At 62.7% G+C, this 56,305-nt stretch carries 51 protein-coding genes and 8 pseudogenes (1 of these 59 only partly in view); 36 read left to right on the top strand and 23 right to left on the bottom strand.

What is annotated here, in order from left to right; genetic code table 11:
* Nucleotides 1–52: 52 nt before the first annotated feature.
* Nucleotides 53–343, top strand: coding sequence for a hypothetical protein (locus RE429_RS28860; protein ID WP_414476261.1), 291 nt, complete (start codon nucleotides 53–55; stop codon nucleotides 341–343).
* A 37-nt stretch (nucleotides 344–380) separates the two neighbouring features.
* On the opposite strand, the pseudogene RE429_RS28865 reads toward RE429_RS28860, so the two are convergent.
* Both RE429_RS28865 and RE429_RS28870 read right to left on the bottom strand, forming a co-directional pair.
* Nucleotides 381–1,129 (bottom strand): annotated as a pseudogene (locus RE429_RS28865) (IS3 family transposase); the annotation flags it as partial.
* Between the two features lie 126 nt (nucleotides 1,130–1,255).
* Nucleotides 1,256–1,413 (bottom strand): annotated as a pseudogene (locus RE429_RS28870) (DDE-type integrase/transposase/recombinase); the annotation flags it as partial.
* Between the two features lie 203 nt (nucleotides 1,414–1,616).
* Here RE429_RS28870 and istA (RE429_RS28875) point away from each other — a divergent pair.
* The 3 genes and pseudogenes from istA (RE429_RS28875) to RE429_RS28885 form a co-directional block, all read left to right on the top strand.
* Nucleotides 1,617–3,098 (top strand): IS21 family transposase, encoded by a 1,482-nt coding sequence (gene istA, locus RE429_RS28875; RefSeq protein WP_414476481.1) that lies wholly within the window; start codon nucleotides 1,617–1,619, stop codon nucleotides 3,096–3,098.
* Nucleotides 3,095–3,904, top strand: a complete 810-nt coding sequence (gene istB, locus RE429_RS28880) for an IS21-like element helper ATPase IstB (RefSeq protein ID WP_414476262.1) — start codon at nucleotides 3,095–3,097, stop codon at nucleotides 3,902–3,904. The genes istA (RE429_RS28875) and istB (RE429_RS28880) overlap by 4 nt, the downstream gene beginning before the upstream one ends.
* Nucleotides 3,905–4,068: 164 nt before the next feature.
* Nucleotides 4,069–4,845: pseudogene (locus RE429_RS28885) on the top strand (recombinase family protein); the annotation flags it as partial.
* 546 nt (nucleotides 4,846–5,391) lie between these two features.
* Here RE429_RS28885 and RE429_RS28890 read toward each other — a convergent pair.
* From RE429_RS28890 to RE429_RS28905, 4 genes and pseudogenes are all read right to left on the bottom strand, one after another.
* A pseudogene (locus RE429_RS28890) lies at nucleotides 5,392–5,571 on the bottom strand (transposase); the annotation flags it as partial.
* 46 nt (nucleotides 5,572–5,617) lie between these two features.
* The gene (locus RE429_RS28895) at nucleotides 5,618–5,965 is read right to left on the bottom strand and encodes a response regulator (protein ID WP_414476263.1); all 348 of its coding nucleotides are present in this window, start codon (nucleotides 5,963–5,965) and stop codon (nucleotides 5,618–5,620) included.
* Nucleotides 5,966–6,290: 325 nt separating this feature from the next.
* Complete coding sequence (locus RE429_RS28900) at nucleotides 6,291–6,554, bottom strand: hypothetical protein (protein ID WP_414476264.1); 264 nt, start codon at nucleotides 6,552–6,554, stop codon at nucleotides 6,291–6,293.
* A gap of 169 nt (nucleotides 6,555–6,723) precedes the next feature.
* Nucleotides 6,724–6,933, bottom strand: a complete 210-nt coding sequence (locus RE429_RS28905) for a hypothetical protein (RefSeq protein ID WP_414476265.1) — start codon at nucleotides 6,931–6,933, stop codon at nucleotides 6,724–6,726.
* Nucleotides 6,934–7,103: 170 nt separating this feature from the next.
* Between RE429_RS28905 and istA (RE429_RS28910) the strand changes: the two genes are divergently transcribed.
* Complete coding sequence (gene istA / locus RE429_RS28910) at nucleotides 7,104–8,393, top strand: IS21 family transposase (protein ID WP_414476266.1); 1,290 nt, start codon at nucleotides 7,104–7,106, stop codon at nucleotides 8,391–8,393.
* Nucleotides 8,393–9,193 carry an IS21-like element helper ATPase IstB gene (istB, locus tag RE429_RS28915; RefSeq protein ID WP_414471376.1) on the top strand — a complete coding sequence of 267 codons (801 nt, stop codon included), beginning with the start codon at nucleotides 8,393–8,395 and terminating at the stop codon, nucleotides 9,191–9,193. Before istA (RE429_RS28910) ends, istB (RE429_RS28915) begins: the two co-directional genes overlap by 1 nt.
* Before the next feature lie 307 nt (nucleotides 9,194–9,500).
* On the opposite strand, the gene RE429_RS28920 is transcribed toward istB (RE429_RS28915), so the two are convergent.
* From RE429_RS28920 to RE429_RS28930, 3 genes are all read right to left on the bottom strand, one after another.
* On the bottom strand, nucleotides 9,501–10,283 hold the full coding sequence (locus RE429_RS28920) for a response regulator (protein ID WP_414476267.1): 783 nt from the start codon (nucleotides 10,281–10,283) through the stop codon (nucleotides 9,501–9,503).
* A gap of 161 nt (nucleotides 10,284–10,444) precedes the next feature.
* The gene (locus RE429_RS28925) at nucleotides 10,445–10,972 is read right to left on the bottom strand and encodes a MucR family transcriptional regulator (protein WP_414476482.1); all 528 of its coding nucleotides are present in this window, start codon (nucleotides 10,970–10,972) and stop codon (nucleotides 10,445–10,447) included.
* A gap of 205 nt (nucleotides 10,973–11,177) precedes the next feature.
* Nucleotides 11,178–11,345, bottom strand: a complete 168-nt coding sequence (locus RE429_RS28930) for a YqaE/Pmp3 family membrane protein (RefSeq protein ID WP_414476268.1) — start codon at nucleotides 11,343–11,345, stop codon at nucleotides 11,178–11,180.
* 484 nt (nucleotides 11,346–11,829) lie between these two features.
* Between RE429_RS28930 and RE429_RS28935 the strand changes: the two genes are divergently transcribed.
* Entirely contained in the window at nucleotides 11,830–12,720 is an 891-nt protein-coding gene (locus RE429_RS28935; protein ID WP_414476483.1) for a LysR family transcriptional regulator, read from the top strand.
* A 135-nt stretch (nucleotides 12,721–12,855) separates the two neighbouring features.
* Entirely contained in the window at nucleotides 12,856–13,440 is a 585-nt protein-coding gene (locus RE429_RS28940; RefSeq protein ID WP_414476269.1) for a hypothetical protein, read from the top strand.
* A gap of 300 nt (nucleotides 13,441–13,740) precedes the next feature.
* Here RE429_RS28940 and RE429_RS28945 read toward each other — a convergent pair whose 3' ends face one another.
* From RE429_RS28945 to RE429_RS28955, 3 genes are all read right to left on the bottom strand, one after another.
* Entirely contained in the window at nucleotides 13,741–15,009 is a 1,269-nt protein-coding gene (locus tag RE429_RS28945) for an IS256 family transposase (RefSeq protein WP_414476270.1), read from the bottom strand.
* A 458-nt stretch (nucleotides 15,010–15,467) separates the two neighbouring features.
* Complete coding sequence (locus tag RE429_RS28950) at nucleotides 15,468–16,499, bottom strand: IS110 family transposase (RefSeq protein WP_414476271.1); 1,032 nt, start codon at nucleotides 16,497–16,499, stop codon at nucleotides 15,468–15,470.
* Nucleotides 16,500–16,741: 242 nt separating this feature from the next.
* Complete coding sequence (locus RE429_RS28955) at nucleotides 16,742–16,900, bottom strand: hypothetical protein (protein WP_414476272.1); 159 nt, start codon at nucleotides 16,898–16,900, stop codon at nucleotides 16,742–16,744.
* 554 nt (nucleotides 16,901–17,454) lie between these two features.
* On the opposite strand from RE429_RS28955, the gene RE429_RS28960 reads away from it, so the two are divergent.
* Nucleotides 17,455–17,841, top strand: coding sequence for a YkvA family protein (locus RE429_RS28960; RefSeq protein WP_414476273.1), 387 nt, complete (start codon nucleotides 17,455–17,457; stop codon nucleotides 17,839–17,841).
* Between the two features lie 227 nt (nucleotides 17,842–18,068).
* On the opposite strand, the gene RE429_RS28965 is transcribed toward RE429_RS28960, so the two are convergent.
* On the bottom strand, nucleotides 18,069–18,668 hold the full coding sequence (locus tag RE429_RS28965) for a phosphatase PAP2 family protein (RefSeq protein ID WP_414476274.1): 600 nt from the start codon (nucleotides 18,666–18,668) through the stop codon (nucleotides 18,069–18,071).
* 158 nt (nucleotides 18,669–18,826) lie between these two features.
* On the opposite strand from RE429_RS28965, the gene RE429_RS28970 reads away from it, so the two are divergent.
* Nucleotides 18,827–20,833, top strand: a complete 2,007-nt coding sequence (locus tag RE429_RS28970; RefSeq protein WP_414476275.1) for a VTT domain-containing protein — start codon at nucleotides 18,827–18,829, stop codon at nucleotides 20,831–20,833.
* Nucleotides 20,834–20,942: 109 nt separating this feature from the next.
* On the opposite strand, the gene RE429_RS28975 is transcribed toward RE429_RS28970, so the two are convergent.
* On the bottom strand, nucleotides 20,943–21,854 hold the full coding sequence (locus tag RE429_RS28975) for a diacylglycerol/lipid kinase family protein (RefSeq protein ID WP_414476276.1): 912 nt from the start codon (nucleotides 21,852–21,854) through the stop codon (nucleotides 20,943–20,945).
* A gap of 567 nt (nucleotides 21,855–22,421) precedes the next feature.
* Between RE429_RS28975 and RE429_RS28980 the strand changes: the two genes are divergently transcribed.
* Genes RE429_RS28980 through RE429_RS29000 form a run of 5 tightly spaced genes read left to right on the top strand, consistent with a single transcriptional unit; the run spans nucleotide 22,422 to nucleotide 26,174 of the window.
* Nucleotides 22,422–22,745: a TetR/AcrR family transcriptional regulator gene (locus tag RE429_RS28980; RefSeq protein WP_414476277.1), complete on the top strand. Its 324-nt coding sequence runs from the start codon at nucleotides 22,422–22,424 to the stop codon at nucleotides 22,743–22,745.
* A gap of 3 nt (nucleotides 22,746–22,748) precedes the next feature.
* Nucleotides 22,749–23,069 carry a TetR-like C-terminal domain-containing protein gene (locus RE429_RS28985; RefSeq protein ID WP_414476278.1) on the top strand — a complete coding sequence of 107 codons (321 nt, stop codon included), beginning with the start codon at nucleotides 22,749–22,751 and terminating at the stop codon, nucleotides 23,067–23,069.
* Nucleotides 23,066–24,055: an HlyD family secretion protein gene (locus RE429_RS28990; protein WP_414476279.1), complete on the top strand. Its 990-nt coding sequence runs from the start codon at nucleotides 23,066–23,068 to the stop codon at nucleotides 24,053–24,055. The genes RE429_RS28985 and RE429_RS28990 overlap by 4 nt, the downstream gene beginning before the upstream one ends.
* Nucleotides 24,052–25,008 (top strand): ABC transporter ATP-binding protein, encoded by a 957-nt coding sequence (locus RE429_RS28995; RefSeq protein WP_414476280.1) that lies wholly within the window; start codon nucleotides 24,052–24,054, stop codon nucleotides 25,006–25,008. Before RE429_RS28990 ends, RE429_RS28995 begins: the two co-directional genes overlap by 4 nt.
* Nucleotides 25,005–26,174 carry an ABC transporter permease gene (locus RE429_RS29000; RefSeq protein WP_414476281.1) on the top strand — a complete coding sequence of 390 codons (1,170 nt, stop codon included), beginning with the start codon at nucleotides 25,005–25,007 and terminating at the stop codon, nucleotides 26,172–26,174. The genes RE429_RS28995 and RE429_RS29000 overlap by 4 nt, the downstream gene beginning before the upstream one ends.
* Before the next feature lie 61 nt (nucleotides 26,175–26,235).
* Here RE429_RS29000 and RE429_RS29005 read toward each other — a convergent pair.
* Both RE429_RS29005 and RE429_RS29010 read right to left on the bottom strand, forming a co-directional pair.
* Nucleotides 26,236–26,799, bottom strand: a pseudogene (locus RE429_RS29005) (IS630 family transposase); the annotation flags it as partial.
* A complete protein-coding gene (locus RE429_RS29010) occupies nucleotides 26,763–27,284 on the bottom strand; it encodes a helix-turn-helix domain-containing protein (protein WP_414476282.1) in 522 nt (173 codons plus the stop codon). The pseudogene RE429_RS29005 and the gene RE429_RS29010, both read right to left, overlap by 37 nt.
* A gap of 125 nt (nucleotides 27,285–27,409) precedes the next feature.
* Between RE429_RS29010 and RE429_RS29015 the strand changes: the two genes are divergently transcribed.
* Nucleotides 27,410–28,225, top strand: a complete 816-nt coding sequence (locus RE429_RS29015) for a S41 family peptidase (RefSeq protein WP_414476283.1) — start codon at nucleotides 27,410–27,412, stop codon at nucleotides 28,223–28,225.
* A 204-nt stretch (nucleotides 28,226–28,429) separates the two neighbouring features.
* Nucleotides 28,430–29,011 (top strand): DUF4337 domain-containing protein, encoded by a 582-nt coding sequence (locus tag RE429_RS29020; RefSeq protein ID WP_414476284.1) that lies wholly within the window; start codon nucleotides 28,430–28,432, stop codon nucleotides 29,009–29,011.
* A 40-nt stretch (nucleotides 29,012–29,051) separates the two neighbouring features.
* On the opposite strand, the gene RE429_RS29025 is transcribed toward RE429_RS29020, so the two are convergent.
* Nucleotides 29,052–29,759 (bottom strand): hypothetical protein, encoded by a 708-nt coding sequence (locus RE429_RS29025; protein WP_414476285.1) that lies wholly within the window; start codon nucleotides 29,757–29,759, stop codon nucleotides 29,052–29,054.
* Between the two features lie 362 nt (nucleotides 29,760–30,121).
* Here RE429_RS29025 and RE429_RS29030 point away from each other — a divergent pair, with 362 nt between their 5' ends.
* Both RE429_RS29030 and mgtE read left to right on the top strand, forming a co-directional pair.
* A complete protein-coding gene (locus RE429_RS29030; protein WP_414476286.1) occupies nucleotides 30,122–31,426 on the top strand; it encodes an NRAMP family divalent metal transporter in 1,305 nt (434 codons plus the stop codon).
* 356 nt (nucleotides 31,427–31,782) lie between these two features.
* On the top strand, nucleotides 31,783–33,153 hold the full coding sequence (gene mgtE, locus RE429_RS29035) for a magnesium transporter (protein WP_414476287.1): 1,371 nt from the start codon (nucleotides 31,783–31,785) through the stop codon (nucleotides 33,151–33,153).
* Nucleotides 33,154–33,318: 165 nt separating this feature from the next.
* On the opposite strand, the gene RE429_RS29040 is transcribed toward mgtE, so the two are convergent.
* Entirely contained in the window at nucleotides 33,319–35,520 is a 2,202-nt protein-coding gene (locus tag RE429_RS29040) for a cation:proton antiporter (protein WP_414476288.1), read from the bottom strand.
* Between the two features lie 348 nt (nucleotides 35,521–35,868).
* Nucleotides 35,869–36,087: a hypothetical protein gene (locus tag RE429_RS29045; RefSeq protein WP_414476289.1), complete on the bottom strand. Its 219-nt coding sequence runs from the start codon at nucleotides 36,085–36,087 to the stop codon at nucleotides 35,869–35,871.
* A 399-nt stretch (nucleotides 36,088–36,486) separates the two neighbouring features.
* On the opposite strand from RE429_RS29045, the gene RE429_RS29050 reads away from it, so the two are divergent.
* The 8 genes and pseudogenes from RE429_RS29050 (at nucleotide 36,487) to RE429_RS29085 (ending at nucleotide 44,012) form a co-directional block, all read left to right on the top strand.
* Nucleotides 36,487–39,153, top strand: a complete 2,667-nt coding sequence (locus RE429_RS29050) for an AMP-binding protein (RefSeq protein ID WP_414476484.1) — start codon at nucleotides 36,487–36,489, stop codon at nucleotides 39,151–39,153.
* A 542-nt stretch (nucleotides 39,154–39,695) separates the two neighbouring features.
* Nucleotides 39,696–40,202: a hypothetical protein gene (locus RE429_RS29055; RefSeq protein ID WP_414476290.1), complete on the top strand. Its 507-nt coding sequence runs from the start codon at nucleotides 39,696–39,698 to the stop codon at nucleotides 40,200–40,202.
* Nucleotides 40,203–40,793: 591 nt separating this feature from the next.
* Nucleotides 40,794–41,075, top strand: a pseudogene (locus tag RE429_RS29060) (helix-turn-helix domain-containing protein); the annotation flags it as partial.
* 218 nt (nucleotides 41,076–41,293) lie between these two features.
* A complete protein-coding gene (locus RE429_RS29065; RefSeq protein ID WP_414476291.1) occupies nucleotides 41,294–42,169 on the top strand; it encodes an RAD55 family ATPase in 876 nt (291 codons plus the stop codon).
* Nucleotides 42,170–42,237: 68 nt separating this feature from the next.
* Nucleotides 42,238–42,396, top strand: a pseudogene (locus tag RE429_RS29070) (transposase); the annotation flags it as partial.
* On the top strand, nucleotides 42,384–43,007 hold the full coding sequence (locus RE429_RS29075; RefSeq protein ID WP_414476292.1) for an IS5 family transposase: 624 nt from the start codon (nucleotides 42,384–42,386) through the stop codon (nucleotides 43,005–43,007). The pseudogene RE429_RS29070 and the gene RE429_RS29075, both read left to right, overlap by 13 nt.
* A 109-nt stretch (nucleotides 43,008–43,116) precedes the next feature.
* Nucleotides 43,117–43,617: an ATPase domain-containing protein gene (locus RE429_RS29080; RefSeq protein WP_414476293.1), complete on the top strand. Its 501-nt coding sequence runs from the start codon at nucleotides 43,117–43,119 to the stop codon at nucleotides 43,615–43,617.
* Nucleotides 43,618–43,646: 29 nt separating this feature from the next.
* On the top strand, nucleotides 43,647–44,012 hold the full coding sequence (locus RE429_RS29085; protein WP_414476294.1) for a response regulator: 366 nt from the start codon (nucleotides 43,647–43,649) through the stop codon (nucleotides 44,010–44,012).
* An 891-nt stretch (nucleotides 44,013–44,903) separates the two neighbouring features.
* Here the strand turns inward: RE429_RS29085 and RE429_RS29090 are convergent.
* From RE429_RS29090 to RE429_RS29100, 3 genes are all read right to left on the bottom strand, one after another.
* Entirely contained in the window at nucleotides 44,904–45,926 is a 1,023-nt protein-coding gene (locus tag RE429_RS29090) for a sensor histidine kinase (protein WP_414476295.1), read from the bottom strand.
* A gap of 216 nt (nucleotides 45,927–46,142) precedes the next feature.
* Complete coding sequence (scpB, locus tag RE429_RS29095) at nucleotides 46,143–46,835, bottom strand: SMC-Scp complex subunit ScpB (RefSeq protein WP_414476296.1); 693 nt, start codon at nucleotides 46,833–46,835, stop codon at nucleotides 46,143–46,145.
* Nucleotide 46,836: 1 nt separating this feature from the next.
* A complete protein-coding gene (locus tag RE429_RS29100) occupies nucleotides 46,837–47,709 on the bottom strand; it encodes a DUF1403 family protein (RefSeq protein ID WP_414476297.1) in 873 nt (290 codons plus the stop codon).
* Between the two features lie 320 nt (nucleotides 47,710–48,029).
* Between RE429_RS29100 and RE429_RS29105 the strand changes: the two genes are divergently transcribed.
* The 6 genes from RE429_RS29105 to RE429_RS29130 all read left to right on the top strand — a co-directional run bounded on the left by RE429_RS29105 (nucleotide 48,030) and on the right by RE429_RS29130 (nucleotide 52,069).
* Nucleotides 48,030–48,284, top strand: a complete 255-nt coding sequence (locus RE429_RS29105; RefSeq protein ID WP_414476298.1) for a type II toxin-antitoxin system Phd/YefM family antitoxin — start codon at nucleotides 48,030–48,032, stop codon at nucleotides 48,282–48,284.
* Nucleotides 48,284–48,688, top strand: a complete 405-nt coding sequence (locus tag RE429_RS29110; protein WP_414476299.1) for a type II toxin-antitoxin system VapC family toxin — start codon at nucleotides 48,284–48,286, stop codon at nucleotides 48,686–48,688. The genes RE429_RS29105 and RE429_RS29110 overlap by 1 nt, the downstream gene beginning before the upstream one ends.
* Before the next feature lie 115 nt (nucleotides 48,689–48,803).
* The gene (locus RE429_RS29115) at nucleotides 48,804–49,916 is read left to right on the top strand and encodes a tyrosine-type recombinase/integrase (RefSeq protein ID WP_414476300.1); all 1,113 of its coding nucleotides are present in this window, start codon (nucleotides 48,804–48,806) and stop codon (nucleotides 49,914–49,916) included.
* 656 nt (nucleotides 49,917–50,572) lie between these two features.
* On the top strand, nucleotides 50,573–50,770 hold the full coding sequence (locus RE429_RS29120) for a type II toxin-antitoxin system VapB family antitoxin (protein WP_414476301.1): 198 nt from the start codon (nucleotides 50,573–50,575) through the stop codon (nucleotides 50,768–50,770).
* Nucleotides 50,767–51,135 (top strand): type II toxin-antitoxin system VapC family toxin, encoded by a 369-nt coding sequence (locus RE429_RS29125; protein WP_414476303.1) that lies wholly within the window; start codon nucleotides 50,767–50,769, stop codon nucleotides 51,133–51,135. Before RE429_RS29120 ends, RE429_RS29125 begins: the two co-directional genes overlap by 4 nt.
* Nucleotides 51,136–51,145: 10 nt before the next feature.
* Complete coding sequence (locus RE429_RS29130; RefSeq protein ID WP_414476304.1) at nucleotides 51,146–52,069, top strand: recombinase family protein; 924 nt, start codon at nucleotides 51,146–51,148, stop codon at nucleotides 52,067–52,069.
* A gap of 115 nt (nucleotides 52,070–52,184) precedes the next feature.
* Here RE429_RS29130 and RE429_RS29135 read toward each other — a convergent pair.
* A pseudogene (locus tag RE429_RS29135) lies at nucleotides 52,185–52,575 on the bottom strand (P1 family peptidase); the annotation flags it as partial.
* A gap of 1,031 nt (nucleotides 52,576–53,606) precedes the next feature.
* Here RE429_RS29135 and repA point away from each other — a divergent pair.
* The 3 genes from repA to RE429_RS29150 all read left to right on the top strand — a co-directional run.
* Entirely contained in the window at nucleotides 53,607–54,845 is a 1,239-nt protein-coding gene (repA, locus tag RE429_RS29140; protein WP_414476305.1) for a plasmid partitioning protein RepA, read from the top strand.
* Nucleotides 54,845–56,113, top strand: coding sequence for a plasmid partitioning protein RepB (gene repB / locus RE429_RS29145; protein ID WP_414476306.1), 1,269 nt, complete (start codon nucleotides 54,845–54,847; stop codon nucleotides 56,111–56,113). Before repA ends, repB begins: the two co-directional genes overlap by 1 nt.
* Before the next feature lie 132 nt (nucleotides 56,114–56,245).
* Nucleotides 56,246–56,305, top strand: the start of a protein-coding gene (locus tag RE429_RS29150) for a hypothetical protein (protein WP_414476307.1). 144 nt of this gene lie beyond the right edge of the window; only the first 60 of its 204 coding nucleotides appear in the window; the start codon lies at nucleotides 56,246–56,248; its stop codon lies beyond the right edge, outside the window.

Genomic DNA, 56,305 nt, shown 5'->3' on the forward strand with positions numbered 1-56,305 from the left:
TTGCATGCAGGCCCCGGCAGCATAAAGGTGCTGATCTTCGGAAAGGGCGAATATGGGTTCACTGGAGAGCCGAGTCGTTAATCTTGAGAATGACCGAAATGCACTTGAATGGATGGTCGTCTATCTCGCCAAGAAGATCCTTATGCGAGAGTCCGATCCTGTCGCGGCAGCCAAAGCCATGCAAACGGAGATCGAGGAGTTTGGACAGGCGTTCGTCAACCGCTTATTCCAACCCGGTTCGGATGACGAGGCAACGATGCGGACGCTCGGGCTGTCGCTTGGTATTTCCATTTTGGCCGAAAGGATCACGGAAGCAGTCAACGATCCGGTAGCCACGAGTTGATGGATTTGCTTCGGACTAGTGGAGAGCGGGTTAGCAGCTATTCGGCCATCTTCTCGAACTGAACCGGACTGACGTAGTCGAGCGTCGAATGACGCCGCACCGGGTTGTAGAAGCCGTCGATGTAACGGCCGATCGCCTTCTTGGCCTCGGCTCTGGTCTGGAACACCGTGCGCCAGACCAATTCGGACTTCAAGGTCTTGAAGAAGGTCTCGACCACCGAATTATCATAACAGTTTCCCGTCCCGGACATCGAGATCCGGATGCCGTGCTTCTTCAACTCGGCCTGATACTCGATCGAACAATATTGACTGCCGCGGTCCGCGTGATGGGTCAGCCCCTCACCAGGTCGTCGGATCGCCAGAGCCTTGCGCAGCGCCTCGAGCGCCAGCTCCTTGCGCAGCCGGTCACTCACCGCCCAGCCGACTACCCGCCGCGCGAAGAGATCGAGGACCACGGCCAGATACAGTCAGCCCCGTTCGTCCAGATGCACGAGACATGCGCGTTCCATTTCTGGTTCGGGCATGTGGCTGAGAAGTCCTGCTCGAGCAGATTGGGCGCAATCGGAAAGGCGCGATGGCTGTCGGTGGTGCGCTTGAAACGCCACTTCTGCTGGGCTTTCAAGCCGTTCTCTCGCATCAGTCGAGCGGTCCGACGGCGACCGACTGGCAGTCCCTCATCCTGCAGCTCGCGGGTCATGCGCGGACTGCCGTAGGTCTCGTTCGAGAGGGTAAAGGCCGAGCGGATGTGGGCCAAGAGGATCAGATCTTCCCGCTGGCGCGGGCTGGCTGCGGCCGCTGGTCAAAGCAAGCCGCACCGCCTCATCCTGAAACTCTCTCGTAAAGCGTGTCTGGGGCATGGAGATCCTCCTGCTTCATACAAGAAGTGCTCTCCATTTTCCGAAACAAGACCAATCCCGTGTTGGTCCACTGCGCGCCAGAGCCAATGCTTCTTGCCGGCAATGCTGATCACAACTTCATCACCCGCTGCCAGACCGTCTCGTGGCTGAGCAGGATGTCACGGGCCGCGAGCATCTCCTCGACCATACGCAGGCTGTGGGGAAACCACATCATGCTAATGACATCAGGCGGAAAGCGAGGGCGAGTAAGGCGCGGCGATCAGGGTGGAAGTTGAGCGGCAATCAGAATGAGAGGTGACGGTGCGATCCGTACGGATCGCACCGTCTGGCCGTCGCGGCCGACCGAGTAAGGAACAGGTTTCTTCACGCCAATGAGGAACCCACCCTGTGCCCGGCCGCCACATCACCGACTGCCAGATGAGACTCTACATGAAGCTCCGTCACACCAACACCATCCCGATCGCCGCTGCCAAGGCCGGCTTCAGCTCCTCCACCGCCTATCGCATCGACAAGGACCCGCGGCTGCCCTCCCAGAAGAAGGTCCCGCGCGGGCGCCGGCGCCCCGATCCGCTCGCACGCGTCTGGGACAGCGAGATCGTGCCGCTACTCCAAGCCGCTCCGAGCCTGCGCCCCGTCGCTCTCTTCGAGGAGATCGTCCGCCGCCATCCCGACCTCGGCCCCGGCATCCGCCGCACCCTCGAGCGCCGCGTCCGCGCCTGGCGCGCCCTGCACGGCCCCGAGCAGGAGGTCATCTTCCGTCAGGTGCACGAGCCCGGGCGCATGGGCCTGTCCGACTTCACCGACATGGCCGATCTGGCCATCACCCTTGTCGGCCAGCCGCTCGATCACCGGCTCTATCACTTCCGGCTCGCCTATTCCGGCTTCGAGCATGCCCATGTGGTGCTCGGCGGCGAGAGCTATGTCGCCCTGGCCGAGGGGCTGCAGAACGCCCTCTGGGCCTTGGGCGGTGCTCCGCGCGAGCACCGCAGCGACAGCCTCTCGGCCGCCTTCCGCAACCTGGATCGCGACGCCCGCGAGGACCTGACCCGGCGCTATGATGCCCTGTGCACCCATTACGGCATGGAGCCGAGCCGCAACAACACCGGCATCGCCCACGAGAACGGCGCCATCGAGAGCGTGCATGGACACCTCAAGAAGGTGATCGAGGATGCAATGCTGCTGCGCGGCTCACGCGACTTTGCCGATCTTTGTGCCTACCGCCGCTTCGTCGATGAGATCATTGGACGCCTCAATGCCCGCAATACCGCGCGCATTGAGGTCGAGCGCGCTGCCCTTCAGGAGCTGCCGGACCGGCGCACCGCCGATTACGAGGACGCCATCGTCACCGTGACCTCGACCAGCGGCTTCGTCCTGCGCAAGGTGTTCTACAGCGTGCCCTCGCGCCTGATCGGCCACCGCTTACGGGTGCGCCTGTACGATGATCGCCTCGAGGTCTATCTCGGCAGCACGCATCAGTTCACGCTGCCGCGCGGGCGGGCTCATCCCAACGGCCGGCACGGGCATGTGGTCGATTACCGGCACGTGATCCACTCGCTCAGACGCAAGCCCATGGCCCTGATGGGGCTGGTCTATCGCGATCAGCTCTTTCCCCGGCAAGCCTACGCCCGTGCCTTTGAGGCGATGTGCGCCAAACTGCCGGCCCGGGATGCCTGCCGCACCATGGTGGATCTGCTCGCCCTGGCGCATGAGCGCGCCTGCGAGGCCGAACTCGCCGTGCGCCTCGACGAGGATCTCGAGGCCGGGCGGCTGCCGGATCTCAAGAGCTTGCGCGCGCTGTTCAGTCCGGATGCCGGTGCCGTGCCCGACATTGTGATCTCTCATGTGCCGCTCAGTGCCTACGAGGAACTCGCCCGCGTGCATCAGGGAGACGTCGCATGACGAGCTCCGATACCATCGATGCCGGTCGCCTGACCCTGGCGCTCAACGACCTGCGGCTGCCGGCCATCAAGACGATCTGGCCGGACTTTGCCGCCCGTGCCGACAAGGAAGGCTGGCCGGCGGCCCGCTTCCTGGCGGCGCTGGCCGAACACGAGATGGCCGAGCGCGCCAGCCGGCGCATCCAGCGCCATCTCGACGAGGCGCGTCTTCCGCCCGGCAAGACCCTCGACAGCTTCGACTTCTCCGCGGTGCCGATGATCAGCAAGGCGCAGGTGATGGCGCTGGCGGCCGGCGATAGCTGGCTGGAGAAGGGCGCCAATCTGTTGATGTTCGGCCCGCCGGGCGGCGGCAAGTCGCACCTGGCGGCCGCTCTGGGCCTGGCCCTGGTGGAGAACGGCTGGCGGGTGCTGTTCACTCGCACCACTGATCTGGTGCAGAAGCTCCAGACGGCGCGGCGGGATCTGCAACTTGAGGCGGCGATTGCCAAACTCGACAAGTACCACCTGCTGATCCTCGACGACCTCGCCTATGTCAGCAAGGATCAGGCAGAAACCAGCGTCATCTTTGAACTCATCGGCGCCCGGTACGAGCGTCGCTCGCTCTTGATTACGGCCAATCAGCCCTTTGGAGCCTGGAACTCGGTCTTTCCGGATCAAGCGATGACGCTCGCCGCGGTGGATCGCTTGGTGCACCACGCGACGATCTTCGAGATGAATGTCGAGAGCTATCGCCGCAGAGCCGCCATTGAGCGTAAACGCGGTCCAGGCCGTCCGCCGACCCGCGCGACAATCAAAACCTCATCCTGATTGACGCTCGCAACGACAATCAAGAAAGCGCTTGCATCTGTGTCGTGGGGCGACAATCATCATCCCGCCGCGACAGCCAATCACCCGATCCTGATCGTCGCGCTCTCCATCCAGATTGTCGCGCTATACGCCTGGCTCGCAACTACGTCCATCAGGTTCTGCTGGTGGAGGAGCTTCAGAAGCATGGTGCCATGGTCGAGTTCCTCGACCGGCCCATGAGCCAAGATCCGCATGATCAATTGCTCCTCCAGATCCGCGGCGCGGTGGCCGAGTACGAGCGAACCCTGATCACCGAGCGCATGCGCCGCGGCCGACTGCGGCGGCTCAGGGCGGGAACGCTGTTGCCGTGGACGCGTCCACCCTACGGCTACCGTCTCGATCCTGACCGCCCGAGAGACCCCGCCGGCGTGCGCATTGACGCAGCCGAAGCCGCCGTCGTGCGCGATCTGTTCGCCTGGTACATCGAAGGCGCGACCATGATCGCGTTGAGCCAGCGCCTGGCCCGGCTCGGCCTTGCCTCGCCCACGGGATGTCCGGCCTGGAGCCCCTCGGCCTTGCGGTGCCTGCTCACCAATCCAGCCTATACCGGTCAGATCTTTGCCAATCGCATGCGAACCAGTCCTCCGCAAACGCGGTACTCGGCGCTGCGCCCAGTCGGCCACTCGAAGGGCACGCGCCGACCGACCGATGTGGCGGAGTGGATCGCGGTGGCCTCTGTTCCGGCGATCATCAGCCGGGAGCAGTTTGACGCGGCCGCCGAGCGGCTGGTGTATAACCGTCGAATGGCGCCACGCAACAACCGGGTGCACCAGTATCTCCTGCGCGGCCTTGTGAGCTGCGGATGCTGCCGGCGTGCCTGCACCGGTCGCCGGCAGCCGCCGGCCTATGATTACTATCTGTGCCGCACGAAGACCCAGCTGCGCCTGCTGGTTCCTGGAGGGCGTTGCCCGGCGCGCTACATTCCGGCCAAGCCTCTGGAGGAGTTGGTCTGGCAGGATCTCTGCGAGGTGCTGCAGAATCCAGAGGTTATCGCGCAAGCCATGGAGCGGGCCCGCGGCGGTCATTGGCTGCCGCAGGAATGGCAGGCCCGGCGGGAGAACCTGCGGCGCGGTCGGACGAGCCTGACCCAGCAGATCGAACGACTGACCGAGGCTTACTTGGGTGGGGTCGTTCCCTTAGCCGAGTTTGAGCGCCGCCGTCGCGAGACGGAGGGCCGTCTGGCAGCTTTAGAAAGGCAAGAACAGGAACTCCTGGCTGACGCACGCGATCGGCATGAGACGGCCCGCCTGACGGACAATGCGGAAGAGTTCTGCCGACGCATTCGCGACGGATTGGCCAGTGCCGACTTCGAGCGCAAGCGGGCTCTACTCGAACTGTTGGTGGACCGAGTTGTCGTCACGGACGGAGAGGTCGAAATCCGCTATGCCTTCCCAACCGGCCCTGATGGTGAACGCGAGCCGTTTTGTCGATTGCGTACAGACTATCTAGAGCGTCTTGTGGGGGCCGTACTCCTTGGGCGCGTCCTTCCACTGCAGGCCGTTGCGGATGACATACACGATCCCGCTGACCACCCGCCGGTCGTCCACGCGCGGCACGCCATGAGCCAACGGGAAATGCGGCGAGATGCGCGCCATCTGGCGCTCACTGAGCAGAAACAGATCACCCATTCACAGCCTCCTCAACCGGAGACTCTGAATCACAACTCAGCTCAAATTAATCGGTCCTGACCCTAGGTCTCAAGAGACCAATCACCAGAGACAGCTTATAGGGCTTCGAGACGATGACTCCTCCCGGGACAGGCTGCATCTGCTCGACATAACTCGTGACGTAGATGACAGGCAGAGCCGGGAAACGTTCGCGGTAGGCCTTAGCAACTTCCCAGCCATTGACCTCCGGCATCTGAACCTCGGTCAGCAGGGCGTCCACGGTCATCCCGGTTTGCAAAAGCCTTAGAGCCTGGCCGCCATCAGCCGCCTCAATGACCTCGAAACCCGCCTCCTCCAGCTGAGTTACGGCCATCTCCCGCACAAACGGATCATCTTCGATGACCAGAACCTTCATGATTCTCCTGTATGCTTCTATCCCTGCTGGGCATACATGCACAGCCAGCGGACATCATCAACCCGATCCGGGTCCGTTAAGGCCATTCTGCACGCTCTGCACCGCATCTGCGAACGCCATCCCCGGATCACTGCCGCCTTCTGGCGTGAGACCCTGCTGGACGCGTCGATCTTCCGGGATCGGCCGGATTGGCGGTGTCGATCATCCCATCTTTGTTGATCTTGATGCGGCGCATGGCTGGGTCAGCCGGCATCTCCCCCGGATCTTAGACGGGGGTCCCATCAAAGGGGTCCTGCGAAGTTGCGGGGCAGGTTCAGGTTTCGAGCTAGAGCGGCAAACGTGAGCCCTTGCGCTCCAGAGGGAAGTCGTCACGGAAATAGAGACGCCGAATGGCCTCGATGCCCTCAATCGAACCCAGCGGCGTGGCAATGAAGACATCCACGAGTTGGTCGCCCGACCACTCCTCAACGATGAGCTTTACGGCCTTTGCCAACGAAATGGTCAGGGTCTGACCTGGCACAAGTTTGGCATCACTGTCGTAGAGTAAGACCGTCGCGGGGTCATGGTAGGCTGGCACGGCATCAGGCATGGAGTGCTCCGCAGGAGGACAGGCGGCAGCACACGCATCTGTCAGTCGCCGGCAACCTGGGCTTCCAGCCAACGGTCGCCGTTCATAGCCTGCTCAAGAGGAGATGCCTAGTCTCGCCAATCAGGGTTCCACAAACGGCCGCACCGGAATGAGAGGCCGCCTCACTGACCTACGGCTTGGAAGGTCGTTGCTCTTGAGCCGGGGGTTCTGCCGTGTCGAGATCGGGATGGTTGCGGACCAGCCCCTCACGGGTCTGGGAGAGGTTGTCCCAGGTTCGGGCCATCTCCAGAAGCTGATCGCGCTGCTCGCCCTCCGGCATCTGCCGGGCGAGCACCCGGCATTCCTCGGCATGGTTCCGATACTCTGCTGCTGTTTTCATGGCCTGTTCTATGAGGCATAGCGGCGAAACCGCACTAGCCGCTGTCCTGATGTGAACGCCTACTTTCCCTAATTGCTTATCGGAAAATTGCGCTGCGGTGTCGTCCGAATTGAGAAACTGACCCCCTGACGAAAGGAAGACCTGACCCCTCCTTGGCAAAGGAGGAATAGATGTCGATTGGGGTTTCAGTGGATCCTGCATTGTCGCGCACGATGCGGGGAGACGAGATGCTTCAGGCTGAGGAGGTGGCTGCGATGCTGCGGCTGCATGGGCTTGGCTGGGGTGCCAAGCGGCTGGCGAAAGAATTTGGGTGCGCGCGCAATACGGTGCGGCGCTATCTGCGCCAGGGCGGGGCTGTTGTTTTCCGCAAGCCCGTGCGCCGGACTGTTTTCGACGGGCTGGATGAGTGGCTGCGGGAGCGCTTCTTCCGGCATAGCGGCAACGCCGACGTGGTGCGCCAGGAACTGGCGAGCGAGCACGGCATCGTCATCGGGCTTCGCTCGGTGGAACTGCGGGTGCAGCGCTGGCGCCGGGAGTTGAAGGCGCAGATGCGGGCAACCGTGCGGTTTGAGACGGCCCCGGGCCAGCAGATGCAGATCGACTTCGGCGACACGCGGGTGTGGATCGGCGGTGAGCGGGTGCGGCTGCACCTGTTCGTGGCAACGCTTGGCTACTCGCGCCGGCTGCATATCCGTCCCTCACTGCGGGAGCGCCAGGCGGACTGGTTCGAGGGCATGGAAGGCGCCTTTTTGCGCTTCGGCGGGGTTCCAGCGGAAGTGCTGTTCGACAATCCCAAGGCGCTCGTCGAGCATCACGATGCGGCCACCCGGGAGGTGCGGTTCAATGGGCGGCTGCATGCCTTTGCCCGCTACTGGGGATTTGCACCCCGCGCGTGTGCGCCCTACCGGGCGCGCACGAAGGGAAAGGACGAGCGCGGGGTCGGCTACGTCAAGAAGAATGCCATTGCCGGCCGCCGGTTCGAGAGCTGGGCCGCCCTCGAGGCGCATCTGGATCGATGGACGCGTGAGGTCGCTGATCAGCGGGTGCATGGCACCACCGGCGTGGCTCCGGCAGAGCGCTTTGCGGACGAGGCCGGGGCACTTCGTCCCCTCGGCGGGCGGGCGCCGTTCGGGCAGCTGCGGGATCTGGTGCGCAAGGTTCAGGCTGACTGCGCGATCGACCTGGACACGAACAGCTACTCGGTGCCCTGGCGGCTGATCGGGGAGAGCGTCCAGGTCGTGGTGCTGGGCGGACGCGTGATCGTGCGTCATGCGGGCGAGGTCGTCGCCGATCATGCCCTGTGCCGGGGCCGCCGCCAACGGATTGTCGAGCGTGCGCATCTGGCCGGCGTGGTCGGCGCCGCGGGGCCGGTGCGGTCGGCGCCGACGGACATCGTTGTGCCGCCCGCCCTGCTGCGGCCGCTGGCCGAGTATGAGGCGCTGGTGGGAGGAGGCTGGTGATGACGGCCATCGATCACGAGGCGCTGGTGGCGATGCTCGATCGGCTCAAGCTGACGGCGATCCGCGACCAGCTCGACACGCTGCTGGACGAAGCAGCCCGGTCGGACATGACCTTGCGCGAGGCCCTAGCGTTCCTGGTCCGGTGCGAGATCGCACGGCGCGACGAGCGGCGGATCGCCATGGCGAGCAAGATCGCCCAGTTCCCGTTCGTGCGCGAGCTCGACGGCTTTGACTTCGACGCGCAGCCGTCGCTGGATCCGCGACAGGTCCGGGAGTTGGCCACCTGCCGCTGGATTGCGCATGGGGATGCGGTCTTGCTTTTAGGGCCGCCGGGCACCGGCAAAACTCATCTGGCGGTCGCTCTCGGACGCGAGGCGATCCGGCAGACCTATAGCGTGCAGTTCGTCACGGCCGCGACGCTGGTGGCAATGCTGGCCAAGGCCCATGACGATGGCTTGCTCGACAAGCAGCTGACGATCTTGGCGCGGCCGAAACTGCTGATCATCGACGAACTTGGCTATCTGCCGTTTGAGGCCAATGCGGCGCATCTGTTCTTCCAGCTGGTGTCGCGCCGCTACGAGCGGGGCTCGATCCTGATCACCTCCAATCGCTCCGTGGGCGAATGGGGATCAGTTTTTGGGGACGCCGTCGTGGCGACAGCGATATTGGATCGCCTGCTTCATCATTCGACGGTGATCACCATCCGCGGCGACAGCTACCGGCTTCGTGAAAAGCGCCGATCCGGCCTTCTGCAGAAGGCCGGAGTAGCCCTCGAAACTGAGGGAGACACAAAGCGATGAGAGGGGGTCAAACCTTCAATTCGCCCAAGGGGTCAATTCTTCGGTTCGGTTGACATGCGGAAAAGGCCGGCTATGCGGCAGTGCCGAGATGGGGAGCCTTGGCGACGCTCTGGGCAACAAGTTCTCGGGCCTGACTTTGTGTGATGTGACGGACGGCGGCGATCTCCCGGCTCATGAAATCCATCGCGGTCTCGACGATCTGCGACTTTCCCCGGAGTGGTGGAACGCAGACGATGCAGATCCAAGGACAGCAGGGGCAAGTGTTTGCAGGCTGGACAGCAGCATGGACGTGCCGGTTGGCACATCATCAAGGCTTGCGGAAAGGCACCACGTTAACGGGCTCGCAGGCCGGCGTGACGAGGGACGCAATCGCATGCTCCAACTCGTCGCGACGGAATGGCTTGACCAGTCGCGGAAGGCCAAGCCCGGTCCGCTGCGGCACCTCGGCATGGCCGCTCGCCAGCAGGATTGGCATCGTGGGCCATTCCACTCGGATCCGCTCCGCCAGCTCCAGTCCTGTCATGCCCGGCATGGCATGATCGGTCACCACCAGATCGATGGATGGGTCCTCCCGTAGGATGCTCAGGGCCGCTTCGGCCGATGGAGCCTCCAACACCGTGTGGCCGAGGTCTTCCAGCATGGCGGTGGTTGCGGTCATCACCAGCGGATCGTCTTCGACCAGGAGCACCGTGCAGGCGCGATGCTCTGGACGGGCTTGCACATCGTTGGCTGAGGCGCCCGTCACCGCTTCGCCCTGCGGCAGCCAGATCTCGGCCGTCGTGCCCTTCCCCACCTCGCTCTTCAGCGTCAGGGTCCCGCCGGATTGAACAGCGAGGCCATGGATCATCGACAGACCGAGGCCCGTCCCCTTGCCGACCCCCTTGGTCGTGAAGAACGGCTCGACGGCGCGAGCCAGGGTGGCCGCACCCATGCCCATGCCGGTGTCGCTCACCACCACGCAAACATAGGTTCCCGCCTGAAGGCCGTGCCCATTGCCCTCAGTCACGTCTTCCTGATGGGCCGAAATGGTGATCGTGCCACTGGCCGGCATGGCATCGCGGGCATTCACCGCCAGATTGAGGAGCGCCATCTCGAGCTGGTTCGAGTCAACGTTGACCGGCGGCAGGCCAGCCGGGAAGCGGGCTAGGATCTCAAAGGCAGGGCGGCAATCGCCGGAAGAAGCCGATGAGCTCACCTCGGCGGAGCTGACGGCGGATCAGAACCTGTCCATCCTGATCAATCCCGTATGAACTAGACTGCTTTCCTTGTACGTTTCCCCATGACCGGTTGAGCCGCTTCGCTCGGTTGCGCAGCCGTCTTCGCAGCCCGCTTCGGCTTGGCGGAAACAGCAGCATCCAGTGGAGCCGCCCCCTTCTTGCGCTGCTGGCCCAAGCCCATCGACTTGGCAAGCTCGGAGCGAGCCTTGGCGTAGTTCGGGGCGACCATCGGGTAATCGGCGGGCAAGCTCCACTTGGCGCGGTACTGCTCGGGCGTCATGTCGTACGTGGTTCGCAGATGACGCTTGAGCGACTTGAACTTCTTCCCGTCTTCCAGGCAGATGATCGCGTCTGGCGTCACGGACTTCTTCACCGGAACAGAAGGCGCTAGTTCGGCTGGTGGCTCCTGGCTAGGACCCTGCCCTGTCTTCGTCAGGGCGGCATAGACAGAACTGAGGAGAACCGGAAGCTCGGCAGCTGGAACGGAATTGTTGCTGACATAAGCCGAGACGATATCAGCAGAGAGTTCGATGTAGTTTGGAAAAATCGTGCTCTCGCTCATTATTTTCTGGTCCTCGGTTACACAGGAGTCGAATGAAGAAGAAAAAGGAATGAATCGGCCTGTTATCATCAGCAGGAAAAGCCCTTGCCGCATAACGGATGCCTCTGATCTGTGCTGCGCCTATGCCGGATATCACGGCTTGACAAGTGTTTTTACGGCAGAAACTCAGGCGAGGGCGCACTTTATTGTGAGTTGTTCTATACATTCACCGAGAGCGTCGCGCGATAACCCACGCCGCGTGAACTACGCCGGGGACGTATCCCAAAAGCGTCAGCAGAATGTTGAGCCAGAACTGCCCGCCGATGCCAACGGTCAGAAACACGCCAATGGGCGGCAAAAGGATCGCAAGAAGGACTCGAAGGAAGTTTGTCATCAACGCCTCATGCCAAAGCTAAAATCGGGACCAACGCTGCCCCGACGACTTGTGACCCATCTTCACTCTCTCAACGTCAACGCGACTCAGAACGCTATCCTGCGTTGCCGCTTGAGCCCCTCAGGGGCAAAGGTTGCCTTCATTGGCCCGGCACCGATTGCCGTGAGAGATCCCACGGTGAACATCGCCGGTGCGGTGCTCGCCGCCTGAACCCGACTTTGTTCCATCCCGGATTCTGTCGGAAGCCTGCTGATGGGACATTGTCGCGGCAACACCTCTGCGGGTCCAGGTTAATGCCGCTGCCGGTACAAAGAAATTCGATGGGTGCTTTATTGTATCGCATTTCTCCTGTCATGAGCAGGCGACGGATCAAGCAGCCCAAAAGACTATCGTTCCCCTCCCGGCATGTTAGAAGACTATCAGCCTGACGTTGGACGAGGCTGCCCATCTGAGCAGGGCGTTAGCCGGCGGAGCGAGGTTCGCGTTGAATTGGGACAAAATCAGGGTGTTCTACGAGGTCGCCGAAGCCGGCACCTTCACCCGGGCGGCCGAAAAGCTCGGATTGAGTCAGTCCGCGGTCAGCCGCCAGATCATGGCGTTGGAGGGCGAGCTCAAGGTTCCGCTCTTTCATCGGCATTCGCGCGGGCTCATCCTGACAGAGCACGGCGATCTGCTCTTCAGGGCCGCCAAGGACGTTCGCCTCCGCCTGGATAAAACCCGCCAGCGTCTGACTGAGACAAGTCAGCGGCCGACCGGTGATCTCAAAGTTTCAGCCACGATCGGGATCGGGGGCATCTGGCTGGCACAGCGGATCTCGGAATTCCTCGACCTTTATCCGGAGGTGCGCATCCAGTTGATCCTGACCAGCGACGAGTTGGATCTGGCGATGCGCGAGGCCGATATTGCCATCCGGCTGCGCCGGCCAACGCAGCCGGACCTGATCCAGCGGCGCCTGTTCTCCATTCACTACCATGCCTATGCCTCCCACGCTTACCTCGAGCGTTTCGGAGAGCCCCGGGACATCGCCGATCTTGATCGGCATTCCATTGTCAGTTTGGGAGGCGACCAGCCGGCCTTTATTCTGGACCTCCACGGCCTGACCACTCTGGGACGCCATCCGAAGGATCCTCGCCCCAGCCGCTTGGTGGTCAATGACAGTCTGGCTCTTCGACAGGCCATTGAAATCGGAGCTGGCATCGGCATGGCGCCGGACTATGCAATGGGCAACAATCCAAAGGTCAGACAGGTGCTCCAGGATGTCGAGATGCCGACGCTCGACAGTTATCTGGTCTACCCCGAAGAAGGGCGCTTGGTTGCAAGAGTGCAGGCGTTCCGCGATTTCCTCGTCACCAAGGCCCAAAGCTGGGTCGCTTGATGCGCATGAACTGTTCGCGGCCCACAGGGCTCAACCCTCGTTCCAGTCGAGGCACGCCGGATCTGTTGCAGCAAGCGTGTGATGCACGATCTGTACCTGCTTTAGAGGGGAGCTTGGCGCGATATGAGGGTGTCGATGATGACTGAATGCCCTGATGTCGGTGAGCTGATCCAGGAGTTGAGCGCACGTCTCATCCAGGGCTCGACGGCAACCGGAACTCTTCAGGCTTGGTGTGAGGAGCATCACCTCTCCAGCGGCCCGATCTCGGTCCTCTGCCATCACCATGCCCCTGCTTTCAGGATCGATGACGACATTCTCGGCAAGCTGGAAGCCCGTCCAGGAGAGACGACCTGGTACCGGCGCGTTCAGTTGGTTCGGGGCAGCCTTCTCCTCAGCGAGGCGGAGAACTGGTTTATCCCACAGCGCTTGCCGCCTGAGATGGCAGACATCCTGTCAACCACGGATATCCCCTTTGGACGGGCAATCGCTCCCCTCAAACCCTTTCGCCGAACGTTGTCGGTGCGTGTTCCGGCCGTGGTGCCCAGGTGCTCCGCGGTTCATTTCTCAGGCATGGGCCGTATCGAATGCAGGCTTCCGACCGTCGTCCTCGATCATGAGGCGATTGTTATCGGTGACGACGGAACACCCTTGGCGGTGGTTCGCGAGGGCTATCGCGCCGAACTGGTCTCGTTTGCTCGTCCCATTCAGGAACAAGCGTAATATCCGATCATGTTGCCAATCTTGAGATCGGGATCGCCGAGCCCTCTCGTCGTGACAGAGCCACGCTCTTCCGGCTCCAAACCTGGCAGTGGCGCTATGCCCTCTCTGGTGATCGGGCTGAGATCATCTTCTGTGGCGCAGCGGCTCCGGAAGGCTCGAGCTGGTGCCCCTGGCACCGGCGGCTCGTCTCCACCAGACAGCCTTCCAGTGGATCAGGGAAGGGGTTTGCGCGTCAGAGGCTGGGATAGACCCGGAGCGAGGCGGCCTCCGAGCTATAGCGGATTTTAGGTGATGGGCCGATCAGGCGACGCTGTGTGCTGGCGTCGGGAGGACCTCGGCGCCGTCCTGGAATCTGACACCAGCGATCACCTTCGGCAACTGGTTTTCGCCCATCAGCCGCCGCCAGCTTTTCGCAGCCGCCATCACCAGCTTGAACACCATCAGCCGGGCGGTCGTGGGCGACAGCGCGCCCTTGGTGCGCACCGTCCGGTGCCGCACGGTTGCGAACACACTTTCAATCGGGTTCGTGGTCCGCAGATGGATCCAATGCTCAGCGGGCCAGTCATAGAAGGCCAGCAGCGCCCGCTGGTCCTTGCGCACGCACTCCACGGCTTTCGGGTAGCGCGCCTGATAGGCGTCCTCGAACAGATCGACAGCGATCTCGGCCTGGGCGCGGGTGGGGGCGAGATAGATCTCGCGCAGGGCCGCCTTCATCCCCGGCTGCACGGATTTCGGCACCTTGTTAAGCACATTGGCGGTCTTGTGCAGCCAGCACCGCTGATGGTGCGTGCCGGGAAAGAGCTCATCGAGCGCCTTCCAGAAGCCCAGTGCCCCATCCCCCACGGCCATCCGGGGCGCAATGGACAGGCCCCTTCGCTTGATCTCGACGAGCAGCTCGCGCCAGCTCTGGGCGCTCTCGCGTACGCCGGCCTGGAAGCCGACCAGCTCTTTCTTGCCCTCTGGCGTGGCGCCGATCAGCACCAGGATGCATTCGGCGTGATCCTCCATCCGGGCCTGGAGGTAGACCCCGTCGGCCCAGACGTAGACGTATCGACGCGCTGACAGGTCGCGGGCCTGCCAGCGCTCGTACTCGGCCTGCCATTCGCCCGTGAGCCGGGCGACTACGGAAGGCGAGAGGTTGGGTGCGTCCTTGCCGAGCAGGGCGGAGAGCGCCTCCTGGAAGTCGCCGGTGGAGAGCCCGCGCAGATAGAGGATCGGCAGCAAGGCATCCAGACTCTTTGTTCGCCGCGCCCATTTGGGCAGGATCGCTGAGGTGAAGCGGATCCGGTCAGCATCACTGCTGGCGCCCCTATCACGGATCTTGACCCGGCGGACATCGACCGGGCCAATGCCGGTCTGAATCGTGCGTTCGGGGCCGTGGCCATGCCGGACCAGGCGCTCGCGGCCGTCCGGCAGCTTCAGGTCGCGCATGTTGGCCAGATAAGCCTCGGCCTCGATCTCGATGGCCTGGGCCAGCAACTTGCGGGCGCCGGCGCGCAGGATATCCGTCAGGGGATCGTCGATCGCGTCGGGCTGACGAAGGCGGACAATGTTGGTAGTGTCGGTCATGACGTATTATGTGGACGACCCGTCAGAAGCAATGATCCTTTTGCAACGAACAGTTCATCCTAGGTATTTTACAGAATATAGAGGCGCGTTCATCCAGCGTGTCATCATCACCAGCGATGACACGTGACCAGCTGTTAGATATGGGCGCTTGTCCTCGTTCTTGCTATGCCGTCTATTCAAAGTGGCTGTACGACCCACGTGAAGTGCTGATCAACGTATACGAAAGATCTGCTCAGGTGCGCCCTTATGTCCGGCCTGTTGCGCGGTCCGTACCGCTGGCCATCATGGGTGTGCGCTTGCGTGTCAGGCACCAATCTCGCTCGCGTGCTCAAGGCACAATACGCCATCCGGTGTTGCCTGAACTGTCCTCGATGACAGTCTTTCCCATCACGCTCTTCAGCGTTTCCTGCCAGATTAGACGAACGCGCGTCCGTCGTCTGCCATCTTGGAGGAGAGCATCATGCCGTCACGACGGCATTCCCCTTTGGACGGTAGACTTCTTTGCGCGTCATCACAGCCCACGCAATGCGCGCTATCTTGTTGGCCAATGCGACCGTCACGAGCCTGATGGGGCGACGTTCCAGCGCTGACCTGGTCCAGGCACCCACTGCACTGTTCCAACGATCAGCGCGGTAAACCATTGATGTGGCGCCTAGGACCAACAGTCTTCTGATCTCGGAATTACCCGCTTTGGTGATGCGGCCGAGACGGGTTTTCCCACCGGTAGAATACTGTCGCGGGACCAAGCCGAGCCAGGCGGCAAAATGCCGTGCGGTTGCAAACACCTCAATGGTGCCGACCGTCGCCGCAATCAGAGAGGAGGTGATCGGGCCAATGCCAGGGATCGTCGCGAGGCGACGTGCCGTTGCGTCACTCCGTGCGTGCGCGACGATCTCCGCTTCAGCGGTTGCGATGCCTTCAGTCAGTTCCTTGCATTGGGCGAATAACATCTCCATCGCTTGTCGCCCTGCTGTTGGCAGCGACTTGTCCGCATCTACAAGCATCATGAGTTCATCAAGCCTATGGATACCTTGTGGGACCGTTAGGCCGAATTCCGTCGCCAAGCCACGCAAGGAGTTCGATAGCATGGTCTGCTGCTTGACCAACAATGACCGGACCGCGTGGAGGGCCAGAGTGCCTTGCTGCTCCAGGGTCTTGATGGGGACGAATTTGACGGTGGGGCGAGAGGCGGCCTCGCAGATTGCGGCAGCATCGGCCGCATCGTTCTTTCTACCACGCTTGACGAACGGTCTGACGGCTTCAGGGGCAATCAGTTTGACGTCATGCCCCAGGCCCGTCAGCAAGCGGGCCCAATGATGGGCGGCACCACACGCCTCCATCACAACCGTGCAGTTTGCCTGCTGTTCAAAAAATGAAAGGAGTTCGTCTCTCCGCAGCTTCCGTCTGATCACGCCTTGGCCGGCGCTGTCAATCCCGTGGACCTGGAACGTTGACTTAGCCGTATCTAGGCCAAACATTGTAACTGTCATCTGGGGCTCCTCGCTGGAAGGTGTTACGACCTGCATCTTGGCACACCGGCCTCAAAGAGGGTCGTCCACCCCATCTCGCTCTCTCGAAGAGGTTCTGGCAGGCTCGACACCCGCCTCGATACGTCGCCTCTCTCACACCGTCATCACCCACATTCCGTCATAGCTCCACTTCAGCTTTGAAGAGGCCGATCACGGTTTCCGTCAGGGCATCGTACGAAGATCGCGATGGCTCTGTCGAGGTGTCATTGTCCTGGCCTCGCATCGGGATCAGGAGGATTCAGATCGAGCACACTCCCGATCCAGCCATCGACCAGGACGTCGCGGGGACGCTCCACGACCTGCACGGTGCAGTGCGTCTGCTTGCCGTCCTCCATGAGATTGGAGCGGGCTGCGGCCGCCATTCCGCCGGTCTCCTTCTCCGCCGCAGATACTGCCTCGCCTAACGTCAGGCGGAACCTTAGTGCCTTTCAGAAGCGGGAAACCTCGGACGCATGCTTCCGGCCCTCGATCATGCCTTCTTGGTCGACCGTGATGCTTTCTGGCTGAGGGGATCCACGAATGCATGGCGAAATGGTCTTGGTGACGAGCTGAGCCCGGGAACCCGCTCCGCCGACGGTGTCCTTGGGAGGAAGCTCGACCGGCGACCGATGTCCCCCCGCTCAATCAACTGAAGAACTTTGATGATAGGCAATCCAGCCCGTTGGATCGAGACGTCTCCCAACGGCCCCAATTTGCCGAGGCGGAGGGTATTGGCCGCATCCGGCCCGGTCAGGATCAGTGCGCCGAGCAGGAGGCAGCTTGCCCCAAGGCGTGACGATGGCCGGCGCGGGTCCAACAGATCCCACGTTGTGTGATATGGACGTCCGTGAACCTGTTATTTGGAGCCCCTGTCACACGTAGAACAGCGGCTCGGCTCCGCCCAGGCAGTCTCCAGGAATCCGAAAAGGAACAGCGAATGAGGATCGGGACACGACTGAAAAATTGGGCGCGCGCTATCAAGAAGGACGTCGTGGCCCTCTACATCGCCGCCCGCGACCCCCGGGTGCCGTGGCATGTGAAACTGGCAGCTGCGGCAATCGCGGCTTACGCACTCAGCCCGATCGACCTAATCCCGGACTTCATTCCCGTGCTGGGCTACCTTGATGACGTGATCATTGTGCCGCTCGGAATCCTCCTCGTCCTCAGAATGATCCCCGATGCGCTGATGGCAGAGTTCCGCGAGGAGGCGCAGAGGCTGTCTGAGCGTCCCGTAGGCCGGGCGGCGGCAGTGGCGATTATTGGCGTTTGGGTTGCTGCGACTGCCTTGACGCTGTGGGCATTCTGGCCGGCTCCGGCTCCCTAGGTTGCCTTATCGGAACCATGACTCTTCGGAAGAGATGCAGGCGGGACCCCCACAAAGAGCAGGCTCGGGTTCAGACTGCTGCCGAGGACAGGCTCGACGTGGCAGAGCATCCTTGCCCCTGACGTCCTCGTCGAAGTGTCGCGTCCCCGCACCGGCACAGGATCGCAAGGCGGGTAATGCGCCTCGCCCGCCTGCAGGTATCTGGAATACCGATTTTGCGACGAAGCTCAGGGCCGCACCCAGCCTCGTTCGATCGGAACGGCAAACACGCGGCGATAAAGCGGCTCGGCCAGGCGGGGCACGATCGTCTTCTCGACCGAGGCGCGGAACGGCATCACGATCAGGAGGCCAGCGCCCGCAACCGGAACCGCCCCGAGCATATCGAACGGGAAGTGGATGCCCAAGTACAGGCGAGACCACGCCATCGGGACAGCCAGCAGCAGGACCAAGATGCCGGCCCAGCGTTCATGGGTCCAGGCCAGCAGGCCGAGGCCCACGGCCACGAGAAAGGTCATGTGATCACTCGGGAAGGAGCTGTCGGCGACGTGTTGGATCAAAGAGTGCCCGATCGGCACGGCGAACGGACGGGGATGGTACCAGAGCCGTGCAGCGACTTGGTTGACGCCCAGCGCCAATTCGGCACCGACGAAGGCCAGCAGCAACCCTGTCCGACTCTCCCGATGACCCCACAGCCACAGGGCCGCGAGCAGCACGGGTACCAGGAAGATCGCTCCCTGCGCGATGGCGATCGCCAGCAGAACCACCGCATGGGATGGATGCTCGGGGGCGTTCAAGGTCAGGAAGATTGCGTCGTTCCAGGCTTCCATGGGCGAGCAGGCTCCTTTCCAACCTGGCATCATAGGGTCCAGGTTGGCGTGGTCCAGCTTGCATGAGCGCCCTCACTGTGGGGGAATTGCCGCAGGCCTTCACAGTCAAACGCCTCAGCCTTACCGTTGCCCGACGACAGGCTTGGCCGAGTTGATCCGTGCCCATCGATGCTCTGACCGACTTCGTCGCCGCGAACCCGCACCTGGCCTATGGCGCGGCCTTCCTGCTCGCCCTCTCCGAGGCCATTCCAGTCATCGGGGCAGTGGTGCCTGGATCTGCCCTGCTCATCGGGATCGCGGCCCTTGCGCCGCAGGGGCTCATCCGCGTGTGGCCCCTTCTGGCGGCCGCCCTCCTCGGAGCCATCGCCGGCGACGGGCTGTCCTACTGGCTCGGTCATCGCTACGGCGAAGCGCTCCTGAACCGTTGGCCAATGAACCGCCACCCCGACCTCGTGGCCCGCAGCCAAGCCTTCATGCAGCGTCACGGCGGCAAGAGTGTCTTTCTCGGTCGCTTCACCCCCGGCGTCCGCGCGTTCGTTCCCCTGCTCGCCGGCTCGCTCGGCATGTCGCCGGTGCGGTTCTATCTCGCCAATGTGCTCTCGGCCATCGTCTGGGCACCGGCGCATGTGCTGCCAGGCGTGGCACTGGGGGCGTCGGTCAGCGCGGCCGGTGGTCATGCCGGGCGCCTGGGCGTCCTGTTGGCGCTTGTGGCCGTTATCCTGTGGCTGGTGGTCTGGCTCACCCGGGCCACTGTGCGCCGCGGCGTTCCGGTGCTCCTGTCGCTGCGGGATCAACTCTGGCGCTGGGCCGCGGCCCGCGACACGTGGCTTGCCCGTCCTGTCCGGGCCTTGCTCGATCCCGCCAAGCCCGAAACCGGCACCCTGGTGCTGTTCGCGGGCTTGGTCCTCGGGGCGGCCTGGGTGTTTCTTGGGGTGCTGGAGGATGTCGTGAATGGCGATCCGCTCGTGCAGTTGGATCTGGCCGTCTACAACCTGATTCAGGGCCTGCGGTCGCCGCCGACCGATGCGATCATGATCGCGATCACGGAACTCGGCGACACCTTCGTGGTCACACTCGTGACCCTCATCATCCTCGCGTGGTTCCTGCTCCGGCGGGCTTGGCGAGCCGCCATTTACTGGGGACTTGCCGTCGGGATCGCCTCTCTCGTCAACACGGGTATCAAGGTTCTGGTCCATCGCGCCAGGCCCGCCGAAGACCTGTACATGGGCTGGGGCGCCTTCTCGTTTCCGAGCGGCCATTCGACCGTGAACATGGCGCTCTACGGCTTCCTCGGGTTCCTGATCGCCCGGGAGCTTCCTCCGCGATGGCGCATTCCGGCCATGGCCACGAGCCTGTGCTTAGCGGCGGCCATTGCACTCTCGCGCCTGTACCTCGGAGCGCACTGGTTCTCGGACGTGGTTGGTGGCCTCGCCTTCGCGACCGTGTGGACCGTGACGTTGGGCGTCACCTACGTCTATCACAATCCGCCGTCGCTTAACCCCAAGGCACTCGCATCGGTGGCCTGTGCCTCGGTGGCGCTCGTCGGCGGCTTCAACATCGCCCGCCGGCATGCCTTGGATGTGGAACGCTATGCCGTGCGGGAGCAGGTGCTCACCGTCTCGGAAGCCGAGTGGCTCGGCGGCGCCTGGAGGCAGCGTCCAGCCTACCGGACCGACCTGACCGGCGAGGTCGAGGAGCCGTTCACGGTGCAATGGGCTGGGGACCTTGGTGACGTGGAGCAGGCACTGCAAGCGAAAGGCTGGCGTCGGCCCGTGCCGTGGACGCTGGCCAGCGCCCTCGATTGGCTGGCGAAGACGGACGATCCGTTGGCTCTCCCGATCGTTCCCGTGGTGGCAACGGGCCGGTTCCCGGACCTGACGCTGGTGCACCCGGGCGAGAGCCCTGGGACGCGCGTCGTCCTACGCCTGTGGCCAGCCGAGGTCCAGGTGGGGCCAGAACATGCTCGGCCCCTGTGGATCGGCTCGGTCGTAGCCGAGAGGCTTTCGCATCCCCTGTCGCAGATCACGCTGATACACCAATTGCCCGATGTCGACCGACCCTGGACGATTCTTGAAACGGCGGTCCCGATGATGAGGACCGTCCATCGGAATAACCCAGCCGGGGGATGGGACGGGCGCGTCGGCCTCGTGCCGAGCGGTTCGTAACGGGCGGATGGTGCCCTGGATGGCCCTATCTGAACCATAATACCTGGGGAAACGGTCCGGTCTTTCAGGGTGCCGGATGGGGCCGGAGCAACCCAGAGGCAGATTCTGGTCATGAAGATTCTCGACCGAAGGCTGGCACCATCAGGCGCAGGGCGGCAGGAGCGACGCAAACCCGAGCCGGCGTCCGGGTCATCCCCTCGCCATCCACAGATACATGCTGCTGAGGTGTGGCGAAAACCTCGATCTCGCGTGCCCTGAACGTCTGGACCAGGGCCGGATTGTCGGTCCGGCCCATGCCGGTTCCCAGCCACACCCGCCCAAGATCCCATTGAGACCTCGCCGTGATCACGCGGACGGCCAGATCGCCGCTGTTGACGCTTGCGTCACCCACCACGCTCAGGCCACCCTGGAACGGCCCGTTCGCGATCCTGACATCAAGGGCAGTCATCTCGACCAGGGTACCGTCCAGGAGAAGGCGACACTCGAACGGCTTGCACGCGGCGAGCTGCCGGGCTGCCGCCAGCAGATAGCCGACTCGGCCCAGATGCCGCTTGAGCTGATCGGGACTACCGCGATGGATGGCGCTGGTAATCCCGATGGAGACCGCGTTGGTGAAGCAGGTCCGGTCATCAACCCGGCTGAGATCGACTCGGGCGGCCCTGCCGGAGAGGAGAACATCGATGGCGGCCGTCAGGTCGAGTGGGATGCGGTTGGCTCTGGCGAAGTTGTTGGCGGTGCCCATTGGGAGGAGGCCGAGCACGGCGTCCCGCTGCGCCAGCGATGACGCCGCCGCACTGATGGTTCCGTCGCCGCCGCCCACGATAATGAAGCAGTGCCCCTTGGCAGCGGCTTCGGTCACGACAGCGGGGATCCGCGACGCGTCCCGGACGGGGTAGCTTTCGGACAGCGTGATCCCGCGGCGGATAATCTCGTGCTTGGCCCGTTCGTACAGCTGTTGCCCCCGACGGGACTGGGTATTGATGATCAGGATCGCGTCCCGATGAATGCCGGTATGCTCCACGCCTCACTGACGTCGATCCTGCCGGCGGGGTTCCCATGCTCGACCTGGACATCGTGCTGCTGCATCCCGGCAAGATGAAGTCCTAGCCTGATCATACAGGAGATTCGGGAGCCGGAGATCGATGTGCAGTACGGGCGCTACCGCATGCCCCAGCTCCGCCGGAGGCGGGAGCAACAGCCCGAGCAGCTCTGGCACGTTTGACGGCGACAGGTACCGGTCACGGGGGAAAATTCAGGCTGCCCACACGCCAAGGATGACACTGAATTCTGGCTGATCGGGACCGCACCGCATATCCGGACAGGCAACGACAGGTCCTTGTGCAGAAAGGCCGCCTGCACAAGCCGGCGCGGGCTGCCCCCTGGACGTCACATCATACTTGGCGGCGACCCGCTGCGAATGGTGGGCGCGTGGCTTGGGCGCCGAAGTCGAAGGCCTTGCGGGGCATGGCAAAAAGCGACGTCCGCAGCGCCTTGTCAGGCTCTTACCCATTGGACCAGATCACGCTCGACACAGTATTTCGGAAGGGGTAAAGTGACTGACCGGTCAGTCATAAGCGAGAAGGCAGCAATGGCGGCGAAACGGCATGCTTTCAAGAAAACCCCCGCCCGAAGCGAAAGCGAGCGCCAAGCCAAGCTTCAGGCGATCCTCGACGCCGCGCTCGACGTCTTTCTGAACAATGGTTTCGCAGAAGCTCGCCTCGACGAGGTGGCCGCCCGGGCTGGCGTCGCCAAGGGCACGATTTACCTCTACGTGCCGTCCAAGCAGGCGCTGTTCGAGGCACTGGCACAATCCGGAATTGGTGGAGCGATCGGAACGATCGAGCAAAAGGTCCTCGCCCTCGACATCCCAGCCGAGGAGCAGCTCAAGGCCCTCTTTGCCTTCCTGCACTAGGAGGTGCTTGGCACCCGTCGGGGCGATATCGTGCGCCTGCTGCTGCGGGAGGCGTCCCGCTTCCCCGAACTCGCGGAAATCTACCATCGCGAGGTCATCAGCCGCGGCCTGGGACTCCTGCGCACCATTGCCGAGCGCGGCGTCGCCCGCGGCGAGTTCCGCTCGGACGAGCTCGTGCGGTTTCCCCAGCTTGCCATCGCGCCGGGGCTGGTGGCGCTTCTCTGGACGAGTTTGTTCCAGCGCCTCGAGCCGATCGATGTTGGCGCAATGCTGGAGGCGCACCTTTCCCTGATGATGAAGGCGCTGAAAGATCCCTCGTCATGAAACGCAGGCTGGCCATCGCTGCTCTTGCGGTCCTGCTCTTGGCAGGCGGAGCCGGCGCTTGGTTCCTGCTGCGCCCACAGGCGAGCGACACCGGCTTTCAGGGCTACGTCGAAGGCTACTTGATCTTCATGGCGCCGGAAGACGGCGGGCGCATCGAAAATCTTGCAGTCGATTCCGCCGACCGGGTCACGCAAGGCCAACTGCTGTTCAAGCTCGAATCCTCCATGCAGATTGCTCAACGCAACGAAGCCGAGGCGCGGCTGCATCAGGCCAGAGCCCAGTTGGCCGATCTCCAAACTGCTCTGCAGCGCCCGGAGCAGATCGCAATCCTGAAGGCCCAGGAGGAGCGGGCAAAGGCGCAGCTCAGCCTCTCACAAGCCGAGCTCGACCGGCAACGGACTCTCTTCGAGCGCGGCATTGCCGCTAAGGCCCAGTTCGATCAGGCCCGCACCGCCTTCGAGCGCGACAGGGCCGCCGTGGAAGAGGCGCAGCGCCAAATCGAGGCCGGACAGATCACTGGCCGTACCGCCGAGATTGGGGCCGCCGAAGCTTCCGTACAGGCCGCCGTGGCGGCTCTCTGCCAAGCCGAGACACGCCTCGCCCGTCGCCAGGTGGTCGCGCCCGCCGCAGCCCAGGTCCAAGACGTCTATTTCCGCGCTGGCGAGACGGTGAGTGCCAGTCAACCGGTCCTCGCGCTGCTGCCGCCGGAGAACCGGCGCATCCGCTTCTACGTTCCGGAGCCGCGCCTCTCCACCCTTGCGCTGGGCACCCTCGTTAGTCTCTCCTGCGACAGCTGCCCAACGGGCCTCCAGGCACGGATCAGCTTCATCGCCCGCGAGGCCGAGTTCACCCCGCCTGTTATCTTCAGCGAGGAGGAGCGCGCCAAGCTTGTCTTCCGGGTTGAGGCGCGCCCCGTCGACGGTGCCGAATTGCCGATCGGCCTGCCTGTGACTGTCACACCCATCGAGACTGAGGCCGGATCATGAGCACCGGCCCGGCCGCCCTGTCCGCGAGAACCTCCGACGTCGTCATCGACGTGCATGGGCTCACCAAATCCTTCGGTGGCCGGACGGTGGTGCGGAATCTATCCATGCAGGTCCATCGCGGCCTGATCTACGGCTTTCTTGGCCCCAATGGCAGCGGCAAGACCACCACGCTTCGTATGCTCTGCGGGCTGCTGACGCCGGACGACGGGCGTGGCACCTGCTTGGGCTATGACATTCGCACGCAGTCGGCCGAGATCAAACGCCACGTGGGTTACATGACCCAGCGTTTCTCCCTCTATGCGGATCTCTCGATCCGTGAAAACCTCGAATTCGTTGCCCGCGTCTATAACATCGCCGATCCGCACGCTGCGGCCCGCGACGCGATCCGGCGGCTCGGTCTGGAGAATCGCGCCGAGCAGCTTGCGGGTGAATTGTCGGGTGGTTGGAAGCAGCGATTGGCGCTCGGCGCCTGCATCTTGCCGGGCCCACAGCTCCTATTGCTCGATGAGCCGACCGCCGGTGTCGACCCGAAGGCACGCCGAGACTTCTGGGATGAGATCCATGTGCTGGCCCATGAGGGCATCACGGTGCTGGTCTCAACCCACTACATGGACGAAGCTGAGCGCTGCCATGAGATTGCCTACATCGCCTACGGGGACCTGCTCACGCAGGGCTCGGTCGATGAGGTGATCGCGAACGCGCACCTGACCACCTACACTGTCACGGGACCAGAGCTCGCGGATCTGGCGGAGCACCTGAAGTCGCTCCCCGGCGTCGATATGGTAGCGCCCTTTGGCACCGCGCTGCACGTGAGCGGACGCGACGCGAAACGGCTGGACGCGGCGACCCATGACCTGCGCAAGAGCGGACCTCAGGTCTGGACCCCAGGCCATGCGAGTCTCGAGGACGTGTTCATCGACCTGATGAGCCGCACGAAGGACAACTTCGCATGAGCGCCGGACCGGCAATCCCGCGGCGCACGCAAGGCCTTCGGGCCTCGATGGAGCGCATCTACGCTGCCTTTATCAAGGAGCTGCTGCAGCTTCGCCGCGATCGCATTACGTTCGCGACGATGATCTTCATCCCGCTCTTCCAACTGTTCCTGTTCGGCTACGCCATCAATACCGACCCCAAGCACCTGCCGACCGCAGTCCTGATCCAAGACGAGAGTTCTTTTGCACGCTCCTTTCTGGCTGCCATGCAGGTGAGCGAGTATTTTGACATCCGGGCGAGCGCTGCGAGCGAGGAGGAGCTCGATCATCTCATTCTGTCTGGCCGGGTGCAGTTCGGTGTGCAGATCCCGGCCCATTTCGGCCGCGACTTGATCCGCGGCGAACGCCCCGCCGTGCTGGTGATCGCGGATGCGAGCGACCCCGTGGCGGCCGGAGGCGCGGTGGCGGCCCTACAGGGTCTATCATCGAGCGTCTTCGCTCGCGAGCTCACCGGGCCGGTGGCCAATCTCGCGCCGAAGTCCCTACCCTACGAACTGCGCATTCACCGCCGCTACAACCCGGCCGGCGAGACGCGCCTCAACATTGTACCCGGCCTCATGGGCACAATCCTGACGTTAACCATGCTGATCTTCACGGCGCTCTCGGTCACGCGGGAGGTGGAACGCGGCACCATGGAGAGCCTGCTTGCCATGCCGATCCGCCCCGCCGAGATTATGCTGGGCAAGATCGGCCCCTATCTGGCCATCGGTAGCCTGCAGGCGGGATTGATCCTCGGGGCCGCCAAGCTCCTCTTCGGTGTGCCGGTCATCGGCAGCCCCGCGGTTCTCGTGGCGCTAACGCTGCTGTTCATCCTAGCCAACCTGTCGGTGGGCTACACCTTCTCGACCATCGCCACGAGCCAGCTCCAGGCGATGCAGATGTCGTTCTTCTTCTTCCTGCCGAGCATCCTGCTCTCGGGCTTCATGTTCCCGTTTCGCGGCATGCCGGACTGGGCGCAGATGATCGGGGAGGTTCTGCCCCTAACCCACTACCTGCGCATCGTGCGCGGCATCATGCTGAAAGGGGCGGGCTTTATGGATCTTCAGGTCGACGTGCTGGCGCTCGCCGCCTTCACACTGGCGGCGATGATTATTGCCGTCCTGCGGTTTCGTCAGACGCTCGACTGAGTTCTTAAACAGGGCTTTATCACATCTTTTGATTACAATATTCTAAGTACAGCGTCGGAACTCATGTGGGGTGTGCGCCGATGATGGCGCGCACTCTGTCCGGACTGCCGTTGCAGCGGTCGAAGAAGGCTCTGGTGGCGGTGAGCAAGTCCTGCACGGTGGCAAAGAGCTCGCAGTGCGTCACCTCGCGCCGGAACTGGCGCCAGAGCATCTCAATCGGGTTGAGCCACGGGCTGTAGGTCGGCAGATACAACAGCACGAGACGGCCCGCAGCACCGCGGAGCACCGCCTCAACCTCGTCGTCCTCATGCGTGCTGGCATTGTCCCAGGCCACATACACGGTCGTGGCGGGATGATGCTCGAGCAGCGCCTGGAGCAGTTCCGCCACCTCCTGGCGGCGTTTGTGGGGACGCGTGATGACCACCGTCTCGCCGGTGTGCCAGTTGACGGCCCCGAGGCCATAGCGGCGCGTGGGGTGCATCGGGGTGGGGATCATCACCTGCTGGCCCTTCGGGCTCCACATCGCCCGCAGGGTGGGATGCCAGCTGATGTTGAACTCATCCGCATAGTAGAACACCGTGTCGGGCTTCAGGTCATCGCGGGTGTCTTCAACCGTCTTTTTTTGAGCGCATAGTCGGGATCGGGGCTGGTGATGGTGTGCTGCGGCCGGCTCAGCGCCATGCCGCCGGCCCGCAGGAGCCGCTGCACGCTGGGCACGCTCATGCGCAGGCCTGTCTCCTCGGCCAGAGCGTCGGCCAGCCGAGCGGCGGTCCAGAGGGAGAACGGCAGCCCCAAGGCGCGTGGGCGGCGGCGCACGAGTTCCAACAGACGCTGGCGATAGGCGGGCGTGACCTTCGGCGGGGTGCCTGAGCGGGGGGCATCGGCCAAGCCGCAGATGCCTTCCGCCGCATAGCGGGCGAACCAGCGCCGCACGGTCTCCTCGTGCTGGCGCACCAGAGCGGCGATCTCGGCCGCAACCAGATGGCGCTCGGCGGAGAGCAGGATCATCAGGGCGCGGATGCGCACCCGCGGATCAGGGCTGGTGTGATAAAGCTGATCAAGTTCGCTCAGCTGCTCTGAGCTGAGCTCATCCAACCGAATGGCGCGCATGGCCGCCTCCTCGCGGCCCCCACAACTCAATATACCACTGAACTTGCGACGCTGTACTTAGCTTCAGGTTCAGTGTTCAAAGCGGAAGAAGTTCGTTCGCTTTGGGTGCGCTCGTAGACTCTGCCATGATGGCACTGGTGCCGACGACGGGCCTTCTCTCGGCAATAAGCGCCCGTGCGGCTGCAACCGATACCTACCGTCAGCTGAGCCTTTTCGGAGACGACTTCGAGAAGGTCCCCACGGATGATGTCGAGAAGCCTGACGAGTCGAAGCTCGTCGAATCGGCCATCAACGGCATGCTGACCTCGTTCGATCAGCATTCGAGCGACATGCAGATGCAGACCCGCGGTGAGTTCGGCGGCTTGGGCATCGAAGTGACGATGGAAGACGGCCTCGTGAAGGTCGTGACTCCGATCGACGACACCCCGGCATCCCGTGCTGGCATCCTGGCCAATGACGTCATCACCCAGATCGACGGCGAGCAGGTTCAGGGCCTCAACCTGAACCAGGCCGTCGACAAGATGCGCGGTCCGGTCAATTCCTCCGTGACGCTGAAGATCCAGCGCAAGGAAGCGAAGGATCCGATCGAGGTGAAGCTCACCCGGGAGACCATCATCCCGCTCGGCGGCAACGGCGCGGTGCGCCTGACTACGGCACGCTACTACACGCCGTCGGGCCGCTCGATCCAGGCCAAGGGCATCGATCCGGACATCGAGGTGCTGCAGGACGTGCCCGACGAGCTGAAGGGCAAGGACGAGACCAAGGGCGAGACCGGTCTGCGCGGCCATCTGCAGAACGGTGGCGAGAAGGAAGAGCGCAGCGGTTCCTCCGCTTACGTTCCGCCGGATCCGACCAAGGACAAGCAACTCCTGGCCGCCTTTCAGTACCTGCGAGATCAGAACAACGCGACCGCGCCGGCGCATCCTACACTGCAGAAATAGCGCTTCCTGCGGTGACGGGAGGGGATAGCCTATGCTTTGCTGTCTGGCCAGTCTGATGGTGACGGCGTTCAGATCGAGCGCATCGGGCGGCCCTGGCAGGGTGGTGCTACGGTCTGGCCCCGTCAGACATTGCGCATGTGGTCGACCTGTCGGACGTATGTCAAGGCAACGCTCTCAATTGAAAACCCCTCTCAGGATGGTTTCATGCACGCAGAGGAAGCCAAGGACCACATTGACGAGGTTCGTGAGCACCGCGGGACCAAGTACATTGCGCTGTTGATCGCCATCTTGGCGGCGCTCCTGGCCGTGGTCGAGATGACGAGCGACAACGCCCGCGTGGACGCGCTCAAGAGCAACACCGATGCCGCTAATCTGTGGTCGTTCTACCAGGCTAAAACCCTTCGCCAGACCACCTTGCGCACCGAGGCCGAGCGCCTCGAGCTTGATCTGATCGGCATGCCTCCGGCCCAAGCCGAGGCGGCGCAGAAGCGCCTGCAGGCGTGGCGGGCCACGATCGACCGCTACGAGTCGGAGCCGTCAACGAACGAGGGGCGTAAGGAATTGAGTGCCCGCGCCCAAGCCGCGGAGGCCGCCCGGGACCACGCCTTGGCGGCCAATGACCGCCTCGACCTCAGCACCGCGAGCCTGCAGATCGCGATCGTTCTGGCCTCGGCTTCCGTTGTGCTCGGGATTGCATGGCTCGCCTGGGTCGGTGGCGGGCTCGGGCTTATCGGGCTCGTCTTCGCCCTGCTGGGCTGGTTTCTGACAGCTTTGCCTCACCTCTGAGTCCCCCTCGGAAAGGCGCTGTCGGGGCAGAGGGATCGACTCAGCTCAGGATATTCACGGCCCGTGCAGCCACGAGAGCGACGGTCAGCAGTGAAATGCTCGCCTCGACCATCATCAAGAGCTTGGCACGCTGGGACAGCGGCAGGGTGTCTGTGGGCGAGAATGCGGTGGCGTTGGTGAAGGATAGGAAGAGGTAATCGATAAATCCTGGCGAGAACCGCGCCTCCGGGATCTGAACCTCCAGCGTCATCTGCGGGAACAGGAAATCCGAGGTCTTGGACGAATGAAGCCCGCGCATTGACGGCCCTCCCCGGTCAATGCTCCAGAACCACAGGGCAAACGCGATCACGTTGGTGGCCCAGATGTTGAGCGCATCGAGCAGCAGGGTCGGCCCGCTGGCGGCCTTGCCGGCCAGGAGATATCGGACAAGCTCGATCAGAGCGCCAAAGTTCATCAGGCTGACCACCGCCGTCAGAACCAGGGCGAACCGTCTGATGGCGCGTCGATGGCGCCCAACGACATCCCAATGGTGTTCACTGGTGGCACGACGCGCCTGATCCTGGTTCCAGGCCGTCGCGATCGAGAGGGGGACGAGCAGCGCGATCTCAATCCCGGGAGCCAGCCATCGGGGCCCGACCGAAAGATCATTGATGACGAGAAGCTGCAGGCCGGCCACGAGAACGATAGCCCCCCGTGCAATCCAGAAGTCGAGTGCCTGGATGTGGACGACCTCAAGCTGACGCGACATAAGCTGGAGACCTCTGATGAAGCAGCCGCTGCAAGGCCGTTACCCCGCCCCAGCCGGCCGGTGGACATACCGATCAGGGTTCAATACTGGATCCGCAAAACGGACAGTCAATCACGACGCACCGTCGCGCCGCCCCTTCGTATCTCAGATCCCGGAACCAATCTGTGTCTCGGATCGCAGGCATTCATGATCCGATCGATGGGCAGCCTTGGTGATACAAGGGTCAAGCCTATCAGGCGAAGGATGACCGAACTGCTTCGTCTTCGCTTCCAGTCAGCTGTTGAGACGACGATGAAGAGTTGTGGCAACGATTAATCCCGCCGAGCGTTTCTCGTCTGACAAGCGTAAGCCTAGGGCGTCCGATGCCGCAGCCTACCAACGCAGATCCGGAGCTGCCGTCTCGGAGCCCTGTCGTCGGCCCTAGCAAGCCCCGCCTCTTCAAAATTCTGGGTCCGGGACTGATCACCGGCGCCTCCGACGACGACCCCAGCGGTGTCGCCACCTACAGTCAAGCGGGGGCCCAGTTCGGCTATGGTCTGATCTGGACCCTGCCGTTTACCTTTCCGCTGATGGCGGCCGTCCAGATGATCAGCGCTCGCGTCGGCCGGACAACCGGGCGCGGGCTGGCGGGCAACCTCCGCAAGCACTATCCAAACTGGCTTCTGCAAAGCATCGTCCTGCTGCTCTTGACCGCCAACATCATCAACATCGGCGCTGATCTCGGAGCAATGGCTGATGCCACCCGCCTCGTGTTCGGTGGGCCGCACTTGCTCTACGTGCTGCTGTTCGGCACGGTGGCAATCGCGCTCCAGGTCTTTCTCCAGTACACCCGCTACGTCGCCGTGCTGAAATGGCTCGCCCTGGTTCTGCTCGCCTATGTGGCGACGCTGTTCATGGTGAAGGTATCCTGGGGCGAGGCATTGATGCGCCTCGTGGTGCCGGCCATCTCCTGGAACAAGGATTACCTCACCACCATCGTGGCGGTCTTTGGCACCACCATCAGCCCTTACCTGTTCTTCTGGCAGGCGAGCCAGGAGGCGGAGGATGTGCGCGAGATTCCCCGCCGCAAGCCGCTCGTCACGGCTCCTGCGCAGGGGCCCAAGGCCCTGGAGCGGATCCAAATCGACACCGTGGCCGGGATGGCGATCTCGAACCTGATTGCGCTGGCGATTATGATCACCGCCGCCGCCACTCTGAACGTTCATGGAATCACCGATATCTCAACCTCGGCTCAGGCGGCGGAAGCCTTGCGCCCCATTGCCGGCGCCCTGGCGGAGATCGTCTTTGCGCTCGGCATCATTGGGACCGGGATCATGGCTGTCCCGGTCCTGGCGGGGTCGTCCGCCTATGCCATCGGCGAGGCCCGCAAATGGCCGGTCGGTCTCGCCCGCCAGCCGATGGAGGCTAAGGCGTTCTATGCCACCGTGGTCTTGGCCACCCTGCTGGGCATGATCCTGAACTTCACACCGGTGGACCCGATCAAGGCGCTCTACTGGAGTGCGGTGCTCAATGGCGTTGCGGCGGTGCCGGTGATGGTCATCATGATGCTGCTGTCCGCCAAGCGGGAGGTGATGGGCGAATTCACGAGTGGCGGATGGCTGAAGGGTCTGGGATGGGTGACGACGGTCGTCATGGCGCTTGCCGCCGTCGCCATGATCGTGACCTGATTCCGACCTCCCATGGCGACCTGATTATACAAGTCTGTCGAGCTCATCTCCGGCAGCCTGAAGCTCTTTCCAGAACCCAGTTCGACAAGGGCCTTTTGCTTCCAAGCAGGCAATGTCCCATCTGTCACCGTCCTGCAGGTGGGTTCCCAATTGACAGCCTTGCCGGGGAGGCGCATGCCTGGGTTCACTTGCTGACCTGTTTCCGACCGAGACGGCCCTACAGGAACCTGAAGCCCCATGCCGAGCGACAGTCACAGTCCATTGCCCCACCCGTCACCGGCCCGCGCGAACGCCTGATCGCTGGATCGGCTCGCCCGCGACCGGTCCGTGACGGCTGGTCAAGACTGAGGTGAGCCATGCAGGACAACACCAACCCAACCGAGGTCGTTCGCGATGCTTCCGTTCTCGCGGCGGAGCTGGCCGACGAACACGTCGCCGACATCGCCGAGATCCTGAACCAGCAGCCCATCGAACTTGCCTCGGAGGTGATTTCCCGCCTGCCGCTCGAGCAAGCGGTCGAGGTGCTGGATCAGCCTGAACTCGAGGCCTCCACCGATCTGATCGCGACCCTGCCGGAGGAGCTGTCGACGGACCTCCTGTCCGGGATGTCGGTCGACCGGGCCGCCGAGGTCTTCCGCGAGATCGAAGAACCCAGACGCTCAGCCCTGCTGGACCGCCTCGATGACGAGACGCGGCTCGCGGTCTTGCGGCTCTTGTCCTACCCGCCGGATACGGCGGGCAGCATGATGACGACTGAGTTCGTCAGTGTCCCGAGCACGTGGAGGGTGGAACAGACTCTCGATCACATCCGCCGGGTCGAGCAGACGCGCGAAACCGTCTACGCGATCTACGTACTCGATCCTCGGACGAGGAAGCTGGTCCAGGCTGTCTCGCTGCGGCGGCTCATCTCGGGCGAGCCGCAGGCCCCGATCCTCTCCGTCGCCCGTCTCCGGCGGCCGGTGACAGTCAGGCCGCTCACCGACCGGGAGGAGGTCGCACGGATCATCTCGAAGTACGATCTTCTGGCGGTGCCGGTTGTGGACCGGGGCCACGTCATCGGGATTGTGACCGTGGACGACGTGATCGATGCCATCGTCCAGGAGAGCACCGAGGACGTCCAGAAGTTTGGCGGCATGGAGGCCCTGACCGAGCCCTACATGCAGATCGGCTTTGGCGAGATGATCCGGAAACGCGCCGGATGGCTCTGTGCCCTGTTCCTGAGCGAGATGCTGACCACCAGCGCCATGCAGTATTTCGAGGGCGAGTTGGAGAAGGCCCTTGTCCTCACCCTGTTCATTCCCTTGATCATGAGTTCGGGCGGCAACTCCGGCTCGCAGGCGACCTCGCTGCTGATCCGGGCGCTCGCATTGCGGGAGGTGCGGCTGCGGGACTGGTGGCGTGTCGCGCTGCGAGACCTGCCGGCAGGCATCACCCTTGGGGCGATTCTCGGCCTGATCGGCGTGATCCGCATCACCTTGTGGCAGCAGATCGGATTCTATGACTACGGTGAGCACTGGGTGCTGATTGCGGTGACGGTGGGGGCCGCCTTGGTCGGAATCGTGACCTTCGGCTCGCTGGCCGGGTCGATGCTGCCCTTTCTTCTCCAGCGGATTGGCTTTGATCCGGCGAGCGCCTCGGCGCCGTTCGTGGCCACCTTAGTCGATGTGACAGGGCTGGTGATCTACTTCACGGTCGCGCTGGCCATCCTCCGCGGCACCCTGCTTTAAGCCGAGGGCATTCCTGCCTCGAGCGAAGCGGCCATGGGGCGTTCTCATTGGGAAATGTGCCCGGATATGACACTGTTCCGGACCTGCCACAGGCGTGCGAATTCGGGATGCCAAAAATTTCCCGTTTGGGTTCGTTCCGAGAAGGTGCGACCCATCCTTCAAGCCTTACGTTGCAACGAACATGACGGAACGATCAGCTGCCTCAAGGATGGCATCCGCCACATTACCGAAGGCGAGGCTTGCTCCCGGACGCTCTGCGACACCCATGACAATCAGATTGTGTCCACCGAGGCGGGCTTGGCGCAGGATCGCGTCCTCCGGCGCAAGATGAACCCGGATGGCGGTGCGCACCTCGACCCCGTAGCGTTGGCCAAGGTGGGCCAAGTCTTTCAGGACCGCCTCGTCCTGCTCCCGCAGGCCGCGCGTGCGCCGATGGTGACGATGCGTGGCACCGGCGTTCGAGACATAAAGGGCTGTCACGGGCGAGTGACTGGCCCGCGCAATGGCAAAGGCCACCTCGGCGCCGCGCCGGGATACTTTTGTGCCGATCACAGGCACCAGAATGTCGAGCCTTGCTTCCAGCGGCGTGGCCTCATGCACGCCGCGTGCCGCAACGATCGCAAAGGGGCCATCGAACTGGCTCGCGGCCTGGGTCACCACCCGATGGAACCCACCCTGCGGATCGACGGTCGGCTCGAAGCCGATGAGGAGCAGGTCGAAGCCCTTCCGAGCTTCGTCAGCAATCGCTTCGTCGACTCGGGTTGCGGGATCCGCGACGGTCACCTCAATATCCGGCGCAGCTTCATGGCCCGACCCGGGCTCGATTGCCTCTGCGGCCTGGGCTGCGGCTGTGGCGGCAGCTTCAGGTGTCTTCAGGGGTACGTTTGCGGCCTCCGACTGCTGGCCCTCCGGTGAGAACTGCAGGACAGTCACCGGCATGCCTCTCAGGCCGGCAATCAGCCCGGCAAGGCGCGAGGCAAACTTGCCTTTGGAGCTCTCGTCAGCTGCGACGAGGATTCTCTCAAGCTGCGGCACGAACCCTTCCGCTTCGAAACTGTCCCGTGCAATCCGCTCTCTTTCTTCGTCCGTCAGCGGCAACCGCTTCAGGGCGGCCCGCAGCATCGGGGGCATGGCCATGGTGGTCAGCACAGCCATGGCGACAATCATCGTAAAGAGGCTTTGATCGAGGGCTCCCATGGAGAGACCGATTGAGGCGACGATGACCTCGGTCGACCCGCGCGCATTCATGCCGCAAGCAAGAGCCAGTGCCTCGGACCACGTCAGGCCACCGATCGCAGCCCCCAGGAACGCACCACCGAATTTGCCGAGGCTGGCGATCAGCACGAGTCCGGCGGTGAGCAGGACAAGCTGGGGATCCTTGAGGATGGTCAGATCAGCCCCAAGGCCCGCGAGCCCGAAGAACACAGGCATGAACAAGGCCACGATCAGTCCTCGCAGTTGCTCCTCAATGTGGCCGGTCAGGATCGGCGATTGCCCGACGAGAATCCCGGCCACGAATGCGCCAAGGACGGTATGCACACCGATAGCATTGGTGATCAGGGCCATGCCGCCCATGATCACCAGGATGGCCGTGATCACCGGCACTTCGCTCACGGAATAATCGTTCACCCGGCGAATGATAGTGAAGACGAGCCGTTGCCCAAGCGTGAAGCTCACCACTAGAAACAGGATCGTGCCGGCGATGCTCCTGCCGAGGCTCCAGAGATCGAGAGCGCCGTGGAGCGCGATGCCGAACGTGATCGCGATGATCACCCACCCGATCGTGTCGTCGATAATGGCGGACGCCAGAATGACCTGCCCGACCTTTCGGCGCAGGAAGCCCATTTCACGGACGACCATTGCCACGATTTTGACCGATGAGATCGAAAGCGCGGTGCCCAGGAAGAGTGAGGTGATCAGCCGGATTTCAGGCCTGGGCAGCATTGCGTCCGGCAGCATCTGACCCAAGGCGAAGCCGCACAGGAATGGGACGGCGATGCCGGTAACCGATACGCTCAAGGCGGTCTTTCGCACCTTTCGGACCAGCCCAAGATCGGTTTCCATGCCGGTGAGCAGGAGGAGCATGAGAATTCCAAGCTGCGAGACCGCGTCGATCATCGCCTTCTGGTCTCGGTCCGGTGGAAAAATCAGCTTTTGCGCTTCTGGCCAGAGAGCGCCGAAAACAGAGGGACCAAGCAGAACGCCCGCGATCAGTTGGCCCATGACCGCCGGTTGGCTGATACGCTGCATGGCCTCGCCGAGCAGACGTCCGACCGTGAGCAGGAGCATGATCTGGATGAGGAACGTGACCTCGGAAGGACCGGGATGCGTCGCTCCCGCGGCAAACGCTGGGGGAGCAAGCGCCAAAAGGAGGGTGGCCCAGCTTAACCTGCGCCATGAGAAGCGGGATGAGTTGGCTAGTCGACCAGAACCATTGGGGGGGCGGTAGCGCAGAGACCAGCTCCCTTGACTGCACCGGACGACAACGATGCATGGCCTGTCTTGGATCCTCATCAGCCGCCGGCGGCTGGTTTGGACCGAGGCGGTGGAGCCTCAATAGGACACTCCTAGCCACACGCGCGCTGTCGGCTTAGATCAATCTCAGTGCCGACCTCAACCACCTGCCGAGCCGGGTTCTGGAAATAGGCGGCTGTGGGCTCCGCATTGCGCTGCATGAAGTATTGCGCGACGATCTGGATCGAACGGCCGTCCGGCTCATGACGCCAGAGAGGGCTGGGCTTCGATGGCCTTCAGCAACTGATCGTCCGAGGCCTGCCCCTCCCAGTCGCCGGGCATCTCGATCCGCACCGACTGCGCGCCGCCCGACGGGGTGCACACAACCTGGAAGGCGTCAAACCCGCCATCGACGTGTGCCGCCTCCAGCTTCTCCGGATCGTTTCCGAACCCAGAGAGAAGGCCTGGAGGCAGGTCCATGTGACGCCGGCCGCATCCCTGACTTCACGAGGCTTGTGTTGGCGCTCCGGCTTGGCGTGGGAACAAGATCGGGGTTCTGGTTCCCACGCCGGACTGACAGGGTCTGACGTCGTCGACATCAAAGAATGCGTTTCAGTCCGACACGCAGTACCTTAATCCGGACAGGATAAGTCTTATGCCTGTCCGGACAATCATCTCCACGATCTGTATTCTCTTGGATATCAGCCTTATGGGATGATGATCATCTCTTTGGAAGTATCCCCAGAAGAAAACCTTGCTCTAGGACGTTCTTCACGTATCCGTGATCTGACACGTGTATGCATGTAATCCTCAAGGACGGCCTCGGTGACAAGCGAAAACCACAATTTACAGGCCGCCTTGGCGTCCTCTGGCCTCTCTATGTCCAGCGGCGCAGCTGCCGTGGACGCACAACTTACCTTACGCCAAGTCATAGGCAGGTTCGCCGCCCTGCAACCACACAATCCGGCCATCCTTCCCTCGGGCTTTGCCCCCTTGAGCTATCTCGACCTGCAAAGCCAGCTCGACGAGATCCGTAGACAATTGCGTCAAGGCGGTCTGTCGCACCGCGCCCGGATCGGGGTGCTGCTGCCGAACGGGCCGGAGGCGGTTCTCACCATCGTCGCCATCGCCTGCGCGGCCGTGGCAGTGCCGCTCGATCCAAGGCAGACAATCGCCGAGTTCGATCGTCTCCTCGAGGCTCTTCAGTTGAATGCCCTCTTGGTGCTGCAAGGCAGCAACGGCGAACGACGGCTTGCGGCCGAGCAGCGGGGCATCACCCTCATCGAGGTTGCACCCAAGGGGGGTGGCCAGCTCGGCCTGGAGCTGAAAGTTCCGGCCTCCTCCCCTGCTCTTGATGGCGAGCCTGCGCCCCACGACCCGGCTTTCATCCTGCAGACATCCGGAACGACCGCGCGCCAGAAGCTGATCCCGTTCAGCCACGCCAATATGCTGGCAGCGGCGGCCCGGCTCCAGGCCTGGTTCGGGCTGACGCCCCAGGACCGCTGCCTCAGCGTGTCGCCGCCCTTCTACTCGCATGGCCTGAAGGTGACGGCCTTCACGCCCCTGCTCACCGGCGGGAGCATCGCGCTTCCATCGGATGCCTCCACCGTCGATCTGACCGAGTGGTTTGAGACACTCCGCCCGACCTGGTACTCGGCAGGGCCGACGCTCCACCGGGCCGTGCTGGACAAGGCCAAAACGACTCCAGATGTCGCTGCGAGGCATGCCCTACGGTTCATCACTTCGGGCGGAGCTCCGCTCCCCGAAGTCGTCCGCGAGGAGCTGGAGGCGAGCTTGACGGTGCCGGTCCTGGAGCATTACGGCTCCAGTGAAGCCGCGCAAATCGCCGCCAATCTACCGCCCCCGGGTCAGAACAAGCCGGGGACCTGTGGCATGCCCTGGCCAGGAACCGTCGCCATCGTGGATGAAGAAGGGCGTCCGCTGCCTCACGGCGCGCAGGGTGAGGTTTGGGTCCGCGGCCCCACGGTGGTGGCCGGCTATCTGGATGATCCCGAACTCAACCGGCGCGCTTTCGTCGACGGCTGGCTGCGCACGGGCGATCTCGGCAGCGTCGACGAGGATGGCTTCTTCTCCCTCCATGGGCGTCTGACGGAATTGATCAATCGCGGCGGAGAGAAGGTCTCGCCCGTTGAGATCGATCACGCGCTCCTGCGCCACCCGGCGGTGGCGGAAGCAGCGGCCTTCGCGGTCTCTCACCCTCGGTACGGCGAGGATGTCGCGGCGGCCGTCGTTCTCCATCCAGGCGCCTCCGCCAAGCCGTCGGACCTTCGTCTGTTCCTTGAAGACAAGCTGACGTCCTACAAGATTCCACGCAACGTCGTCATTCTGGAACAGCTGCCGAAGGGCATAACGGGCAAGGTTCAGCGCCGGCAGCTGGCGAAGATTCTCGCCGCAAGCCTGGATGAAGCCAAAAACTCCCACGCTCCGTCCCTCGGCGCACACATTCAGCAGATCGAACGCGAATTGCTGGGAATATGGCGAAAGGTACTCAAGCTGGAGAGCTTGACGATCGATGACGACTTCTTCGAACGCGGCGGCGACTCCCTGTTGGCCATCGAGATGCTGCTGGAAGTTGAGAAAACGATAGGCCACCCGCTTCCGGCCTCGCTCTTGTTTCAGGGTGAAACCATCCGCCTCCTCGCGCCGAAGATCGCCCAGCAGGTCAGCTTCCCTGAAGGCCCTTGCGCTGTGTTCAACGCCGAGGGGAGCCAGCCTCCACTGTTCTTCTTTCTCCATGGCGATCTGGATATGGGCAGCCTGCTGGTCCGCAGGCTGGTGCATCTGCTTCCCCCGGATCAGCCCATTGTCCTGATCGAGCCCCATGGCGCACGCGGCGAGCCCGCTCCTCAATCGATCGAGGCAATGGCGGCCGATCGCCTGAAGCTGATCCTCGAGCGGCAACCCGCCGGACCATACCGGATCATCGGTTCGTGCAAGGGGGCGTTGATCGCGTTTGAAGTGGCTCATCTTCTGACGCGGGCGGGCCGAAAGGTCGAATTCATGGGACTGGTTGATGTTCCCACCACCAGCGCGCACACGTCCATGCGTGTCGTCCTCTCGCTGGTCGACCATATCGCGCCGCCTGCTCGCTTGGCATGGATCTACGAGCAGATGAACCGGTATGAGAAGTTGCCGAAGATACCTTGGAAGCAACGCCTGACCAAAGTGAAAGCACTGATGGCCAAAGTTCGCGGTATCGCCGATATTCCATTATCCGCGCTCAACGAAATCTACACGCCGATCATGGCGCGCTACAGGCCTCAGCCTTTCCCTGCACCGGTGGTCTTCTACGCAGCGGAATTCGACGGGCGCAGATGGCAGCGGCTCAGCCCCGACCTCGCAGTCATTCAGCTGCCAGGCGAGCACAATTCCTGCGTCTCAGTAGGAGCCGAAGTTCTGGCCAAAGATCTACGGCGACGGTTCGGCGCTCTTTCCCCGATGCGAGCTGACGGCGACAATCGACATTGCGCAGTTGCAGCAAATTGCGCCACAGGCCTCTCAAAATTGACCGAAATCCTACGTTAGACCGGGAATATTGCGTTCATCCCGGGAAGCATAGGGATTTGTAGGGTACCAAGTTGCGAAGCAGTTTCAGGAACCTGCCACTTCGGCATTGGCCTGCCTGTCAATGAGGGCAGCCTCCGAGCATTCCATAGTTGTCCGACAGAATCTCATGCTCGCCCTCGATGTGGCGCTCCCTCATGGTCGAGCTAACGGGAAAACGCCAGAAATCCGAGTTTACGGCCACCCTGGTCGTCTTGAGAGCGCGCGACGGCGAAGTGCGAGCTTGGTCTGGATGAGCAGTTGAGGGCACGTCATGGCGAAACTGACGCCGACCATCTCCGCTCTGTACCTTGCCACCATCGCTTGGCGCCGATGGTCCTCCCATTGCAAGTTGGGCTGGGCGCGGCGACGGAGCGAGTGTAACTTGGGTGCAGGCTCGCCTGCCTCGAACAGCCGGAGCAGGCCACGTCGAATTGTCGGAGCCTCCCCGCCCAGCACAAACGCTTAAGGGTGGAACCTTGACCATGAGGCGACGTTTCCATTGAGGGACGTCAGGAGCTCACATGCCGGTATTTGGTCTGAAGAAAGTTGCACAAGCGGGGTTGGTCGCACTGGTGCTCGGTGGATCAACTCTGGTGAGCGCAGCGGCCGCCGTTGCTGCGGATCTGCCCCCTTATTTCACGAATCAGGAAGCAGTTCTGGAGCACCCACCGGTCCGGCGCCGGCTCGCGGTCGAGGAAACCTATATCGCCCCACCGATCGCGCACAGGGTGATGGAACGCCGCGTGATCGAGCGCCGCTTGGTTGAAGGCTATGAAGGGCCGGCTCTGGTGCCGCAGCAGCCTCTGCCGATTTTGCCTGCGGAGGATAGCGATGGCTATGAAGGGCCTGCGTTAGTCCCTCCCCAAGAGGTTCCGATCGTCTCTGTGCAGCTAGCCATGCCTCGACCCGTGTACCAGGAGAGAGTTGTAGGCATACCTGCGTCAGTTGAGGAATGCCGCATTGTCGTAACCAAGCGCGTCGACGCCTTCGGTGACGTCACAACACGTAAAACAAAGATCTGTGACTGAGGACAGCTCACCGCAACCACAACTCTTTGTTCCCGGGCTTCTGCAGAGAGATGCCCGCCAGCACTTTCGACACCCCGTTCTCGGTTGAGATCGATGAGGTGCTCGTCCTTGGGGATGATCACCTCGTCCCTGATCTTTGGCAGCTTGAACAGGGCGGTGCCGGTAACAGTGGAGGCTCTCCCAACGGGCCCCGGTGTGAGGAAGCCGCGCAGTGAAACGCTGCCCGGCCTGCTCCCACTTGCCCGGCCATTCGCCCGGTTTTGTTCGGGAGGCATCACAAATTGGAGGGGCTCACCGCGCGTTCCCGAACTCCCCTCCTCTCCCGCGATCACCGGATAGAAAGTGATCATGACCAGGGACCGATCAGAGGCGCGGGACATTGCCAGAGGGAGCCTGCAAGGCTCAGGCCGGCAGCAATCCCTGGCAGGGACGCCAGCACCGTCCCAATCATGACAAGCAAGGGGCTTCTCATGGGCTATCTCCGATCAAGATCGGAGCAGCACCGTAGGCGGCGTGTAGCGCGACGCGCACATCTACGAGCGACCCCTGAGGAAACCAAGACCTGCCGCCTCCTTGGCAGAGGAGGAAGAGATGCCGAACGGGGTTTCAGTCGATGCCACAATGTCGCGGACGATGCGGGGACAGGAGATGCTCCAGGCTGCGGACGTGGCCGCGATGGTGCGGCTGCATGAGCTTGGCTGGGGTGCCAAGCAGCTGGCGAGGGAGTTCGGCTGCGCGCGCAACACAGTGCGGCGGTATCTGCGCGAGGGCGGGGCTGTGGTGGCCCGCAAGCCGGTACGCCTGAGAGCGTTTGATGGGCTCGACGAGCGGCTGCGGGAGTGGTTCTGTCGGCATGGCGGACCAATGAATGTAAACCAAGTAGCCAAGGGGATCGCCGATGTCAGGTTTCAGGACGGCAGCGCGATCAGTCCAATGCTGACAAACAGCGCTGCCTGATCGGCCCCGTCACGCCAAATCCGTCATAGCACACGTGGACAGGGCACGAAGATCCGGGACGCTGCGTTGAGTTAGTGCTAATCAGATCCGGATCGGCCTTTATTGGGTCTGGTGTGGTTCTTGGAGGAATTGCCGTGGGGGAAACTCTCGCACGTCTGGAAAGCGGAGTTGTCGGGCTGGATACGGTCCTGTGCGGTGGCCTTGTCGATGGCTCATCCTATATCATCCAGGGGCATCCCGGAGCAGGCAAGACCATTCTGGCCAACCAGATCGCCTTTCAGCAGGCTCACAGCGGACGCCGCGTGCTGTATGTCACGCTCCTGGCAGAGTCCCACGAGCGCCTGTTCCAGTCGCTTTCAACGCTCGACTTTTATGACACCGCCAAGGTGGGCAATGGCATCAGCTTTGTCAGCGTCTTCCAAACTCTCAGGAAGGAGGGGCTCCCTGCGGTTGTGGAGGTGTTGCGCCAGGAGATTAAGCGGCAACAGGCGGGCCTTCTGATTTTTGACGGCCTCCTTAATGCCCGTGACAAGGCCAATAGCACGCTCGACGTTAAGACCTTTGTGGCCGAGCTGCAGGCCCACGCGGCCTTCGCCCATTGCACCGCGTTGTTTCTGACGAGCGCACGGATTGATGATACCAGTCCAGAGCACACGATGGTGGATGGGGTGATCGAACTCTCGGAGCAACTCATCGGCGCTCAGGCTGTGCGTCAGCTGCAGGTGCGCAAATCGCGTGGCAGCGCGGCCCTGGGAGGCTACCACCAATATGCGATTTCCAGGACTGGGATTACCGTCTACCCGCGGGTCGAGGCCGTGCTTGCCCGCCCATCGAGGGATGAAAATCCTCGTCTCAGCCGTGTCGCAACGGGCATCACGGGGTTCGACACCATTATCGGCCAAGGCCTGCCGCACTCGTCCGTGACGCTGCTGCTGGGACCGACGGGCAGCGGCAAGACTACGTTCGGCCTAGGCCGTGTGGACGGATTGGGCCGAGCAACGGGTAGGTAGATTCCCAAATCAGTGTGGCGATGATTCATAGCGGGTCGGCTTCAGGAGGCGCGACCATGCTGACGGGAATGACGGAGGACGACTGGGCGACGGTGCTGCGAGTGTTTGCCGCCTCTAGCTCCCGGCGCGGCGCCAGGGGCCGCAACGACCGCCGCTTTCTGGAGGCGCTGCACTATTTCACGGTCCACAACATCACCTGGCGGGCGCTGCCGGCGTGCTTCGGCCACTGGAACTCGGTCTGGAAGCGGTTCTGGCGCTTGAGCCGTGCGGGTGTGTTCGAGGCCTTCTTCGACGCCTTGGCGGCTCTGAGCGACACGGCGCATCTGGTGCAGATGTTCGACTCCACCATCGTACGGGCCCATGTCTCGGCCGCAGGCGCAAAAGGGGGCAGAGCCGGCAGGCGCTGGGCCGCTCCCGGGGTGGGTTCTCGACCAAGATCCACCTCAAGACCGACTGGGATGGCGACCCGCTCGGCTTTTGCCTTACCGCTGGTGAGGCCAGCGACAGTCCTCAGTTCGAGACGCTGCTCGACGTCGGGCCGGACATCACGCCCCGAGCGGCTGTGGGCGACAAGGGCTATGACGCCAAGGCCAACCGGCAGGCTGCCCGCTCCCGCGGCATCTGCCCCGCCATTCCGTACCGGACCACGACCAAGGAGAAGCCGCAGTTCTTTCCCAAAGCGCTCTACCGCGGGCGCGCTCGCATTGAGCAGACCATGGGTAAACTCAAGCGCTTCAAGCGCGTTGCTTTACGCTGCGAGAAGACTGACGTGAACTACGGCTCGTTCGTCGCGCTTGCTCTGAGCTTCATCCTCATCAAATCCGTCCACACGACCTAAACTTCCTGAGTCTCGCGACGAAAGAAGATCCAGCACTGCATTTTGGATTTATGAGACACCGACCCGGCTGGCGCTGAAAGGCCATGCCGTCGGCGTGGATGTTAAGGGCTTGGTCGAGTGCGGTGCGCTCGACGTCATGTGGCAGCCGCTGACGGAAAACTTGCTCGATCAAATCGGGCATAGACTCTTGGAGGCTGTCCATCGACGCGGCGTGCGGCGGCTGTTCATCGATGGCTTCGGCGGCTTTCACCGAGCCGCGGTCCCGCCATCGCGGCTGGTCGAGTACCTGGCCGCTCTCACGAATGAACTGCGGGCACTTGGCGTGACCACTGTGGCGACCTGGGAGCTGCGTGACCTCGTGGGGACCCAAGCTTCCAATCCTTATCCTGAATTCTCCAGCATTATCGACAACCTGCTACTGCTCAGGCAGATGGAGGTGCAGGCAAAGCTCCATCGCATCCTAGCGGTCATCAAGGTTCGCGACAGTGCGTTCGACCCGCGCCTTTACACCGTCGATATCACGGACCGCGGCTTTGTGATCGGTCAACGACTTGACAGTGCTGACAGGGCTCTCGCAGGCAAAGCTGATTTCACCGAGCTCCGATTGTAAGATCCAATGGCGAACAAGGACCGTGCATTGTGACAAAGATCTTGGTCGTTGACGATGAGTTCCTTGTTGCTGAGATGATCGCATGCCTGCTGGAGGATGAGGGATACGAGGTCGCGCAGGCGTCACACGGCCGCCAAGCGCTGGCGATGATCCAGGAAGAACGCCCTGCACTGGTGATCACGGACTTCATGATGCCTCTGATGACCGGACTTGAATTGGCGCGGGCGCTCAAGGCCACGTCAGGATACCGAGATCTGCCCATTATCTTAATGAGCGGGGCGCAAGGCGCGATTGCCCGAGACCATCACGACCTCTTTGCGGCGGTGTTCGACAAGCCGTTCCGGAATGGCCATCTTCTTGAACAAGTTCGCAAGCTTATCGACGTGGTCCAATAGCTGCCGAAACGGGTCGATCATTCACAGGCTCTCGGCCCGCCTCAGTCGGCTTCGCGGCAACCCTCATGGGAAATCCGAAGTTGCAGCCTCCGTGCGGAACAAGGCCGCTAAGGCCAACGCAATCTTTGGCGCCACGCTTTGCTCCGAACCTCAAAAAGGACCGCTCAGCGTTGGTTGGCACGGAAGCGAATTCCGGCGCTTGCACAGAAGCGGTCAAGCCACTTGTGGGCCTTAGGGAACCAACCCGCAACGAGTTCAGCCCCTGTCGGATCGAGGTGGCTTGGCCGGCGAGATCACGGGAGAGACTCACGTCCTTTAATCCGACTGGGTTCGTCTGCAAGATGACTATGGTGCCGAATTCCGAGCGGACGACAACCGTGGACCAGTCAACGATATCGGCCCATCATCTGCCCCTCGGGCTCTCGCAGAGCCAGAAGGCGGCAGCAGAGTGCTTTATGGCTTCGGCGGCGGCCGCGACGCCCTAGCCGGGGCTTGGCTGGTGTCCAGCTCGGGATGCTTGTCAATCAGCGCTTCCCGATCCGTGGAGAGACTCTCCCAGGTCCGGGCCATCTCCAGGAGTTGATCGTGCTGGTCTCCGGCGGGCATCTGCTTGGCCAAGGCACGGCATTCTTCGGCGTGTTGGCGATACTCTGATGCAGTTTTCATGGCTGACCCTGGGTTACAGGATTCCCCCATCGGGCTGGGCCAAGGAGGGAGCCAGATTGAGGGCACAGGGCTTCCTGTGCCAGTACGTAATCCCAAAGCTGAAATCCAGCAACGAACGTGACCATGGCGAGAGGGTTGGTGCGACGGACTGTCCCACAGCGCTTCATTCCAACAAGCGGGTCAAACACTGGTCGGCCGATCTGTAGGCCCACAGACTGATCTTTGTCAGGGAGCGGCGGGAAACAGAACCGTTGTATGCGTTCCCGAAGCCCCTTTGTTAGGCCCGACCGTCACTGTCCCACCCAGCTGGGCCGCCATCGACCGAATTAAGCGCTGTCCGAGACCTGTTGGGGGGCTTCGATCGGCTCCCTCCCCATCCGGGGTCCCGATCCCGTCATCCCTGACCTCGAGCTCGAAAACATCGTCCTGACGGGAAAACCGCACGGTAATCGCCCCGCTCCGATCATCGGGAAAAGCATGCTTCAGGCTGTTGGTCACAAGCTCATTGATAATCAGTCCGATGGCAACGCTCCGCTCCTGCGGCAGCCAGTGTGGTTCCGCGTCCACCTTGATTACGATCGGGCGTAGATGAAGAAAGGCAGCCTTGAGGTCGTCACACAGTTCGGCGATGAACTCGGCGACGTCGACGATGGCATTGGCGCCCTGCCCCAACCTCAGGCGCTCACGGACACGGCTCAGAACCTGAATTCGGTCTGCCGTCGCAGCGAGAGCGGACCGGGCGGCTTGGTCCTGCATGGCCCGCTCCTGCAATCGGACCAGCGCGGTCAGGGTCGCAAGATCGTTTTTCATGCGGTGACCGGCTTCCCGCAGCAGCAGATCCTTTTCCTGGTCAGCAGCTGCGAATTGCTTGTTCGCCCGAACGAGCTCCTGGGCAGTGGCATGCAAGGCCTCAATGATCCCGGCCGCCGTCAAGCCGATCAGAACAAAGAGGACCACGCTCGTGATCTGACGCGGGTCGGCAATGGCAAAGCTGCCAATCGGCTCGATAAAGAAGTAGATGGCCAAGGCAGCGCAGAGGAGCACCGAATAGGCGCCGCTTCCTTGGTCGAACAGAGCGGCATTGACGATGATCGGTATGAAGAACAGCAGAAACGGGTATGCCGGCAGGTAATCAGCAAGGCCCAGTCGCAGCACCAACATGAGGAGAACGACAAGGATGGCGCTGCCGTAGCGTGCCCAGCCGGGCCACTCCCTCGTCCAAGAGGTGTAGGCGAAAAGCGTCTGCATCACTGAGCGTCAAGCCTTGCCATTGACGAAGGTTCCGCTGGCTGGCTCCTCCTTTCGGCCCCGAAGATGGGCGCACAGGGTGGTCGAGCAATGACTCAGGGCCGCTCGAAAGCGACCGAGAAACAACGTTTTCCTATGCACGAGAATGCTGGATGCGCGAAACTGCCTGACGGCCACACTCTGTGGCATTCGGACGATGAGCGCCTGCAGCCCCACTCACTCCTGACCCGGGCGTTCGGCTCCATCCTCGCCCTCACGATCGGCCACCAAACCGAGTTCGCGATCGAGCGTGTCGGCCGACGGCGTTGCGGCCTGCAGCAGGCCGGCCTCCTCCAGCGCGTCCCAATCGGGCAGATCGCGCAGCGACGCCAAGCCGAATCCCGTCAGAAAGCTCTCCGTGGTGACATAGGTAAGCGGCGCCCCGGGCTGCGGCGACCGCGGTCCGGCGCCGATCAGGTTGAGGCGCTTGAGCCGGGCGATCACATCCCGGCTGACCTCCTTGCCGAACAGGCGCGAGAGTTCCGTGCGCGTGACCGGCTGCAGATAGGCGATCGCCGTCACGACCAGACGCTCGGCCGGGCTCAGCCCGCGCTCAGCCGGGTCGGCGGGCGGCCGGACAAACCGGATCGCCTCGGCAAAGCGTCGTCGCGTGCGATGATGCCAGCCGCCAGCGACGACCACCAGCTCGTAGGGCCGCGCGCGCAACTCGCTTTGGATATCGGCTAGGAGGTCGTCGAGGCGGCAGTCCGGTCCCACCAGGGAGGCCAGAACGGCGCGCGGCACCGGCTCGGGCGAGGCAAAGATCACGGCTTCGACCCGGCCCATCCACTCCCGCCACCGGGCGTCCGGCGGCAGGTCGTCGAGCGCGGGATCGAAGGCCATCGCGGAGGGCGGGCGCGACCGAGCCATCTCAGAGCCCATACAGCCGGAACGTCGGCCGCCCGGTGAGTTCGCGCACGGCGCCCAGCGCCACCAGGCGGTCGCAGAAGCGCCGGGCGGCGCGATCGGAGCCGGTCCCGACGAGGCGCGGCGGCGCCACCGCGTCGTCCGCGAGAAACAGGGCCAGGCCGCGGTCGCGGCCCCGGAAGCGGGCGGCGGGCAGCGCGGCGCGCAGCCGCTCACCGCGCCGGAGAAGATCCTGGGCGCGGCCATGGGCGTCGGCCGCCGCGCGCGCATAGGCGGCGTGGCAGGCCGTGAGCCAGCCCGAGGTCCCGGGCTGGGGCCGCCGCCGCTCCGATCCCTGGCGCAGCGACGCATGGAGAAGCGCCGTCGCGAGGAGGGGAACCGGGGCCGACCACCCGAGGCGGTGCGCCAGGGTGGCGTCCGCCACCATCCAGGCCAAAATTTCGATCTCGGGGGTCGGCACGGGCACCGACCGCAGGGTCAGGGCGGCGGCCGCCGCTGCCGCGGCGACGGGATGATCCGTGTCCTCCCGGGCCGGGCCGCCCACCGGAGCGACAAGGCCGGTGGCGATCCCGAGCAGCGGCGCCAGACGCGCCGGCACGGTCAGTGGATCCCGGAGCGGCTCGGCGGCGAGCTGCCGCCAGGCCCGGTGCAGCCGTCCGGCAGGGCCGGGATCATCGCCCGCGCGGGTGAGATGCTCGGCGTCGCGCAGCCCGGCCAGGTCGGTGCGCAGCCGCAGCCACGCGGCGCACGCGGTGGCGGCGGCGAGGGCCTGGCGCATGCGCCAAGCGCCGAGTTCGGGCGGATCCCGGCGCACGAGCTGATCCAGCAGGGCGAGCGCGGCGCCGGCCGCAAACGCGGCCTCGGCGGGACCCGGCACGGCCGGGGTCCGCAACCACCGCGGAAACCCCGACAGAGCCAGGCTTTCTGGGGCGGCGTCGGCAACCGAGGGGGACACGGCCGCCCGTCGGGGCGTGGGCGTGGGAGCGGAGCGATTCATCTGACGAGTATAGACCGCAACGGCGCATTGTCATCACAATTGAGCCCCAAAGCGCCGCAGGTGTCGGCGATATTTCATGTCCGATAAGCTTGCCTTATCGGACATGCGCCCGCGCCGCGGCCAGGCTTTGGCCACGGCAACCCTTGACACGGCGAACCACCTGCCTATATGGCTAGACAGTCTAGCCAGGAGGAGCCGCCATGGACTGGCAGCTGCAAGATGCCAAGAATCAATTCTCGCGGGTGGTCCAGAAAGCCCAGCGCGAGGGCCCGCAGGTTGTGACGCTGCGCGGCGAGCGCGCCGCCGTGGTGCTCTCGGCCGCTGATTACGACGCGCTCCGCGCCGGCCGGCCGAGCCTGGTCGACGATCTGCTCACCGGGCCGGCCTGGGACGATGCCTTCGCCGAGGCCGTCGCCACTCGCGCGACGACGCCGAGCCGCGACGTCGCACTCTGATGTACCTCGTCGACACCAATATCGTCTCCGAGGCGCGCCGGGGCTCGCCGCAGGCGACCGCCTGGCTGCGCGCGGTCGACCCCAATAGCGTTCATCTCAGCACGCTCACGCTCGGCGAGATCATGCGCGGCATCGCGCTCAAGCAGCGGTCCGACCCGAAGGCCGCGGGCCATCTCGCCGAGTGGCTGCGCAAGCTGCGCCACAACCACGCCGATCGCATTCTGCCGGTCACCGACCAGATCGCCGTCGAATGGGGCCGCATCGCGGCCCTCCGGCCGCGCGGTGACATCGATGGCTTGATTGCTGCGACAGCGATCGTCCATGATCTGATCCTCGTCACCCGCAACGAGAAAGATTTTGACGATACCGGCGTATCGGTGATCAATCCCTGGGATCTGACTTGACCTCTCCAGGCCCGCAGCACCCGCGACCCCGAAGCGGCGGAGCACCGCCAGCGGACGGCGGCGCTTCGGCTTCGGCGAGGACGTCGTCGATCCGGTGCATGCGAGCGTGCTGCCGATGAAACGCGACCACCTCATGCCGGACCTCCCCGCCCCGCCCGCTCATGAGCCGTCTGAGCGCCGCGCGAACGCCGCGTCCGAGCCCGTTCCAGAGCCGGGACCGGGTCAGGAACGGCCGCACGCCGCCCTTCCCGCCCCGCTGGCACGGCTGGCCGACACCGCCCGCACCTACGCCAGCCGCAAGGACAGCGCCCACACGGCGCGGGCCTATGCGTCGGACTGGCGCCAGTTCGCGCAGTGGTGCCGCCGGCGCGGTGTCGATCCCGAGCTCCCGGACCCGCAGGTGGTCGGCCTGTATCTCGCGGCGCTGGCTGCCGGCGACGGTCCCCGTCAGCGCCCCCTGTCGGTGGCCACCATTGAGCGGCGTCTGGCGGCGCTCACCGCCCGGTACCGCTCGACCGGACGGCCGCTCGACCGGCAGGACCGGCACATCGTCGATGTCTGGGCCGGCATTCGGCGCACCCATGCCAAGCCACCCCGGCAGAAGGAGGCGCTGCTGGCGGACGACATCCTGGCCATGCTCGCCACCCTCCCCCACGACCTGCGCGGCCTGCGCGACCGCGCGATCCTGCTGCTCGGCTTCGCCGGGGGGCTGCGGCGCTCGGAAATCGTCGGCTTGGACGCTGGCCCCGATCAGACGACCGATGGCCAGGGCTGGATCGAGATTCTGGCCGGCGGCGCTCTGCTGCGGGTCCGCGGCAAGACCGGCTGGCGGACGGTGGAGGTGGGCCGGGGCTCGTCGGACCGCAGTTGCCCCGTAAGGGCGCTCGAAACCTGGCTGAGCATGGCCCGGATCGCGCATGGGCCGGTGTTTCGGCGGGTGCTGCGGCCGAACAGTGGCGTGACCGCCGAGCGCCTCTCGGACAAGCACGTGGTTCGCCTGGTGCGCCGGGCCGCACTGGCGGCGGGCGTCCGTGGTGATCTGCCCGAGGGACAGCGGGCGCATGCGTTTGGCGGCCACTCGCTGCGGGCGGGGCTCGCCTCCGCCGCCGAGGCCGACGAAGCGGCGGTCCAGCGTCAGCTCGGGCATGCCTCCGCCGAAATGACGCGGCGCTACCAGCGCCGGCGGGATCACTTCCGGATCAATCTGACGAAAGCCGCAGGGCTGTGATGCAGAAATCCGCGGAATCGCCGATACTTAGAGAATGGCAGTTGAAGACGCTAAGGTGAATGCGAGCAGCCATTTCTGCTTAGCTGCTTCAAATTGAAACTTTTAAGTAAAAGCGACACCCCGATTGCCTCGAAAGTCACGCATCGGGGCAATTGCTAAGTTACTGATATAATTAAGCTAGGCTGTAGAAAGGAAAGCTAAATTGGCCTTGCCTACGGTCTGACGGATAGATGCGTACTGATTTGTCAGACGGCACCTGTCGCTGCCTTGTTCAGGACCGGGCATGGAAGCCCAGGGAGGCCTTTGGTCGTCAGCCGAGCCACCAAACTCCTTGTTTCCAAAGCATTTTTGCCGGCTGGCGGGAAGCCCTCCCCTGTGCAGCTGGTTAACAGAATGGCTTGAGAAACGTTTTCAAACGATCGATTGCTAATGATAAATGAAAGTGTACAGCTGGTACTCAACGGAAGTTTCCTAAAGGTTTAGATTCCTGCTTTTCTCATAATCACATCTGGTAACTGGGAGTTGGGCAGACACATCTCGACCACAGCCGCTGTGGGTGAGGTGATTAGCTGTTGAATTAAGCGGCAACATCATTACGGCATTTCTATCGGCGTCATTTGATGCTATTTTAAGTGTCATAGGATGGAGGTACTGGCGTGAGAACAACGATTGCCTTGGACGACGAACTTGTCGCAAAGGCGCGGGCATTTACGGGCCTGCAGGAGAAGTCGGCCCTGGTTCGGGAAGCATTGAAGGCTCTGATTGAGCGGGAGAGTGCCCGAAGGCTGGCCCGCCTTGGCGGCACCGAGCCGGACCTTAAGCCTATCCCACGCCGACAGACGGATGCTCAGTGATCATCGTCGATACCTCGGTGTGGATCGACCACCTGAAGAGCAGCGATTCCGTGTTGGCTGATCTACTCGGGACAGGGCGCGTACTGGCGCATTCCTTCGTCACGGGTGAGCTTGCCCTCGGTAGTCTTCGCCAGCGCAGGACTGTGCTTGAGTCCCTACGCGACCTGCCCCAGGCCACCGTCGCCAGTGATGATGAGGTCATGCTGCTGATTGAGCGGGAGCAACTCTACGGACTTGGGATTGGCTTTGTCGATGCGCACCTTCTAGCAGCAGCAAGACTTTCTCCCGAGGCCCTGCTCTGGACCCGGGATCGGCGACTGCGTCAGGCGGCTACGCGTCTGGGGCTTTCCGCAGATCTCACTTAACCAGCGAAGAATGCTTGCCCCCTCCCCTTCCAGGAAGCGCCTGATTGGCTACGCCAGAGTGTCCACCGAGGATCAGGCGCACGATTCCCAACTTGATGAGCTGCGTACTGCCGGTTGCGCTGAGATCCACCACGAGTATGGCTCCGGCGCAAGCCGGGCACGGCCGGTACTGGCGCGGTTGCTGCGCGAAATCAAGCCGGGAGAGGTGTTGGTCGTGGTGCGTCTCGACCGCCTCGCCCGCTCGGTGAGCCACCTTCTTGAGGTGATTGAAACCCTGGAAGCCAAGAAAGCGCATTTCCGCTCTCTCCGGGATCCGATTGATACGTCGACGCCACAAGGCATGTTCTCCCTACAGGTGCTTGGCGCAGTCGCACAACTGGAGCGCTCCCTCATCTCCGAGCGCACTAAGGCCGGCATCAGGGCCGCCAAGGCGCGGGGCAAGAAGCCGGGGAACCCAGGAATGCGTGAGCGCCGCCCGGACGCAATCCGGAAGATCGCCGCCGCCCGGGAGAAGGTTTATCTTGATGAGCTGATCGCCGGCGCGGATCGGTGGATGCCGACGGTTCGTCGCATGCGCCCGCACTATCCCTGGGAAGATGTCGTGCGCGTGCTGGGTGGCAGCGGCGAATCCTGGACTGTGGCCCGCCTGCGGCGTGCTGTGGGCAAGCTGGTGTCGCAGCATATGGCGGACCCTGCCCTGCTGAAGCCCGCTTCGCGCAAGAACCCGGAGGATCGTCTCATGACGCTGGTTGCTGGCATTGCCATGGCCAATCCAACCCTCTCCCTCCGAGATATCGGGGCGCAGCTCGAGTGCATGCGGGAGCGGACGCCACGCGGGAGCCTGAACTGGTCGGCCTCCTCGGTGAAGAAGCAGTTGGATCAAGCGCGAAAGGCTGGGCTGGCGCTGCCAGCTTCCATGCAAAACGTGGAGTAGCCCTGCACAGGGAGATGGCGAATCTCTGGGAAGGCGAAGCAGCCCCCCTCTCCGCCCCTGAGATCGGGTCTACAGGTCCAATTCACCCCTTCACGTAGCCTCTGTGTGCCGGGAGCTAATGCTCTGTCAGGCTCTCAGCTTGCACCACCGCACAGGGCCACGGCGTGGGCCATCGCTGTGGCAGCAATCGCGCCAATGGCGGAAACATCGGCGCGGATCGATGAGCCCTTGCCGGTGGACAGCGCAAAGATCGTGTCGCCATCCGACATCGTATGAACTGGATTGATGCTTCTGGCGAAGCCGTCATGAGCCATCTGGGCGATCTTGTACATGTTGGCCTTGCTGACGGCACGTTGGTGGCCGCTGCCCCGATGGTCGTATTGCCTGCTGCCTGGGGGTGTGACGACGCGGTACCCGTTCGTGATCGCTACCACGGTGTCGCGGAAACCCTGCCCTTCTTCTTGTCTGGCTCCCGCAAGGATCTGATGTCGGATCGAAGTGGGGGCCGTACCGGTGAACCTTCTGCTTGAGCTGGCACGAGGAACCAACCTGATGAGCGACTGGTCCAACCTATTAGGCTTTTTACACTTGTAAATACCTACGAGGTCGAGCTCGGAACCAGAAAGCGTTTTGGCTTCGAAGCCTTCTGAGTGGGAAACGTATTGACCCGGCGGACCTCCACATGACCAGGACTTCTCCTCGATGCCCAGTGATTACTCTGCATGCGTCTTGCATGTTTGTCGGCAGCATACCCAGCATGAAGGGGAGGGCCGCTATTCTTCTGAGTGTCAATTTTACAGGCGTAAAAACGTGATATTTTCCGTCCACGGTCCCGAACTTGGCATCACACCCTGGTCTCCTAATTAAGGACACATCTGCAGTACGGCCCTGTGAACTTTAAACCTGTCAGATCCCAGGATCCCAGGGTCACCCTCGGCGCCAACGCGGGCGGAAGGCGGATTTCATTGTCGTCAACCTTATGGCCGTAAAGCCATCCTTGCGCTTTTTACAGGTGTAAAACCATGACCGTCTGAAACCGATGACGTCACCGCCGTTTTCGGCCCACATCGAGCGAGAGACGATCCGCTCTTTCCTCGTAGAAGTGACGATGAGGTAACATTCTCACAACCAGGAGCGAGGCTTCGTCGTCTTGTTTGGTTTCTCGGTTACTCTTGGTTTGGCGGCATGCAGGCTGACAAGTGCCCGCCAGGGGAGGGTAGGCCGCTGCAGAGCCCTCTGCTGCAGGGCTGGATATAGCATACTAGCCAAGCCGAATCAGACCGGTGGTGGCGAGTGGGCCAGCGGGACCAGATCCTCGGCTCCGAAAAGGGTAGGCGGAGTTTTATACACGTGCTTAAAACGACTCTGCCGCACGAAGTTTTTGCTGAGAGACAGAGTTGTAGCCAGAAAACCTTGGAAGAGCGAAGCCACTACCTCACCCAATCAGCTCCATTTAACCAGATGTTAACGTTCCCCGCCTTTGATGAGACGGAATTCGGCTGCTTGCCGGCATTTTTCCGTAAGAAGGAGGACCTAGATGGCTCTGCCTAAGCTCAAGAGCGAAGGTCAGATATCTGCTAGCTCAACATCCATTCGGGCGCCTCGCGTGGGGCTCGACCTTATTGGAGAGCATGCAACCAGGCTTTCCAAGAACCTGCACCGGCAGCTTGAGACCGCTTTTCCGCCGCGGGCCCAGAAGTCCTTTCGGAAGCTGACATCCGGTGAGGTCGCCAAGCTCCTTGGTGTCGCGGACAGTTACCTGCGCCAGCTATCGCTGGACGGGAAGGGGCCTGATGTGGAGGTGCAGCCGAATGGCCGACGTCTCTATACCCTCAAGGACGTCGCAAACCTGCGTGCGTATCTCGATGCGAACGCGAAAGGGGAGAGGCAGTATCTGAAACACCGTAGCGGGAGCGAACACCTTCAGGTGATCGCCTGTACGAACTTCAAAGGTGGATCAGCTAAGACTACAACTGCGGCTCATCTGGCGCAGTATCTAGCCATCAACGGCTACCGCGTTCTGGCCATCGATCTGGATCCGCAAGCGAGCCTCTCAGCTGTTCACGGCCTCCATCCGGAGCTCGACGTGCTTGAGAACCAGACCCTTTACGGAAACATCCGCTATACTGACGAGAGAATTCCGCTCAAGGATATTATCCGCCCAACCTATATCGAGGGCTTGGACATTATTCCCGCAAACCTTGAGCTGATGGAGTTCGAACACGAAGTGCCAATGGCTCTCCAGAACAAGCAGGAGGGCAAGCGCTTCTTCGACCGCGTAAACGGCGCGCTTGAGACGGTCCATCATAACTACGATCTCGTCATACTCGATTGTCCGCCTCAACTCGGATACCTGACGCTCTCGGCTCTCAGTGCCGCGACAGGTATCGTGATCACCGTTCATCCCCAGATGATGGATGTAATGTCTATGGCTCAGTTCCTAACGATGACGAAGGACCTGCTGAGCGTGCTCCAAAATGCAGGCGGTAATACAGAGTACGATTGGCTCAAATATCTAGTCACCCGCTATGAGCCAAACGATGTGCCTCAGTCCCAGATGGTTCAGTATCTCCGGAAGATGTTCGGAGACTATGTTCTTGAGCATGAAATGCGGAAAAGCACTGCTGTCTCAGATGCCGGCATCATGAAGAAGACGATTTACGAAGCCGAGCGCGCAGACTTCACAAAAGGCACGATCGACCGTGCGATCGAGTCAATGAATGCTGTTAACACTGATATTGAGAAGCTGGTCCTGCGGGCTTGGGGGAGGATCTAATGGCAAAGAGTGCAAAGCGACTGGCAGCGTTCCTCGGCACGGAAGAGCCGGATCCCGTGAACAAAGAGCCCGCATACGAGGATAAGCTGCGGATAGTCTCTGAAACGATTTCTGAGTTAACTGTCGAGTCCGGGTCAGGCGGCGCTCCCGTTGGGGTCGAGTCCTTTGACGGAACGGCAGGGGCGGGTGAGGAGACTGCGGCCCCCCTGCAAGCCAACATCGAAATCTCTAATGTCGCCCCGACAGTCCCTGCGGCGCTTGAGACGGTCCCTGAAACGGTTGCGGCGCCCCAAAAGGAAAATATCTCTCTCGAAACTGAGAACGTTTCTCAAAAGTCGGCTGAAAGCCTGCTTCGCCAAAATGCTCCCACAAGCCAAGTTATGAAGCGTTTAAGTACATTAGTTCGTGATGACACACAGGAAATTAATGACCTGAAGGCGCTCGTTGAAAGCGGCCAAACGGTCGTCGAACTGGATCCGAACCTGATTGATGAGTCATTTATCCGCGACCGAATGGAGGATAGCACTCAGTCGATCACCGAACTGGCACATCAGATCGAGAATCAAGGTCAGCTAGTCCCGATCCTCGTGAGGCCGCATCCTCATCAAGAGGGGCGTTATGAGGCTGCATTCGGGCATCGGCGCCTGAAGGCCGTTGCCTTGCTTGGAAGGAAAATCCGGGCTGTCGTCACGCAGCTGACTGACGTCGAGCTCATCGTGGCGCAAGGCCAGGAAAATAACGCTCGGCTCGACTTGAGCTTTATCGAGAAGGCCCGATTTGCCGCTGCGATGAAGGCGAAGAAGTTCAATCGTGAGACGATTGCGGCGGCGCTCGGCATCAGCAACCAGTCCCAAATTACTTGGTACTTGCAGGTGGTCGATCGAATCCCAGCCGCCATTATTGACGCGATTGGCCCTGCACCGGAGATCGGCCGCAAACGCTGGCTGCCCTTAGCCGAACTGTTCCAGAACGATGCCACTGTGCCAGAGAGGGCAAAGGCGTTCATCAAGACGCCTGTCTTTAACGCTCGGGAGACGAACGAGCGCTTTAACGCCCTTGTCGAAGAGATGACCCGCAAAGACCGGCCAGCACGCGCGGAGCCTGCTTACTGGGAAGCTCCCGATATGCGTGTTAAGGCAACAATCAACTTCACGTCCAAGCGTTGCACGCTGCAAATCGACCGCAATGTCGATGCGGGCTTTGCCGAGTTCGTCGTCAACAACCTCGATGCTCTTTATGCCAAATACGCTGGGCGGTCGGATGGCTAATCGCCGTTCCTCTCAAAAATAAAGGGCAGCGAAAATGCTGCCCTTTTCTCTTTGAGGCTCTTTCGTTAGCGGCTGTCTCGAAGTGGCCTTGTCCTCAGCCACCTGTCGCTGCTGGAATCGACCGAGGCAGAGATGATGGGCAACCACTGTCGGCTTAAAGCGCTTGGGGTTTTCACCCATCGCCTGCTCGTA

It is taken from the genome of Microvirga sp. M2 (assembly GCF_047497095.1).
Classification (GTDB): Bacteria; Pseudomonadota; Alphaproteobacteria; order Rhizobiales; family Beijerinckiaceae; genus Microvirga.

What these genes read in the sequence shown, in the direction of transcription:
- RE429_RS28860 (WP_414476261.1), top strand. Translation starts at nt 53, where the DNA reads ATGGGTTCACTGGAGAGCCGAGTCGTTAATCTTGAGAATGACCGAAAT.
- istA (WP_414476481.1), top strand. Translation starts at nt 1,617, where the DNA reads ATGAGACTCTACATGAAGCTCCGTCACACCAACACCATCCCGATCGCC.
- istB (WP_414476262.1), top strand. Translation starts at nt 3,095, where the DNA reads ATGACGAGCTCCGATACCATCGATGCCGGTCGCCTGACCCTGGCGCTC.
- RE429_RS28895 (WP_414476263.1), bottom strand. Translation starts at nt 5,965, where the DNA reads ATGAAGGTTCTGGTCATCGAAGATGATCCGTTTGTGCGGGAGATGGCC.
- RE429_RS28900 (WP_414476264.1), bottom strand. Translation starts at nt 6,554, where the DNA reads ATGCCTGATGCCGTGCCAGCCTACCATGACCCCGCGACGGTCTTACTC.
- RE429_RS28905 (WP_414476265.1), bottom strand. Translation starts at nt 6,933, where the DNA reads ATGAAAACAGCAGCAGAGTATCGGAACCATGCCGAGGAATGCCGGGTG.
- istA (WP_414476266.1), top strand. Translation starts at nt 7,104, where the DNA reads ATGTCGATTGGGGTTTCAGTGGATCCTGCATTGTCGCGCACGATGCGG.
- istB (WP_414471376.1), top strand. Translation starts at nt 8,393, where the DNA reads ATGACGGCCATCGATCACGAGGCGCTGGTGGCGATGCTCGATCGGCTC.
- RE429_RS28920 (WP_414476267.1), bottom strand. Translation starts at nt 10,283, where the DNA reads ATGGCGCTCCTCAATCTGGCGGTGAATGCCCGCGATGCCATGCCGGCC.
- RE429_RS28925 (WP_414476482.1), bottom strand. Translation starts at nt 10,972, where the DNA reads ATGAGCGAGAGCACGATTTTTCCAAACTACATCGAACTCTCTGCTGAT.
- RE429_RS28930 (WP_414476268.1), bottom strand. Translation starts at nt 11,345, where the DNA reads ATGACAAACTTCCTTCGAGTCCTTCTTGCGATCCTTTTGCCGCCCATT.
- RE429_RS28940 (WP_414476269.1), top strand. Translation starts at nt 12,856, where the DNA reads ATGATGACTGAATGCCCTGATGTCGGTGAGCTGATCCAGGAGTTGAGC.
- RE429_RS28945 (WP_414476270.1), bottom strand. Translation starts at nt 15,009, where the DNA reads ATGACCGACACTACCAACATTGTCCGCCTTCGTCAGCCCGACGCGATC.
- RE429_RS28950 (WP_414476271.1), bottom strand. Translation starts at nt 16,499, where the DNA reads ATGACAGTTACAATGTTTGGCCTAGATACGGCTAAGTCAACGTTCCAG.
- RE429_RS28955 (WP_414476272.1), bottom strand. Translation starts at nt 16,900, where the DNA reads ATGGCGGCCGCAGCCCGCTCCAATCTCATGGAGGACGGCAAGCAGACG.
- RE429_RS28960 (WP_414476273.1), top strand. Translation starts at nt 17,455, where the DNA reads ATGAGGATCGGGACACGACTGAAAAATTGGGCGCGCGCTATCAAGAAG.
- RE429_RS28965 (WP_414476274.1), bottom strand. Translation starts at nt 18,668, where the DNA reads ATGGAAGCCTGGAACGACGCAATCTTCCTGACCTTGAACGCCCCCGAG.
- RE429_RS28980 (WP_414476277.1), top strand. Translation starts at nt 22,422, where the DNA reads ATGGCGGCGAAACGGCATGCTTTCAAGAAAACCCCCGCCCGAAGCGAA.
- RE429_RS28990 (WP_414476279.1), top strand. Translation starts at nt 23,066, where the DNA reads ATGAAACGCAGGCTGGCCATCGCTGCTCTTGCGGTCCTGCTCTTGGCA.
- RE429_RS28995 (WP_414476280.1), top strand. Translation starts at nt 24,052, where the DNA reads ATGAGCACCGGCCCGGCCGCCCTGTCCGCGAGAACCTCCGACGTCGTC.
- RE429_RS29000 (WP_414476281.1), top strand. Translation starts at nt 25,005, where the DNA reads ATGAGCGCCGGACCGGCAATCCCGCGGCGCACGCAAGGCCTTCGGGCC.
- RE429_RS29010 (WP_414476282.1), bottom strand. Translation starts at nt 27,284, where the DNA reads ATGCGCGCCATTCGGTTGGATGAGCTCAGCTCAGAGCAGCTGAGCGAA.
- RE429_RS29015 (WP_414476283.1), top strand. Translation starts at nt 27,410, where the DNA reads ATGATGGCACTGGTGCCGACGACGGGCCTTCTCTCGGCAATAAGCGCC.
- RE429_RS29020 (WP_414476284.1), top strand. Translation starts at nt 28,430, where the DNA reads ATGCACGCAGAGGAAGCCAAGGACCACATTGACGAGGTTCGTGAGCAC.
- RE429_RS29025 (WP_414476285.1), bottom strand. Translation starts at nt 29,759, where the DNA reads ATGTCGCGTCAGCTTGAGGTCGTCCACATCCAGGCACTCGACTTCTGG.
- RE429_RS29030 (WP_414476286.1), top strand. Translation starts at nt 30,122, where the DNA reads ATGCCGCAGCCTACCAACGCAGATCCGGAGCTGCCGTCTCGGAGCCCT.
- mgtE (WP_414476287.1), top strand. Translation starts at nt 31,783, where the DNA reads ATGCAGGACAACACCAACCCAACCGAGGTCGTTCGCGATGCTTCCGTT.
- RE429_RS29045 (WP_414476289.1), bottom strand. Translation starts at nt 36,087, where the DNA reads ATGGACCTGCCTCCAGGCCTTCTCTCTGGGTTCGGAAACGATCCGGAG.
- RE429_RS29050 (WP_414476484.1), top strand. Translation starts at nt 36,487, where the DNA reads ATGTCCAGCGGCGCAGCTGCCGTGGACGCACAACTTACCTTACGCCAA.
- RE429_RS29055 (WP_414476290.1), top strand. Translation starts at nt 39,696, where the DNA reads ATGCCGGTATTTGGTCTGAAGAAAGTTGCACAAGCGGGGTTGGTCGCA.
- RE429_RS29090 (WP_414476295.1), bottom strand. Translation starts at nt 45,926, where the DNA reads ATGCAGACGCTTTTCGCCTACACCTCTTGGACGAGGGAGTGGCCCGGC.
- scpB (WP_414476296.1), bottom strand. Translation starts at nt 46,835, where the DNA reads ATGGCTCGGTCGCGCCCGCCCTCCGCGATGGCCTTCGATCCCGCGCTC.
- RE429_RS29105 (WP_414476298.1), top strand. Translation starts at nt 48,030, where the DNA reads ATGGACTGGCAGCTGCAAGATGCCAAGAATCAATTCTCGCGGGTGGTC.
- RE429_RS29110 (WP_414476299.1), top strand. Translation starts at nt 48,284, where the DNA reads ATGTACCTCGTCGACACCAATATCGTCTCCGAGGCGCGCCGGGGCTCG.
- RE429_RS29115 (WP_414476300.1), top strand. Translation starts at nt 48,804, where the DNA reads ATGAAACGCGACCACCTCATGCCGGACCTCCCCGCCCCGCCCGCTCAT.
- RE429_RS29130 (WP_414476304.1), top strand. Translation starts at nt 51,146, where the DNA reads ATGCTTGCCCCCTCCCCTTCCAGGAAGCGCCTGATTGGCTACGCCAGA.
- repA (WP_414476305.1), top strand. Translation starts at nt 53,607, where the DNA reads ATGGCTCTGCCTAAGCTCAAGAGCGAAGGTCAGATATCTGCTAGCTCA.
- repB (WP_414476306.1), top strand. Translation starts at nt 54,845, where the DNA reads ATGGCAAAGAGTGCAAAGCGACTGGCAGCGTTCCTCGGCACGGAAGAG.